This window comes from Arthrobacter sp. BL-252-APC-1A, from assembly GCF_009696625.1.
Taxonomy (GTDB): Bacteria; Actinomycetota; Actinomycetes; order Actinomycetales; family Micrococcaceae; genus Arthrobacter_B.
In genome coordinates, this window is sequence record NZ_VULS01000002.1 from 339,622 (window position 1) to 397,292 (window position 57,671).

A 57,671-nucleotide genomic window follows, 5' to 3' on the forward strand; every position below is an offset into this window, starting at 1 on the left:
CCTTCCAGCGCGTCACGGTTGTCAACGTCCGCGAGGTCCCGATGCCGGTCCTGGAGCGGCGCTTCACTCCGCTGCTTGGCTCCTATGACCTGCTCACGGGTCCGGAGCAGCAGGGGCACCGTTGGCTGAGGCAGAACGGCCAGTGGGTTTCTGTTCATTCTCCCCTGCACCCCGACGCCGGTATCACCCGGCGCCAGTGGTTTACCCAGGAGGTTTACCGGACGGTGCGTGAATGGCGTCCAGAGGTAAACCGGACCCTGTACAACCAGTCCGGGTGGTACCGGACACGGGTGGATGCCAGCCCTGGCCGCTGGCACGTTCCGGATCCGCAGACTCCCCGCTGGGCGGAGACCCCCAACTCCCTGAAGGCGGTCAAGATCGGGGGTGGTGCACTCACATTAGCGATGGCCGGCATCACTTTCGCGGACAACAGGGCCGAGAACCACAACCAGCTGCTGCGCGAAAACCCGGACATGAGCGCCGCCGACCGGGAATTCCGGGCCAACGAGATGGCGGCTGTGCAAACCGGTACTTCCGTCGTGATCGACGTCGGAGCAGGCGCCGCCGGTGCTGCCATCGGCACCATGGTCGGCGGTCCGGTGGGAACAATCGTAGGCTTCGGTATAGGCATGGGCATCTCCTGGCTGACGGATGCCGGAAGCGACGGCAACAGCTTCAAGGACAAGGCATCCGATATTGCGGTTGATGCTTATGACAAGACGAAAGATCTCATATCTGACGGCTTTGAAGCTGCCGGCGACGCCTGGGACAGATTGTGGGGGAAATGACCGCCCGATCTAGTGTTGAAGCACCACCGGATCATCTCCCGCCTCGCGGAAACCAGCCAGAGAAGGACGTTGCATTGTGAGTGATTTACTGGTTTTCGGAATCTTGGGAGGGCTGGGGCTTTTCCTGCTGCTTTGCGGCATTATGGTCCACCTGAAACGGTGGCTGCGGCTCCTGCTCATGAACGGACTGTTTCCGGGGCAGCCGGCCCTGGCGACGACGTGGCTTGGGTTGTCCTTTTGTCTGCTGGCCCTGGGCGGCCTGGTGGGGACGGAGAGGTTGCCGGATCCGGTACCGGGTCTCCTGGGGCTGATCTTGTTCCCTGCCATGATTGCGGGCGTGGTTGGAATGTTCTGGTATCCAATGTTCCTCCGGCCCCGCTGGATGCGCCGTGACGCAGCACTGCAGGCCAGGGGCGAAGACCTCTTCGCCAAACGTTTCCTTCAAGGGCAGGGCAAGCCGTCAGACGGACAGCAGCCGTGAGCGGGGGACTCATCTCGGAAGTGGCCGCAGGGCTTGTGGTACCCCGGCCCGAGGGCTGGGAACAGCTGGACGCCCCGGCGGACAGTGTTGTGCTGGCCCATCCGCCCGTCCCGGAAGGACACTTCCGCCCGAACCTTGTTCTGCGCCGCAGCGAATCAGATTCTGTTTCGCTGCCCCGGCTCTCAACGGCTGCGCTCGGGGGCACCCTGGTCCTTCCCGGAACACACATCATCTCCAATGAGCTGTGGCATCAGCAGCTGGACCCCCAAGGGGCTCTGGTCGAAGGCCGCCGGCAGCGCTTCGTGAGGGTGGCCGAGGGACAGGTTGTGTGCGTGGACCGCTGGCTTTTCAGCGACTGCGGCGGTTCGCTGGAAGCCACGGCAAGTTATGCGCTCGAACAGCACACCGGGATGCGCCCGCTGTTCGAGGACATGGTCTTCCAGATGCGCCGTGCAGCTCCTGTGGCAGCAGGAGCCCCAGCCAGTCCTGCCGGTGCCCAGCCCCGACTTGACCCGGCAGCTTCGCGGCTGCTCCAGACAGCTGCTGAGGATCTGGCGCCGCTGCGGGCCGAGCAGCGCCACCGGGTGAGAGGACAGATCATTGGCCCGGAGAGCCTCAGCCTGCTGCTGTCCATGGCAAACCGGGATGCGCTGGGACGGTTTGACGCGGCCGGCGCCGGGGAATCTGCCGCCCAGCTGCAGGCACTGGGGCTGCTGGACGGCCGGCGGCTGACTCCGTCAGGAAGGGCATTCGTGCAGCCGCTGCGTGGGCTCCAGGCGCAGTTCACGGTCAGTGTCGTCGGCCCTGATGGCTCCACCGGCATGGATGCCTGGCTGGGAGCCGGCTCGGCGCTGGTCGCCGCCGGTCCTTCCGCCTCCGAGATACGGTCCACGGTCATGCCTCTCGGCAGCTGCGAGCTGCTCTGCATTGACGCTGCAGCGCTGCCCGTCTTCCTTGCAAAATGGCTTCCCCTGGTACCAGCCTGGACCGCGGGCCAGTACCCGCTGCGGCTGTCAGGAGACCTGTTTGAGCACCGGCTCAACACGGGCTCCGACGTCGAGGCTCCAGAAGGACTGGGTGAAGCCGAAGCACGGATGTGGGCCCAGCCCTGGGTGGGCTGGAACGTTGAGCATGTGCACAGCGGCAGAAAGCTGGGCTGGGTCACGGCAGGAGACGCGGGCCCGTTCCTGGCGACCGCCGATCCACGGAACGGCGGCGTGGCCCTTGAACCTGAGCCTGCGTCGGCGGTTTGGGACACCCTGGTCGATTTCATCCTTGCGGCAGCCCAAGGAGCATTCGACCCGCGGTGAGCGGCGGACCCTCCACGGGTAGGCGAGCCAAGGCACACGACCGGGTATCTTGGGGGCCATGACTGAGATGGCTGTTGATTCCCTCGATGTTCTGCGCCGGCGCACCAGTGCCAAATGGCGCACCCATCCGGAGGATGTCCTCCCGCTTTTCGTGGCGGAGATGGACTATCCCCTCGCGACGCCCGTGGCCCGTGCGATGATCGGGCGGATCGAAGCGTCCGACGTCGGCTACGTTTCCGGACCCGGTCCGGTGGGTCCGGCGTTCGCCGGCTTCGCGCAGCGGCGCTGGAACTGGGAGGTGGACCCCGAGGATGTACGGACCACCACCGACGTCAGCGTGGCAATCGTGGAGACTCTTCGGAAGGTTCTCGACCCGGGGGACGAGGTCATCATCACTCCACCGGTTTATCCGCCGTTCTTCGACCTTCCGCTGGAGGCGGGCGGCAAGATACGTGAGGTGCCGCTGCTGCAGGACGACGCCGGGTGGTCCCTGGATCTGGGCGGACTCGAGGCGGCCTTCGCCGCGGGTGCCAGGGCGTTGCTACTGTGCAACCCGCACAACCCGCTGGGCCTGGTGCACCCTAAGGAAACGCTCGACGCCGTCGCTCGCCTTGCTGCCAGGTACGGTGCCACCGTGGTCAGCGATGAAATCCATGCGCCGCTGGTCTACTCCCCGGAGGCCTTTACTCCCTTTCTCTCGGTGTCCGATGAGGCACGCGCCCACGGTGTATGTGTCACTGCGGCCAGCAAGGGGTGGAACATCGCCGGGTCAAAGTGCGCACTGATGATTGCCTCAGCCCCCGAAACCCGGCTGCTGCTGGATGAAATGCCGGAGGAAGTTGGCTTCCGGACCTCGATCCTGGGCCTGCACGGCACGGCCGCCGCGTATGCGGAGGGCGAGGAGTGGCTCGACGGTGTGCTGGTAGTCCTGGCCTCCAATCGGGAACTTTTATGCGAGCTTCTGGCCGCGGAGCTGCCGGGAGTGGGATACCGGATGCCGGACGCGAGCTATCTCGCGTGGCTGGATCTGCGTGCACTGGGCTGGGGGACGGATCCCGCGGAGTATGCCCTGGAGAAGGCGCGTGTGGCGCTGGAACCCGGCCTAAAGTTCGGGACAGCCGGGGCAGGCTACGCCCGGTTGAACTTCGGCTGTGCGCCCGAGGTGCTCGAGGAAGCTATCCACAGATTGAGCGCAGCCAGAGGTTAACTGCCTGGAAACCCGTACGCTCACCCGAAACGGAGCACAGCGCCGGCGGGGGCAGGGAACCTCCCGGCGCAAACTATGGAGGGTTTCAGGAGGGGACATGCCGTTGAATGGCTACAGCGTCAATCCGGAAGGATGCGCAAGCGTCCTTTCCCAGGTAGAGGAAGACGAGGCCAGGCACGAGGCGGTGTCCGCCCTGCGGAATGGCATGTGCGCAGCAGAGGCAGCGTGTACGGGCGGTTTTGGAATGGTGGCGCAGGCGCTCGCCGAGGTATGGCAGGACACTATGAGCCTGCAGATAGAGGCCGCGGAGGCACGCATCCGCAACGCGGCTGAGGGCGTCCGGGAGGCAGTGTCCATTCTTGCGGGCGCGGAGCAGGAGATGGCTGAAACAGCGAAGGCCGGCCTCGCTGAGCTTCAGGCCGAAATCCTGTGGGAACCTCAACTGAACAGGGCCAGCTGATGCCGATCGAGACATCCAGTCTTTCTGGCTGGTGTTCGCCGGATGCGGTGGAGAGCGCGGCACCAGCAGTGAAACGGAGCGGGGATGCGTATCTCCAAAGTGTGGAACAGACCGGCGACACCTGGAAGCAGCTTGGACCGCACTACGCCGGAGACGGCGCCACCGAAATGATCACTGCGTATCGGAACGTGGCGCCTAACGCCGGGATGCTCGCGGACACAGCCAAAGTTGTCAGCAGGGCGCTGACGGAATTCGCCGATGGGATTCGTTTCCTGCAAATCCGGCGGACGGCGCTCCTGGAACGAGTGAAAGCCGCAAACCTGCGCGCTGCGCAGGAACAAGAGTCCGTCTGCCGCGCAGAGCCGGTATACACGCCACAGCCGGCAGCCACGGCGGACCTGCTCCTGCCTGCCGAGGTATCTGCACTGGCCGCCCAGTACCGTGCCCTGGAAGAGGAAACTGCTGCAAAACTGCGGTCTGCTTTTAGAGGTGACGGCTGGTTTCTGGACCCGCCACGAGTATCCCCGCGACCGTTCTCTACGGAATAGCAGGCACAGGGATAAATGCCACTCAGGTTCGGCAAACAGCTGCTCAGAAAATGCGGCCCGCGCCGTTGTACCGCAGATACCACACTGCAGCACAACGTATGCGCATGGCCAGGGGGCGCTGGATAACTGAACTGAAACCAACAGCCGTCTTTAGTTTTGACCTTCGCCCGAAAGTCTCCAGAGATCTCTACAACCATTCGGGCTGGTACCGCAACCGGGTAAATGCGAATCCATCGAACTGGGTCCTGCCGGACAGGTTCAAAGACCTTGGTGCGGCAGCGAAAGGGATCAAGATCGGTGGCGGCGGTATTCTCTCCGCTGTCTCGGCAGGCTTCACCATTGCCGGTGAGCGGGAGTCCGCCTATAACGAATTGCTGCAGTCGAACCCAGGCTGGAGCAGGGAGGAACTCGACGGACGTGCAAACCTCGAGGGCGGGGTAAAGGGCGGCACCAAGGCGGGCATCGACATCGGGGCAGCTGGTGCCGGTGCGCTCATTGGTACCGCAATTGGCGGGCCGGCCGGTACTTTGGTTGGCGCCGGAATCGGGATCGGAATCTCCGTGCTTACGTCAATGGAGTTCGATTTCCTGGGCGGCCGCAGCTTCAAGGACGCCGCTGCAGACAAGGCCATGAAGCTGATAGACGGTATCGCCGAGCGATGGGGAAAGCTTTTCGGCCGGTAACCGGCCCGCGCTGTTGAACATACGGAAGGTCCTGAGAACTATTAAGCGCGAACACATCGGAAACACACGACGTAAGGCAGATTATGGAATCTGGAACTAACGAGTGGGCATTCACCATGATCGCGTTTCTTTTAGGAATAGTTCCGTTCGTGGGAGGTGTCCTGCTTTACACAAAGAAGTTTGTGGGCCTGCTGGTCCTGGATCGTTTTATGCCAGGAAAGCCCTCCCTGGCGCAGACCTTCATCGGGGCCTGGCTCCTCATGATGGCACCGAGCGGATTCGTCCTTCAGACCCGCATCGATGCTCTCATTGTTCCCTACGGCATTGTGCTTTTCGGATGCCTCGCAATCGGCCTGCTGGGCTGCTACTGGATGCCGAAGTTCCTCCAACCTAGGTGGATGAAAGAGGGAGACAAACTGGAGGCGCGCGGGGAAGACCGGTTTTGTGAGGGACTTCTACGACTCGAACGGGAAAAGGAAGCAATGACGAATACTGCCGGTTTCAGCTACGACCGCCTGCCCGGCATCCAGTTCCCCCGCCCGGATGGCTGGGAGATTGCCGAGAGCTCCGGCAACACGATCGCCGTCGCGCATCCACCGGTACCCTCCGGGATTTTTCGGCCCAACATGGTACTGCGCTGGGCACCTGCGAACCGGATCTCACTGGCCCGTTACGCAACCGCGGCACTGGCATCGACTATGCAGACAGCGCAGCAGGTCCGCATCATTGCCCACGAGGTGTGGACACTCAACGCCGCCCCGGACGGCCCGGTAACCGGCCGCAGGCAGCGCTTCGTTCACCAGATAGAACAGCATCCGGTCTGCGTGGACCGCTGGCTGTGGATCGCGGGCAACCGGGTATACGAGGCGACGGCAAGCTACACCGTTGACCAGCTCGTTGGAATGAAGCTGCTGTTCGAGCAGATGATCATGGATCTTCGGATCGATCCCGGAGACGAAACAGGGAACGGGGCCGCGGAAGACCAGGAAACCAGCCTGATGGACACCATCGCACCAACAGAACCGCGCCTGGATAAAGGGGCAACCCGGCTGGCAGGAGAGGACCGGGAGGATCTGGACCGTCTCGCAGCATCCCAGCCCTACCAGGAACCGGCCCTCCTGCTGCCTATCCCTGCCCTGGAACTAATGGACAGCATGACGAAGCGGAACCGGCTGGGAATGTTCCAGCGCAAGGGCTCGGAATTCGCAGCGCTTCGGGACGCAGGTTTCCTTGCCGCAGACGGCTCGCTGACACCGGCAGGCACTGCGTTCGTGGCACCGTTGCGCAGTCCGGACGCAGCCTTCAGTGTCACAGCTGGCGACGCACACGGCGGGGCAGTTCTCCAGGTATGGACAGGCGGCGGCATCGGCAGGGTGACCGCGGAACCGTCGCGCTTCTCCACTCCATCCGTGCAGGTACCGGGCCCGGATGACCTGTCCGTTCAGGTGCTTCAAGCCAATGCCGTCCCCAAAGCCATAGCGGACTGGCTGGGCTTCTCGCCGGCATGGAGCATTGCGCATGAACCGGTGGTCCTGACGAAGGACCAGTACGAGGCCAGAATGAAGTCCGCCCAGGTCAGCGCCCCGGAAGGCCTGGGTGAGGCTGCCAGACGTATGTGGGAACAACCATGGACTGATTGGGAAATCGTCGATGAGCGGGACGGCGGCTGGTTCGGTTTCGTCAACGCGGGATCTGCCGGCCAGTACCGGCTGGGGCCGGCCGCAGGGACCGGCTCGGTGATGCTGGAGCCGGTCTCCACGGCGGTTGTCTGGGACACCCTGGTGCGGTTTATCCATGCAGCGGTTGAAGGAACCCCGCTCTGGATCCCGGAGCTGACGGGCTTCGACCAGCGGCCGGAAGACGGCACGGCACCGGAAGGAAAGGTCTGGGCGGACTACGCTTAGGCCCAGCTAGGCGAAGTACACGCCGATCCGGTTGCCCTCGATCTCCTCGATGCGGATGTCGATCTCGTAGATGTCCCTCAGGACTTCCGGCTGCATGATCGCTGACGGCGGCCCCTGGTGGAGCAGTTTGCCGTCCGCCATGGCAATGATGTCGTCGGAGTAGCAGGAGGCAAAGTTGATGTCGTGGATGACCAGGACAACGGTCTTGCCCAGCTCATCGGTAAGCCTGCGGAGCAGACGCATCATCTCCACGGAGTGCTTCATATCCAGGTTGTTGAGCGGCTCATCCAGCAGCAGGTAATCGGTGTCCTGTGCCAGCACCATGGCGATGAACGCACGCTGGCGCTGGCCGCCGGAAAGCTCGTCAACGAAGCGGTCGGCCAGCTCGGTGAGGTCAAGGAAGGCCATGGCCTGTTCGATCTTCTCGCGGCAGACCGACGTCGGGCGTCCGCCGTTGTGCGGGTAGCGGCCAAAACCGACCAGGTCGCGGACGGTCAGCCGGACGGTCAGGTGGTTGTCCTGCCGCAGGATGGCCATTTTGCGGGCCAGATCCTTGCCGGGGGCGCTGGAAACGTCCAGGCCGTCCACGGTGACCGAACCGGCGTCGGACTTCAGCAGGCGGCTGATGATCGAAAGCAGTGTGGACTTGCCGGCACCGTTGGGGCCGATGATGGAGGTGACGCCGCCTTCCTTGATGTGGCAGCTCACCTCATCAACAACCGTTTTGCCCGCGTACTGCTTGGTGACGCCGGTGACCTGGATCATTTGAGGGAGCCTTTCAGGAGCAGGATCAGGAAGACGATCCCGCCAACGAATTCAATGACAATGCTCAGCGCGGTATCGAAGGCAAAGATGCGTTCGAGGACCAGCTGGCCGCCGACCAGGGCGATGATGCCCAGCAGGACGGCAATGGGAACCACGGCTTTGTGGGAGAAGTGGGAGCACAGCTGGTAGGCCAGGGAGGCCACCAGCAGCCCGAAGAAAGTAACCGGACCAACGAGGGCAGTGGAGACCGCAACCAGGACCGAGCAGATCACCAGGACACCGGTCACCGAGCGCTTGTGGTTCACGCCCAGGTTGATCGAGGTTTCCCGGCCAAGGGACATGACATCCAGTGAGTGCCGCATCCGCCAGGCCGGAACACTGACGACCGCCACTGCAATCAGCGAATAACCCAGCAGCGCGCCGTCCACATTATTAAAGGAAGCGAAGAACAAGTCCTGCAGGATGATGAACTCGCTCGGCTCGATCAGCCGCTGCAGCAGCGATGACATACCCCGGAACATGGTGCCAAGCACAATGCCCACCAGCAGCATCAGGTGCAGGGACTTGCCCCCGCCGGTGAAGAGCCAGCGGTAAAGCAGGAAGGAGAAGGCCACCATCAGGGCGACTTCCATTCCGTAGCGCAGGGGCTCGGACATGGAAAGCACCAGCCCACCGCCGAAGGTGAAGACCAGGACTGTCTGGATCAGCACGTACAGGGCGTCGAAGCCCATGATCGACGGCGTGAGGATCCGGTTTGCGGTGACCGTCTGGAAGAGCACGGTGGAGACCCCGACGGCGTAAGCCACCAGGATCATGGAGCCCACCTTGATGGCACGGCGGGGCAGGACGTAGCCGATGTTTCCGCGCAGTTCAATCGTCATGAAGACGGCGACGAGGACCGCCGCCACGACGGAGAGTGCAATGATCCAGAACCGGGGGGAGATGTTGCGGACGGGACGGCGGCGCTGCACTGTCAAAGCGGAGGGCAGGACGCTGGTGGGGGAGCTAGGCACGGGCGGAGCGCTTTCTCAGGAGCAGGTAAAGGAAGAGGACACTGCCCACGGCGGAAACGATCACACCAACGGGAATTTCGTAGGGGTAGCGGATGGTCCGGCCGATGACGTCGCAGGCCAGGACAAATCCGGCTCCGAAGATAGCTACCCAGGGAATGGCCCGGCGGACGTTGTCACCTACCAGCAGGGATACGAGGTTCGGGACGATCAGCCCCAGGAACGGCACCGAACCCACACTGACAACCACGACGGCGCTGATCAGGGACACGATGATGAGACCCAGGGTCATCACGCGGTTGTAGTTCAGGCCCAGGTTGGTGGTGAACTCCTGGCCCATGCCGGCAACCGTGAACCGGTCGGCGGCCAGGAACCCGATCAGGGTGAGGGCACCGACAATCCACAGGAGTTCGTAGCGCCCGCGCAGGACTCCGGAGAAGTCGCCCGTCATCCACGAATTCAGCGTCTGCAGCAGGTCGAACCGGTAGGCGAAGAAGGTGGTGACGGCTGCGATGACGCCGCCGAGCATGATGCCCACAAGGGGAACGATCAGGGTGTTGCGCAGCGGGATGCGGCGCAGGATCAGCAGGAAGAGGGCGGTGCCGGCGACGGCAAAGAGCGTTGCGGTGGACATCTTCATGAAGAGCGAGGCTCCGGGGATGAGGACTGTCACCACAAGGATGCCCAGGGAAGCGGATTCGATGGTGCCGACGGTGGACGGTTCAACGAACTTGTTCCGTGCCATCAGCTGCATGATCAGCCCGGCCACGCTGAGCGCCATACCGGCGAGGATGATGCTCAGCGTCCGCGGCACGCGGCTGATCCAGAAGATGTTCCAGGCATGTTCGTCGCCGGCCAGCAGCGAGGACAGGGAGACGTCGCTGACCCCCACGAACATGCTCACGATGGCGAGCAGGAGGACGGCGGCGCCGCCCAGGACCAGCATGGCTGCAGGGCCGGGGGACCGTCGCCGTCGTCCGGATGCGGCAACGGCCCCGGCGGCGGCCGGGGCTGTGGGGGTGAGCTGAGTCGTCATGGGACTTCCGTCTCCCTCACCGGCCGGGCGGCGGAGTGTGCGCGCCCGGCCGGTGAGGATCTAGCAGGTAAGGGGACGGGGTGGTTAGGAGATGCCGTCCTGGACAGCGCTGACCATGGCGTCAACGTTGTTCAGGCCGTAACCCACGAGGTACCAGCTGGAGGAATCGAGCATGGTGATGTTGTCATTGGCTGCAGCCTTGGTGCCCTTGACCAGTTCGTTGTCCAGCACGGCAGAGGCAACTTCGCCCGCGTTGCCCACTGCGACGTCGCGGTCAATAACGAACAGGTGGTCCGGGTTGATCTCGGCAACGTACTCGAAGGAAACAGACTCGCCGTGCTGGGCCTCGGACTTGATGTCAGCGGCGGTGGCCACGCCAAGCACGTCGTGGATCAGGCCGAAGCGTGAACCTGCGCCGTAAGCGGTCATCTCGCCGCCGCTGGTCATGATGATCAGGCCGTTGCCGGCGTCGGCTGCGGTTGCCTTGGTGTCTTCGACCTTGGATTCCAGTGCGGCCAGCTTGTCTTCGACTTCAGCTTCCTTGCCGAAGATTTCACCAATGATCTCGGTGTTCTCGATGAAGGAGTTCCACGGATCCGCAGCATCGGTGCTGAGGTTGATCGTGGGGGCGATCTTGGAGAACTCCTCGTAGGAGTCGGCGGTGCGGCCGGACATGATGATCAGGTCCGGGGCACCGGCGCTGATTGCCTCGAAGTCCGGTTCCTTCATGCTGCCGATCTTGGCGTAGTCATCCGAGCCGTACTTGGAGAGGCTTTCCGGGAAGTTTGCGGACGGAACGCCGTCCACCTCGATGCCCAGGGCATCCAGGGTGTCCAGGGCGCCCAAATCGAAGGTGTAGACAACCTCCGGGTTCACGGGGACTTCGGTGGTGCCCTGCGTGTGCTCCACAGTGATCGTGCCCGCTTCGGTGGCAGCGGGTTCGGCGGCGGCATCTGTTTCCTGGCCGCACGCGCTGACGGCAAGCAGGGAAACGAGGGCGGTTCCGGCCAGCAGCCGGGACTTCATTGTCGTCTTCACGAAGGGTGCTCCAGTATTTCTCTTGGATTGTGGCCCGGCTGCCAGGGGGATCGGCATTAGGGTACAAAATTGTTTGCTAATTTTTGCGCGCCCTTGAAAGTTATCTTGTTAGGCAAGGCTAAGCAACTTTGGGACAGGTGAAGCGGCCGTCCGTGTAACGGAACGTAGAAATGCCTCGGCGCACCAACCAGGTACCCCTGCAGTGCCCGTTTGAATCTTTGTTGGCACTCACCTTGACCGAGTGCTAACCGTTGCATAAAGTCGGAGCTAGCACTCCCCTAGTGAGGGTGCTAATTCCTGAGGGAAGCGCCCACCGGCACCCGCGACGACGGCAAGCGCCTACCGACGGTCCACAAACCCGTTAGTAACTAAGCAAAGGAGAGCCCGAGTGTCGGTCTCTATTAAGCCCCTTGAGGATCGCATCGTTGTTCGCCCGCTCGAAGCTGAGCAGACCACGGCCTCCGGCCTGGTCATCCCGGACACCGCTAAGGAAAAGCCCCAGGAAGGTGAAGTCGTAGCAGTCGGCCCCGGCCGCGTTGACGACAACGGCAACCGTGTGCCGATCGATGTTGCCGAAGGCGACGTCGTCATCTACTCCAAGTACGGCGGAACCGAGGTCAAGCAGGGCGGCCAGGAATACCTGGTGCTCTCCGCACGCGACGTGCTGGCCATCGTCGTCAAGTAAGTCTTCGAAGACCCCGGCCAGATTCGGCCGGGGTCTTCTTTGTAGATGTAGTTCTGAAAGGACACACACATGGCAAAGCAGTTGGAGTTCAACGACTCCGCCCGTCGTTCACTGGAAGCCGGTGTCGACAAGCTCGCCAACACCGTCAAGGTCACCCTCGGCCCGCGCGGCCGCAACGTGGTGCTCGCCAAGACCTGGGGCGCCCCCACCATCACCAACGACGGTGTGACGATCGCCCGCGAGGTCGAGCTCGACGATCCGTACGAGAACCTGGGCGCACAGCTGGCCAAGGAAGTTGCCACCAAGACCAACGACGTCGCCGGTGACGGAACCACCACCGCAACGGTGCTGGCCCAGGCCCTGGTGAAGGAAGGCCTGCGCAACGTAGCCGCAGGTGCCGCTCCCGGTGCCCTCAAGCACGGCATTGAGACCGCAGTTGAAGCTGTGGCCGCCCGCCTGCTGGAGAACGCCAAGGAAGTCGAAGGCAACCAGGTTGCCCACGTTGCCGCTATTTCGGCACAGAACGAAGAGGTAGGCCAGCTCCTGGCCGAAGCCTTCGACAAGGTTGGCAAGGACGGCGTCATCACCATCGAGGAATCCTCCTCGACGTCTACCGAACTGGTCATCACCGAAGGTATGCAGTTCGACAAGGGCTACCTCTCGCCGTACTTCGTCACCGACGCCGAGCGCCAGGAAGCCGTCCTTGAAGACGCACTGATCCTGATCAACTCCGGCAAGATTTCCTCGGTTGCAGAGTTCCTGCCGCTGCTGGAAAAGGCACTGCAGGCCTCCAAGCCGCTGTTCATCATTGCCGAAGACGTGGACGGTGAAGCGCTTTCCACCCTCGTGGTCAACAAGATCCGCGGCACGCTGAACGTTGTTGCCGTGAAGGCACCGGGCTTCGGCGACCGCCGCAAGGCCATGATGCAGGACATCGCCACCCTCACCGGCGCCCAGGTTGTGTCCCCGGACCTCGGCCTGAAGCTCGACCAGGTTGGCCTGGAGGTGCTGGGTTCGGCCCGCCGCATCACCGTCACCAAGGACAACACCACGATCGTTGACGGCGCCGGCTCCGAAGCCGACGTCGCTGACCGCGTTGCCCAGATCCGCGCCGAGATCGAGCGCACGGATTCCGACTGGGACCGCGAGAAGCTCCAGGAACGCCTGGCCAAGCTGTCCGGCGGCATCGGTGTGATCAAGGTTGGCGCTGCCACCGAGGTTGAGCTGAAGGAAAAGAAGCACCGCATCGAGGACGCTGTGTCCTCGACCCGCGCTGCCCTCGAAGAAGGCATCGTTGCCGGCGGCGGCTCCGCACTGGTTCACGCCGCACGTGCACTGGATACGGATTCCGAGGTGGCAAAGCTCGACGGCGACGCCGCCACTGCCGTTGGCCTGGTCCGCCGTGCGCTGGCCCAGCCGCTGCGCTGGATCGCCGAGAACGCCGGCGCGGAGGGCATGGTTGTTGTGTCCAAGGTTGGCGAGCTGGAAGTCAACCACGGCTTCAACGCCGCCACCGGCGAATACGGCAACCTGATCGAAGCCGGCATCATCGACCCGGTCAAGGTCACCCGCTCTGCACTGCGGAACGCTGCCTCCATCGCTGCGCTGGTCCTGACCACCGAAGCGCTCGTCGTCGAAAAGCCTGCTGACGACGAAGATGATCACGGGCACAGCCACTAACACCGGCTAACCATTTGGGCCCCGTCCGGCACGGTTTTCTCCGTACCGGGCGGGGTCCTTTTGCGTCCCCGGCTCTTTTGCGAGCAGACCCGTTGGAAAGCCGGGATGCAGCTGCCCGGAGCGATCACCGGTAAACTCTTGCGGTATTTGCCCCGGAGAAAGGACACCTGCGAGTGTCAGCACCCAAGCAGCACGCTGCCGCTCTGCACCCCGTGAATCAGGGGGCGCCCCCAACTGCCGAACGCCGTTACCGGCCCGAAGTCCAGGGCCTTCGCGCCCTGGCCGTGGTGCTGGTGGTTGTTTACCATGTGTGGCTTGGCAGGGTGTCCGGGGGAGTGGATGTCTTCCTGCTCATCTCCGCGTTCCTGCTCACCGGGTCCTTTGTCCGCAAGGCCGAAGCTGGCCGCGCGCTTGCGCTGGGCCGCTACTGGCTGCACATGTTCAAGCGGCTGCTGCCTGCAGTTGCCGTTGTGCTCCTGGCCGTACTGGCCGCAGCCGCGGTCCTGCTGCCTGCCAGCGTGCGCCAGGACCTCATCGGACAAACCTGGGCGTCCCTGTTCTATGTCCAGAACTGGGCCCTGGCGAACAACGCCGTCGACTACCTCGCAGCGGACCACAGCGCCGCCAGCCCGCTGCAGCACTTCTGGTCCCTGTCGATCCAGGGACAGGTCTTTATTCTCTGGCCCCTGATCTTCGCCGCGGCTGTGCTGCTGGCACGGCTCACGGGGAAAAGCTGCCGGTTGATCCTGGCCGTCATCTTCACCACGGTGTTCGCCGCCTCGCTGACATTCTCTGTCTGGCAGACCGGTGCCAACCAGGCCTACGCCTATTTCGACACCCGGACCCGGCTCTGGGAGTTTGCCCTAGGCTCGCTCCTGGCCCTGGCGCTTCCGTATCTTCGCCTGGGCAGGCGGGCCCGGATCCTGCTTGGCTGGGCGGGTGTGATTGCCATGCTCAGCTGCGGAATCATCCTGCAGGTCCAGCAGCAGTTCCCCGGCTACCTGGCGCTGTGGCCCACACTCGCGGCAGCAGCGGTCATCGCCGCCGGAGACACGGGAACCCGGGCCGGTGCGGACCACTGGCTCAAAGCCAAACCGCTGGTGATGCTGGGCAACAATTCCTACGCCTTGTACCTGTGGCACTGGCCCGTCCTGGTGTTCTGGCTCATCGCTTCCAAACAGGAGAACGCCGGCATCGTCGACGGCGCCGTCGTTGTTGCCGTCTCCCTGCTGCTGGCCGTCCTGACCACCAAACTGGTGGAAGTGCCGCTGCGCGAATGGGCCTGGCCCCAGACAGCCCCCTGGCGTTCCGCCATGGTCCTGGCCGCATCCTTCGCCCTGGTTGCCGCCCCGCTGGCCGGCTGGCAGGCCCGGGTGGATGCCCAGGCGGAGGCCGTTCGCCTGCAGTCGATCGCAGACAACCCGGGTGCGCTTTCCCTGGACCCGGACTTTGAAATGGCTTCGGCTACCCAGGCGCTGGTGAAGCCCGCACCGTCGGACATGGACCAGGAATGGGCACAGCTGGACGAGCCCTGCGAAGAGGGAGTTGCCCCCGCGGCCGGAAACTTGCTGGAGAAACACTGCAAACAGATTGGCAGTGCAGACGGCGCAGCGAAAACCCTCGTGGTCCTGGGCGACTCCCACGCCATGCAGTGGACCGCTGCGCTGGGTCCGGTCGCCCTTGCCAATGACTGGCACGTTGTTACGGTCCTGAAGATGGGCTGCCGGTACGGGGCAGAAGACCCCGACCGGTCCGAGGGCTGCAACGAGTTCAACCAGGCTGCCGGTGACTACGTGATGGACCTGATGCCGGACGCTGTCTTTACGGTGGCGTCGGTGACCCGGGAATCGGTTCCGGACGAAACACTCGCCGGAGGCTACGACGACGGCGTCCGCGGCTTTGCCGAAGCCGGCATCCAGGTCCTGGCCATGCGGGACAACCCGCGCTTTGAGTTCGACATGTTCAAATGCCTGGAGTCCAATGACTTCAACGCGCAGGCGTGCCACGTGCCGCGCAGCCAGCTGCTGGCCGAAACGTCCCCGCTGGAGGGCCTCGAGGCGCGGATTCCCGGAGGCCGGGTGCTGGATATGAGTGACCAGTTCTGTTTCGAAGACGCCTGCCCGGGAATCATCGGCAACGTGATTGTCTACAAGGATCACGACCACCTGAACCGCACCTATCTGGAAACCACCTCGCACGTGCTGGCCGAACGTATCCTGGCCGTCACCGGGTGGGAGGGCGTGACCGTGCCGGGAACCACATAACGGATCTTCCGGCGGAATAGTGGGGCCCGCAGATTTCGTTCTACGATTGAGTGAATAACACTTGGAAGAAATCCTGGATAGATCCGGCCGTGATCGACCCGGTCGCCACCACACATCTTCAGTCCTGAAAGAGGCGCGCACTTGAGCCAGCAGTCCCCAGAACACGATCCGTTCGGCTTCGTCGGACTTACCTACGACGACGTCCTCCTGCTGCCCGGCCCCACGGACGTCATCCCGTCCGAAGCCGATACCAGTTCCCGGCTGACCAAGCGCATCACCGTTCAGACTCCGCTGCTTTCCGCCGCGATGGACACGGTCACCGAATCCCGCATGGCAATCGCCATGGCACGCCACGGCGGCCTGGGCGTGATTCACCGCAACCTTTCCATTGCGGACCAGGCGGAGCACGTGGACCGCGTCAAGCGCAGCGAATCCGGCATGATCACCAACCCGGTGACGATCGACCCCGACGCCACCCTGCAGGAACTCGACGACCTCTGCGCCCACTTCCGCGTCTCCGGCCTGCCGGTCGTTGACCCGGATAACAAGCTTCTGGGCATCGTCACCAACCGCGACACCCGCTTCATCCCGCGCTCTGAGTACCCCACCCGCAAGGTCGGGGAAGTCATGACCCGCATGCCGCTGATCACCGGGCGCGTTGGAATCACCCCCGATGAAACCGTTGAGCTCCTGGGCAAGAACCGCATCGAGAAGCTCCCGCTGGTGGACGATGCCGGACGCCTCCAGGGCCTGATCACGGTCAAGGATTTCGACAAGGCCGAGCAGTACCCGTTTGCCACCAAGGATGACGAGGGCCGGCTGCGCGTCGGTGCCGCCGTCGGCTTCTTCGGCGACGGCTACGAGCGCGCCATGGCACTGGTTGACGCCGGCGTCGACGTCCTGGTGGTGGATACCGCCAACGGCCACAGCGCAGGCGTGCTGGAAATGATTGCCCGCCTGAAGAAGGACCCCGCCGCAGCCCATGTGGACGTCATTGGCGGCCAGGCAGCCACCCGCGAAGGAGCCCAGGCGCTGATCGACGCCGGTGCTGACGCCATCAAGGTGGGCGTAGGCCCCGGCTCGATCTGCACCACCCGCGTCGTTGCCGGCGTTGGCGTTCCGCAGATCACCGCCATCTACGAAGCAGCCAAGGCTGCAATTCCTGCCGGTGTTCCGGTCATTGCCGACGGCGGCCTGCAGTACTCGGGCGACATCGGCAAGGCGATCGTTGCCGGTGCCGACACCGTGATGCTCGGCGGACTGCTGGCAGGCTCCGCGGAAAGCCCCGGCGACCTGGTGTTCGTGAACGGCAAGCAGTTCAAGACCTACCGCGGCATGGGCTCCCTGGGCGCCATGCAGACCCGCGGAAAGAACACCTCCTACTCCAAGGACCGGTACTTCCAGGCCGATGTGCCCAGCGACGAAAAGCTGATCCCCGAAGGCATTGAAGGCCAGGTGCCCTACCGTGGCCCGCTGTCCGCCGTCGCGCACCAGCTGGTTGGCGGCCTGCGCCAGACCATGTTCTACACCGGAGCACACACCATCGCCGAGCTGAAGGCAAAGGGGCGCTTTGTCCGGATCACCCCCGCCGGGCTGAAGGAATCCCATCCGCACGACATCATGATGACCGCCGAGGCGCCGAACTACGGCCGCCGGTAGGCGCTCGTAAGCAGGCAGGCACCGTTCCCGGCCGGGAACGGTGCCCGCTTCTTTTAAGGACTGGGATAACCTAGAGCAGTGACTAACGAGATAGAGATTGGCCGTGGCAAGCGTGGGCGCAGAGCCTACTCCCTGGATGACGTAGCGATTGTGCCTTCCCGGCGCACCCGTGATCCGCAGGATGTCTCGATCAACTGGCAGATAGACGCCTACCAGTTCGAGATGCCGGTTATCGGCGCTCCCATGGACTCGGTGATGTCTCCTGCAACTGCCATCGCGCTGGGCCGCCTGGGCGGACTGGGAGTGCTGAACCTCGAGGGCCTGTGGACCCGCTACGAGGACCCGCAGCCGATCCTGGACGAAATTGCCGTCCTCAGCGAAGAGAACTTCAACCCCTCGGCCACCCGCCGGCTGCAGGAAATCTATGCTGCGCCCATCCGGGCCGAGCTGATCACCTCCCGCCTGGCGGAGGTACGCGAAGCCGGCGTCACAGTCGCCGGGTCCCTGACACCGCAGCGCACCCAGGAGTTCTACAAGACTGTCCTGGCCGCCGGCGTCGACATTTTCGTGATCCGCGGCACCACAGTCTCCGCAGAACACGTCTCCAAGAACGTTGAACCGCTGAACCTCAAGCAGTTCATCTACGAACTCGACGTACCCGTCATTGTCGGCGGAGCCGCCGGCTACACCCCGGCCCTGCACCTGATGCGTACCGGTGCTGCCGGCGTCCTGGTCGGTTTCGGCGGGGGAGCAACGACGACGACGCGGCGCGCCCTGGGCATTCACGCCCCCATGGCAACTGCCATCTCTGACATCGCCGAAGCCCGGCGCGACTACATGGACGAGTCCGGCGGACGGTACGTCCACGTGATCGCCGACGGCGGCATGGGCACCAGCGGCGACATCATCAAGGCCATCGCCATGGGAGCCGACGCCGTCATGCTCGGCTCCGCGCTGGCACGTGCCGAGGAAGCCCCGGGCCGCGGCTGGCACTGGGGACAGGAAGCCCACCACAGCGAGCTGCCCCGCGGAGACAGGGTCCACCTGGACACGGTCGCCCCGCTGAAGGAAGTTCTATGGGGTCCCTCACACCACACGAACGGAACCTCCAATTTGATGGGGGCTCTGCGGCGGGCAATGGCAACCACCGGATACTCTGACCTGAAGGCGTTCCAGCGGATCGACGTGCTGGTATCGCCATACCTTTACAACAACTGAGCTTTTCCAACCCCACCACCCCCGGGGGCACGCTTCAGAGAGGAATCTTGACCATGGCAACAGATGCACTCAGTCCGGAATACCGCGAAGCAGCCCTTGAGAGACTGCGGGCCACAGCTGAACCGGGGGGACAGCTTGATGTCCTCATTGTCGGCGGCGGCGTAGTTGGAGCCGGTGCGGCACTGGACGCCGTCACCCGAGGCCTCAAGGTGGGCATGGTTGAAGCACGGGACTGGGCCTCCGGCACGTCCTCGCGCTCCTCCAAGCTGATTCACGGCGGCCTGCGTTACCTCGAGATGCTCGATTTCGCGCTGGTCCAGGAAGCATTGAAGGAACGCGGCCTGCTGCTGCAGCGCATCGCACCGCACCTGGTCAAGCCGGTGCCGTTCCTGTACCCGCTGACCAAGCGCTTCGTGGAACGTCCCTACGTGGGTGCGGGCATCTTCCTGTACGACACCCTGGGCATGACCTCCGGAAACTCCCGCGGAGTTCCGATGCAGAAGCACCTCAGCCGCCGGGGCACCCTGCGGGCTGCGCCCAGCCTCAAGGATGACGCCATGATTGGTTCCATCCGCTACTACGACGGCCAGGTGGACGACGCCCGCTATGTGGCGAACATGGTCCGCACGGCCGTGCACTACGGCGCGGCCGCCGTGAACCGCCTTTCCGTGGTGGACTTCCTCCGCGAAGGGGAACGCGTAGTCGGCGCCCGGGTACGTGACCAGGAGACGGGCGAGGAATTCGACATCGCGGCCAGCCAGGTGGTCAACGCCACAGGTGTCTGGACCGACGAGACCCAGGCAATGGTTACCGACCGCGGACAGCTGAAGGTCCGGGCATCCAAGGGCATCCACCTGGTGGTTCCCCGGGACCGCATCCAGTCCACGGTCGGCATGATCCTGCGCACCGAAAAGTCCGTGCTCTTTGTGATCCCCTGGGGACGGCACTGGATTATCGGCACTACGGACACCGACTGGAACCTGGACAAGGCCCATCCGGCGGCCACCTCGGCGGACATCGACTACCTCCTTGAGCATGTGAACCGCGTCCTGAAGCGCCCGCTCACCCGGGAGGACGTTGAAGGCGTCTACGCCGGGCTTCGTCCGCTGCTGGCCGGCGAGAATGACTCAACTGCAAAACTCTCCCGCGAACACGTCGTCGCGCATCCTGTGCCGGGACTGGTGGTGGTGGCCGGCGGCAAGTGGACCACCTACCGCGTCATGGCAAAGGACGCAGTGGACGAGGCCGCACGCGCCCTGGATGAAAAGGTGCCCGAATCCTGCACCCAGACCATCCCGCTGCTCGGCGCCGTCGGCTACAAGGCGGCCTGGAACCGGCGCCACCGTACCGCTGAGGAGTACGGAATCCACGTTGTCCGGGTGGAGCACCTGCTCAACCGCTACGGAGCCCTGGCCGGTGAGGTCCTGGACCTTATAGCTGCCGACCAGACCCTCGGCGAACCGCTCCCTGGAGCTGATGACTACCTCGGCGCTGAAGTCGTGTACGCAACCACCCATGAAGGCGCCCGGCACATCGAAGATGTGCTGGCACGCCGTACCCGGATCTCGATTGAGTCCTGGGACCGCGGTGTCTCGGCGGCGCCTGTGGTGGCGGGCCTGATGGCACCGATCCTGGGCTGGGACGAGGCACGGGTGGAGGAAGAAGTCCGCCACTACCGCGCCAGGGTCGAAGCCGAGCGGCTCAGCCAGGAGCAGCCGGACGATATTTCCGCCGACGCTGCCCGGCTGGCAGTCCAGGACATTGCACCGCGCTGAACCAGGAGCCCAACGGCATGAGTGATCTCAGTCTGAATGCGTCCGGCGCCGTCCTGACCGATCCTGAAATGGTCATCCTGGAGATGGAGGCCAAGGACCGGGACGACGCCGCGGCGCAGCTGGCCGAACGGATGTACCGGCAGGGGCGGCTCAAGGACCTGGACGGGTTCCTGAAGGATGTCACCGCCAGGGAACACCAGATGGCAACCGGGCTGCCCGGCGGTATTGGCCTGCCCCACGCCCGCAGCGTGTATACGGTCAAGACATCCATTGCCGTTGGGATCTGCAAGTACGGGCATAGCGTGGACTTCGGCGCTTCCGATGGCCCGGCTACGGTGGTGCTTCTGATCGCCACCCCGGCCGCGGCCTACTCGGAACACCTGGAGGTGCTGGCCACGCTGGCCCGGTCCCTGTTCCGGCCGTCGTTCCGGGAATCCCTGCGCCGTGCGCAGGACCCGGAAGTCATCGCTGAACTGATCAACTCCTCGCTCGTGTTCTTTGACCACTGAGGCCCCCTGGCGGCGGCATTGGGTTTTCTACACGACTACGAAGTACCGTTAAGCCGTGCTTAAGACTGCCCTGCAACCGCGCTGGATCGCCGGACTCCTGTTTGCCCTGGCCATATCCACCGTGTTCGTGCTGCTCTCCGAATGGCAGTTCTCGGCAGCGGAAAGCGAGGGGCCGCCGCCCGCAGCGGACACTGAGGTTGTCCGTCCGCTGACGGAGGTCTTCACACCCGGTGTGCCGCTCTACGGAACCCAGGCGGACCAGATGGTTACGTTTACCGGGTCCTTCCAGCCCGAGGACCAGGTCCTGATCGGGAACCGGCTGCTGGACGGCGAAGAAGGTTACTGGGTGGTGACCTCCTTCGACGTCGACGGTGCACCGCAGGATGCATCGATCCCCGTCGTGCGGGGCTGGACTGAAGACCCAGGCAATGCCGGAACGGCCCCCGAGGGCGATGTCACCATCACCGGCCGGCTGCTGCCACCTGAGGCCCCGATCGCGGGTCCCGTCCCCGACGGCACGATCGCAGCCCTCTCCAGCGCGGAGCTCGGCAACATCTGGGACGAGCCGCTGTATTCGGCGTTCGTCAGCGCCCACGAGACACTGGTGGACGGAGTTCCGGCCGAATCGGGTCTGGAGACCGTGACGGTCGCCCCGCAGCCGCAGGAAACCACGATCAACTGGCTGAACATCTTCTACGCCGTTGAATGGGTCGTGTTCGCAGGCTTTGCCGTGTTCCTCTGGTGGCGGCTGCTTGCCGACTCCTACCAGCGCAGCCTTGAAGAAGACGAATACGAAGATGACGACGAATTCGAAGATGACGACGAATATGCCGACGGGCAGGGCGAAGGCACCGGCCCAACTACCAGTGAGGTAAAGAAGTGAGCGACCCCGCAGTCACCAAGAAGCCGCGGCCCAGGAAGAAGAAGCGGCGCTTCGGAGGCACACACGCGCAGATCCGGACAGCGCTGGCTTTCTACAAGGTCTCCTCGTGGGTGACCGGTATCTTCCTGCTGCTCCTCGTAGCCGAGATGATCATGAAGTACGTGCTGGACATTCCGCCGGTAATCGTCGGCGGGCTGAACCTTTACACGGCAGTGCTCATCGCCCATGGCTGGCTATACGTGGTCTACCTCTTCGCCGACTTCCGCCTGTGGCAGCTGATGCGGTGGCCGTTCTCCAAGTTCATCGTGATTGCCCTCGGCGGCGTGGTGCCGTTCCTCTCCTTCATCGTGGAAGCCCGCACCCACAAGCAGGTGCTGGCTGAGCTGGAAGCCCACCCCGAGGCAGCCAAGAGATACTAGCCACCTTCTCCGGCGCGATGTGCGGGAGAAGTCCTGCGGCGACTATCCTTGGAACCGTGACTAATCCCGCGACTCCTCCCATTGAAGAGCGCCCCGTCCTCGTAGTGGATTACGGTGCCCAGTACGCGCAGCTTATTGCCCGGCGCGTACGTGAAGCCGATGTCTACTCTGAGGTCGTGCCGCACACCTACAGCACCGAAGACCTTCTGGCCAAGAACCCGGCAGCGATCATCCTGTCCGGCGGCCCCTCCAGTGTTTACGCTGAAGGCGCCCCCAAGGTGGACCCCGAACTGTTCGAATCCGGTGTTCCGGTCTTCGGCATTTGCTACGGATTCCAGGCGATGGCTGCCGCCCTTGGCGGCAAGGTCGCGGAAACCGGCCTGCGCGAATACGGGTCCACGGATGCGTCAGCACTTGGTGCCCCGCGCTCCATCCTCGAAGGAACGCCCGAGCACCAGAACACCTGGATGAGCCACGGCGACAGTGTCCAGGAAGCACCCGAGGGCTTCGAAGTCCTGGCCAGCACCGCCGGAGCTCCGGTGGCAGCTTTCGCCAACGAGGAAAAGAAGCTCTACGGCGTGCAGTGGCACCCTGAGGTCAAGCACTCGGCCCACGGCCAGCAGGTCCTGGAGAACTTCCTGTTCAAGGGTGCAAGGCTGGACCGCAGCTGGACCACCGGCAATATTGTCGAAGAGCAGGTGGAACGGATCCGTGAACAGATCGGTTCAGCCCGTGTGATCTGCGGCCTTTCCGGCGGTGTGGACTCCGCCGTAGCCGCTGCCCTCGTGCAGCGTGCCGTGGGGGATCAGCTCACCTGCGTTTTCGTTGACCATGGACTGCTGCGCGAAGGCGAAGCAGAACAGGTTGAACGTGACTTCGTTGCTGCCACCGGCGTCAACCTTTACGTCGCCAATGAGCAGGAGCGTTTCCTGAACGCGCTGGCCGGGGTCACTGATCCCGAGACGAAGCGCAAGATCATCGGCCGTGAATTCATCCGCGCGTTCGAAGAAGCCGAGCGCGCCATCATGGCCGAGGCCAAGGCATCCGGGGAACCGATCCGCTTCCTGGTGCAGGGAACCCTGTACCCCGACGTCGTCGAATCCGGCGGCGGCGAGGGCGCAGCCAACATCAAGAGCCACCACAACGTGGGCGGGCTGCCCGAAGACATGCAGTTCGAGCTCGTGGAGCCGCTGCGGCTGCTGTTCAAGGACGAGGTCCGTGCCGTTGGCCGTGAGCTCGGCCTGCCGGCGGAAATCGTCGGACGCCAGCCGTTCCCCGGCCCCGGACTCGGAATCCGCATCATCGGCGAAGTCACCGGGGAACGCCTGGACCTGCTGCGCCGCGCTGATGCCATTGCGCGTGCAGAACTGACTGCCGCGGGCCTGGATGATGACGTATGGCAGATGCCGGTTGTGCTGCTGGCTGATGTCCGCAGCGTCGGTGTGCAGGGCGACGGCCGGACCTACGGCCACCCCATTGTCCTGCGCCCGGTCTCCAGCGAAGACGCGATGACGGCGGACTGGTCCCGCCTGCCGTACGACCTCCTGGCCCGGATCTCCAACCGGATTACCAACGAGGTGGACGGCGTGAACCGGGTGGTGCTGGACGTTACCAGCAAGCCGCCGGGAACCATCGAGTGGGAGTAGCATCATAGAGCGCGGGGGACGGCTGAACAGCCGTCCCCCGCGTTGCTATCCGGAGCTATGAGGTCAATTGACGATAGCTTGGAAGGTATGCCAGTTTGGTCGAGATCGTCGCGCGGAAGTGCAGGAAAGAGGGCATCAGTGTCTGAGCAGAATCCCGGGGACAGCGCCTCGGACTTCCTGCTGCCGTGGCTGGCCGGACTCGGCCAGCACGCCGGTTCGGACACGCTGCTGCATTTCACGGTCAGCCCGGAAAGCAGCATCGACCTGACCCATGCGCATCCTTCCGGACTCGCACAGCTGCTGGCCGGCAGGCGGACCCGGCTTTCCACCCTCCTGCGCGATGCCGACCATTACCGCGTGGCCATGCGCGCGGCCCGGGCGCTGCGCGCCAAGATCTATGAGCTGGGCTCTGACCGGGGGCTCGACGTCGGTTACCTGGCCGCCGGAACCGCGTCCTGGCGCTATGCCTCCGATGAGGCACTGCGCCCGGAGTCCCTCACCGCTCCTGTGCTCCTGACCGCAGTCAGCCTCACGGTCCATGCATCCCAGGATGACTACGAGCTCCAGCTCACCGGCAAAGCTGAACTGAACCCCGCGTTCATCCGCCACCTCCAGTCGCAGCAGGGGCTCGACGTCGACTCTGACGCGCTGGCCCGTCTCGCCTACGGAACTGCCCGCTTCGATCCCCACCCGGTCCTGGACCGCCTGCGCGCCCTCACAGAGGGTGTGCGCGGCATGAACATCGAGCACCGTCTGCTGGTTTCGACCTTTGCCGACCTTCCGGACCTGGCCGAAGACACCGCACTGGACCCCTCCCATCCGATCCTCCGTGCGCTGATGGATGCCGCCGTTGACGGCAGTTCAACTCCCGCCGAGCCCGCCGACCCCGGACTGCCTCCGCTCGATGACCGTGCGCCGGCCGATGAGCTCCTGGTCCTGGACGCGGACAAGGAACAGCAGGAAGTCCTGGACCTGGCCGGAGCCGGCGTATCCCTGGTAGTTTCCGCACCCCCCGGAACGGGGCAAACCCAGACCGCCGTCAACGCAGCCGCCTCTCTTGTGCACGCCGGCAAATCCGTGCTGGTGGTGGCTGAGCGCCGCGGAACGCTGAACGAATTCGTTTCCGCCCTGGACAGCCTGAACCTGGGATCGATGGTGCTGCAGCTCGGCGCAGGGCTGAGCGAGGAAGCGCTGCGGGACCGGCTGGTCCGGGCAATTGTCCGCAGCGAGAAGGCAACCGAACCGAACCTGGGCAACCTGCATAAGGTGCTGCAGGAGAGCCGGCATCAGCTGCGGGACCATGTGAAGTCCCTGCACAACGTCCGGCAGCGCTGGGGGTGCTCGCCCTACCAGGCCATGCAGTCCCTCGCGGAGCTGACTTCCATGACGCCGGCCCCTGCAACCACGGTCCGCCTGAAGCGCAGCGTCCTGGACAGCATCACCGACCGCACCGAGCTCACCGGCCGGCTCCGCCGCGCCGCAGAGCTGGGCAGCTTCTCCCGGGCGGCGGTCTCCAGCCCGTGGTTCGGGGCCAAGCTCCTAAACCGCAAGGAGACCGAAGCAGCCCACAAGCTGACTGAGGAGCTGGCCGAGGCGCTGCCGCAGCTGCGCGCCCGCGTGCAGGAAGTCGCCGAACACTCCCAAATCCGGCTGGGGGAGACTTTTGCCCAGTGGGGTGAGCAGCTGGAACTGCTCGTTGCTGTCCGAGAAAGCCTGGACAAGTTCACCCCGGACATCTTCGACCGCCCAGTCACCGATCTGATCTCCGCCACAGCCTCTTCCTCCTGGCGCCGCGAACACGGCGTGGACATGAGCTCCATGACCAGGTCCCGCCTGCGCCGGGTCGCCAAGGAGTACATCCGCCCGGGCGTGCATATCTCCGACCTGCACACCTCTCTGGTACAGGTCCAGCAGCAGCGCCTGGTCTGGGCCCGGTACGCTACCACCCAGCGCCACCCCTCGGTCCCCACCGGACTTGCCGACCTGAACCGCACCTACCTTGAGGTCAAGGAGCAGCTGGACACCCTGACCCGCATCCTCGCAGGGACACCCGACAAACCGGACCTGGCTGCCCAGTCGCTGGACGACCTGGAGAAGAAACTGCGGGCCCTCGCCGGGGACAAGGAGACACTGGAAACGCTTCCCGAGCGCACGCTGCTGGTGGACGAAATGCGGGGGCAGGGCCTCGGTGAGCTGCTGGACGACCTCGAAGCACGCGAAGTCACGCCCCGCCAGGTTGGCTATGAACTTGAGCTGGCCTGGTGGCAGTCTGCCCTGGAAGCCATGATCAGCGGCGACGACTACCTGGCCATGTCCGACGGAGACAGCCTGCGCAGGCTCGAGGCCGAGTACCGGCTGGCGGACAACGCGCACATTGCCTCCGGTGCCTCCAGGCTGCGCTGGGGACTGGCCCGCCGTTGGAGCGAGGGGATCAAGTCCCAGGCCAAGGACGCAGCCCGGCTCAAGGAAACCATCAAGACCGGACCGCTGACCGTGGACTCGCTGTCCAGCCAGTCCGACGAACTCGTTACCTCCCTGCTGCCTGTATGGGCCGCCAGCCCGCTGCTGCTGCCCATGATGCTGCCGGGGACACGGCGCTTCGATGCGCTGATCATCCTGGACGCCGAGTCAATGAGCCTGCAGGCTGCGGTTCCGGCAATCGCCCGGGCCGGACAGGTCATCGCCTTCGGTGACGGAAACCTGGATGGCCCGAAGCCATTCAGCATCAACGTCCAGCGACAGGAGTCCGGGGCCGCTGATGAACTGCCCAGTGCCTTCGATGCACTGTGCCGTATCCTCCCGTCCCGTACCCTCTCCACCGTTTACCGCGGCACCGACAAGCACCTGCTGAAGCAGCTGAGTGATGAGTTCTACGCCGGACGGCTGTCATGGGTTCCCCGCGGCGATGAGGTTGCCACTGGCGAACGGCCCCTCACCGTGGAGTACCTCGCTGATGGCACGGGCATGCCCAGCGCGGACCAGGAAGGCGTGGAAAGCGTCTCCGCCGAAGTGAACCGGGTTGTCGACCTGGTCTTCGAACACGTCCGGCGGCGGCCGAGCCAGTCCCTGGCCGTCATTACCGCCAGCCCACGCCACGCGGTACGCGTGGCTGAAGCAATCCGGGTGCAGATGGCCAACTTCCCCTGGGCATCGGACTTTTTCGCTCCGGGCGCCGAATCGTTCCGTGTTGTCCCGGCAGACCGTGCCGCCGGGCTGGTCCGCGATGCAGTGATTTTCTCCCTCGGCTTCGGCCGTACCCCGCACGGACGGGCGCTGCACAACTTCGGTCTGCTCTCCGAACCCGGAGGACGGGGCCGGTTCGTGAATGCGATGACCCGTGCCCGCCACCGCCTGCATGTGTTGACATGCTTCCAGCCCTCTGACCTTGATGAGTCAAGGCTTGGCCATGGTGCCAAGGACTTCTACCAGCTGCTGGTGCGGGAGCTTGACGGCAGCCCGGTTGCCGCGGCATCCAGGGAACGCTCCGCAGGGAACTCGATCATGTCCGACGATCCGCTGGTGGCGGACCTCGTGGGCCGCCTCCGCTCACGCGGGGCGGAAGTTTGGGACCACTACGACGACGCCATCGACATTGTTGCTACGGTCCGGCGGTCTGCGGATTCTGATCCGGCGGTTCCCATGGCCATCGAGTCCGACGGGACATCCAGGTACCGCAGCATGAGCGTCCGCGAAAGAAGCCGGCTGCGCCCCCAGTTGCTGGAACGGCTCGGCTGGCGGTACATGCCGCTCTGGACCATTGAAGTGTTCACCGATCCGGCAGCGTGCGCGGATCTTGTTGGACGTTATTTGGGACTGTCCGCCCCCGCCCCGGAACCGGAACCTATCCGTGAAGCGCACACGGCAGCTGCACCGGTGAAAGTAGTACCGCATGGCAGCACCAGAATCCGGCCCAGGTCGGAAGAACAACCCAACCCGGCTATCCGGGCCGCGGCAGCAGCTGCGGCTGCGGCCGGCGGAATCGACAAAGCGAATGAGCCAAGAACCGAGAAATGATCCCGCAGCGGAAACATCCGGCGCGAATGCTGAGTCCTCGCTGACCAGTCCCGCTGCGGACAAAGGTTTACCCGGGGCACAAGCACCGGCGCGCAGGCGTGTCCCGCGCCGAAGCACGTCTGCGCCTACAACCCTGAAGCAGGCAGCAGCGCTGCTGCACACCGCACCGGCTTCCGCATCGGAGCCGGCCGGGTCCCGGTCTGAGGGTGCTGAGTCAGGCCCGCCCGAAAGCGGCGGGCGGGGGCGCAGGCCCGGCACTGCCGGTCCGGGCCTTATTCCCAAGAAGGCGGCCGAAGACGACCCGCGTGCCTGGGGCGACCGGCCCGATGATGTGGCCGCCTGGCTGAAGGAACAGCGCCCTCCGCACTGGGGCTGAGGCCCGGGAAGCGTCTGCGCAAACGCCCCTGATGAGCTGCCCGGTAACTCAGGCCTACCCGCCGTTCGGAACAAGATAGAGCTGGCTCTGCGCTGAGGCTACCGCGAGGCGGGCAGCGTCGGCGGCCGGCGCTGCTACCACAACCAGAGGGCCCTCATCGGGGCCGGACCACGGCCCGGGGCCGCTGTCTGCCGCCGTAATCCAGAGCACCGGAACAGCTGAAGCCAGAACATCCAAAGGGCCCGCGCCGTCGAATCCTGTCTCCGAAGCCGCCACCACGTCTACAAGAACTCCGGGGGAGAGGAGCGCCGCGGCTGCTGGATCTGCCGGGCGCAGCGGAACAGCGGACGAGCCTTCGGCCGCTCCTGCGAGCATGCCGTCTCCTATCAGGAACGAGTCATTAATGACTGTGCCTTTGCGCAGCGGCACCGCCAGCTGCTGTCCTGCGGCCTGGCCTGGATCCGCGAACGCCCCGGCGGGGACCGCTCCGGGCGGAAGCTGCACCAGCCGCAGATCCCGGGAGGCAAGCACATGCCCTGAAGGCAGGTCTCCGGCGGCAGCCGCAACGGCAACCGTTCTGGGTTCCTGGGGAAGCAGGGACTGGACCGCCAGTCCGCATGCGGCAGCAGCCAGTACGCCGGCGAGCAGGCGGCGCCGCCGAACCAGGAACCGGTGGAATTTTCCCCGCCCAGGTTGCGGTCCGGACCGCCCGGTCTCCGGCTGCCGGGCTGCCCGGACACCGGAGCGGGCCGGTTTCCGGCGACGTGCACGGGAGGATGAACCGCGTCTGGATCTAATCAACATGCGCCCACGCTAGGCGCGCAGGCCGGAGAGACTCCGGCACAGCAGGGAAAAACGGGCATAAAAAAGGCGCCCCGGTTTCCTGTGGAGGAGGGGCGCCTTCGGATCAGGTCCGGGAACCGGATCCGATCATACGTCTGGCTAGCTTGCAGATGCCGCCGGAGCAGGCGAAGCGGCAGGTGTGGGAGCCGGTGCGGATTTGGCTGCAGACTCCTTTGCACCGGTGTCCTTGGAAGGTGCCGCCGGGACCGTCGAGGCGGCATCCCGCGAGTCGGTGCGGTAGAAACCGGAGCCCTTGAAGACCACGCCTACACTGTTGAACTTCTTGCGCAGGTTTCCGCCGCACTCCGGGCACACGGTCAGGCTGTCATCGGTGAAGGACTGCTGGATGTCGAACGCGTGGCCGCAATCCTTGCAGGCATATGCATACGTGGGCACTCTTACTCCTCCTGAAGGGCGAAAGGAAGGCCTCAGCAGTGCCGGCCCCCGCCTTGGGCGGCTGACTGGCACTCTGTGGCCTAGAGTGCTAAGTATACACCTCCCGGCCGTCTGAACGGGTATAGCCGGACGGGGTGAGGATGCCGTCCACGGGGACGTCCAGGGCATCGGCAGGCAGTCCGCCGGCCGGAACGAACTCGTGATCGTGAACCAGTGCCACTACGGGTGCCGTGCCGCCCCGGGCACGGAACGCGGTAAGGAACCTGTCGTAGTAGCCCCCGCCCTTGCCCATGCGAACGCCGTCGGACGCGGCTGCGAGGGCCGGTATCAGCAGCAGGTCGAGTCCCAGCACCCGGGTGAGGTCCAGGCGCGGACCAGCGGGTTCCGGTATTCCGGGGAACAGGCCCGGAACCAGCTCGGTGTCCGGTGTCCAGACGCACCATGAAAGCTGATGATCGGGTTCGCAGACGGGCACAACCACTGTGTGGCCGGCCAGCGTGATGGCCTGAAGGAGGTCCGTAGTGTCGGGCTCCTTTCCTGCTGAAAGGTAGCAGCTCACCAGTGAACCGGGTTTCAGCGGCTGCAGCAGGGGAGCAGCGGCGGCTCGGAGTCCCTGTGCCGTTGACACGGTTTCAGGCAGGTCCCGCCGGAGCTTCTTGAACCGGGAACGGACCTGTTCTTTCATTTCGGCGCTCATGGGCCCATTCTGCCTGTTTGGGCGGGGCATTTGGCGCGCCACGTGATCGTTTAGGTACTCTTACCGTCATGACCTCACGCCCAAAGATCACCAAAGCCGTAATTCCCGCCGCCGGTTTGGGGACGCGTTTCCTTCCTGCCACCAAGGCAATGCCGAAGGAAATGCTTCCGGTCGTGGACAAGCCGGCCATCCAGTACGTTGTCGAAGAAGCAGTCAACGCGGGCATGCCGGACATCCTGATGATCACCGGCCGTAACAAGCGCTCCCTCGAAGACCACTTCGACCGGGTTCCCTTCATCGAGCAGACGCTCAAGGACAAGGGCGACGACGAGAAGCTCGCGCTGGTCCGTGAGTCCTCCGAACTGGGGGAGATCCACTACCTGCGCCAGGGCGATCCCAAGGGCCTGGGCCATGCTGTCCTGCGCGCCAAACTGCACATCGGTGACGATCCCTTCGCCGTGCTGCTCGGTGATGACCTCATTGATGCGCGAGACCCGCTGCTTGAGACCATGGTGGAGGTCCAGGCAAAGACCGGCGGTTCCGTCGTTGCGCTGATCGAGGTTGAGCCTGACCAGATCAGTTCATACGGCTGCGCCGATATCTCCGTGATTGAGGGCGAGGACTACGTCCGCGTCAACAAGCTCGTGGAGAAGCCCGACGCCGCAGACGCGCCGTCGAACCTGGCCGTCATCGGCCGGTACGTGCTGCACCCCTCCGTCTTCGATGTCCTTGAAGAAACCGGCCCCGGCCGCGGCGGGGAAATCCAGCTGACCGACGCCCTGCAGACCCTTGCATCCGCTGAGGGCGAGGGCTCCGGCGTTTACGGCGTCGTCTTCCGCGGCCGCCGCTATGACACCGGTGACAAGCTCAGCTACCTCAAGGCCGTCGTCACCCTCGCATCCGAGCGCGAAGACCTTGGCCCGGATCTGCGTGCGTGGCTGAAGGATTTCAACAGCTCTATCGAAGACTAGCCCCGTGCTGGGGTCGGTCATCTGGCCGGTGACGCTGGAGAACGGCGACCTCATCCTCAGGCCAATCCGCTACCGGGACCGCACCGAATGGAACTCGGTGCGGTCCCGGAATGCGCAGTGGATCGGCCCGTGGGAAGCGACCAACCCGTTGCCGGGCACCGACCTGCCGACGTTCGCCGGCATGGTCCGCAGCCTCAACCAGCAGGCGCGGCAGGACACAGCCCTCCCATTTGTGATCACCGAACGCCAGGGCAGCCTGCGCACCCCGCCGCCGATCGTGGGACAGCTGACGGTGTCCTCGATCATCTGGGGATCAGCCCGGATGGCGACGCTGGGCTATTGGGTGGACCAGGCGCACGCGGGCCGGGGGATTGCACCCACGGCCGTGGCGATGGCCACCGACCACTGCTTCCGGGTGCTGGGTCTGCACCGAATGGAGATCAATATCCGTCCGGAGAACCGGCCAAGCCTCCGCGTAGTGCAAAAGCTGGGTTTCCGGGAAGAGGGACTGCGGAAGCGCTACCTGCACATCGCCGGTTCCTGGGCAGACCATCTCAGCTTCGCAATCACCGCCGAAGAAGTACCCGAAGGGCTGCTGGCACGGCTGGCATCAACGCGCTGACTTCGGGTTTTGGGTCAACAGGTTTTTCCGAAGTGACTCGACACACCCCCGGTAATGCCGGAGGAGATGACTGTTTTCTTCTACGGTCATAGATGTGGACTTCCCTCTTAACAGCTCCCTGGTCCTGGCAGCCGCCGTCGGGCTCTGGCTGCTGTGGGTCGCCCCTCAGTACCTGCATGGAAAACAGGTGCCGGCCCCCTCCCAGGGGCGTGCCGGCACCGCAGTCCGCGCAGCCAGCAGTGCCGTCACCGAACCGGACCCAAGCTCTCAGGGGAAGACCATGCACAACACCAGCACTGGCGTTCAGCACACGCCGCTCCCGCAGGGAGGCTCCGGGCACGGATCCGGATCGCCGGCGGGCCAGGCTACCCCGGCAAACGCTTCCCGGCCGCTGCAGGTGCGCTATGGCCGGCTGACGCTGGCCGTCCTCGGACTGCTCTTTATCCTGACTTTCCTCGCCGGAGGAACCGTTGCACTGTTCGGACCCCTTTCCGGCTGGATTCCCGCCGGTGCCGCGCTGGGCACCGTTGCAGTTTTCGCCTCGCTGCGAAGCCTCGCTGTCCGTGACCTGCGTGCACGCCGTGCGCGGCAGGCAGCAGCAGCGGCCGGCAGGAAGGACTCGGTGCCTCCTGCTGCTCCTGCGCCCCACAATCCACGCGCAGACAAGGTGTTCGACGCCGTTGGCGAAGACGCTGCCCGAAAGGCTGCATCCCCTGCAGCAGCAGAGCCGACCCGCCCTGAGGCACCGCAGCCCAAGCCTGTGCCCCGCCTGACCGCGCAGGAACTGCGCGCAGCGGCCCTGGCCGAAGCTGCAAAGAGTGCGGAAGCATCGTCCTGGCAGCCGGTCGCAGTGCCGAAGCCGACGTATGTCGATGCGCCCGTGGCGCAGCGCCCGGCGCCTGCGCCGCTGGCCGCGCCTGCCTCACCCAGGCCTGTCCTGAAGACTCCCATCCGTCCCGTGGCCACTCCCGCGGCCGGAAGCACGGCCATTGAACCGCGGCCCGCCACCGGGATCCTCAACCTGGACGACGTTCTCCAGCGACGGCGCGCCTAACCGAAGGCGTGGTTCCTCCTCCCCGCAGCCGGTCCGGAGCCGGCCGCAGCGGGGCCCAGCGCGGCAGGCTCCGGTCCGCTGAGGACCGGGGACTGCTTGAGAGCCGGGCCATGGCAGTCCCGCTCGCGGAACTGCTGACCGCCGGTGGACTGGTTCTGCATTCGTTCAACCATGAGCGCACCTTCGACCGTCCCGGCGCCGGAGTCACCGTTCTCTTCCGGATCCAGGCGGTGGACCAGGACGGCGCGGAGATAACCGTCTACGCCGGTGCCACGACCTCGCCCGCGGCAGCCCGGGGCCCTGCCCTGCGCACCTCCCTTTCAGGAACGCAGCTGTTCCTCTGGCTGCACCCCCGTGATCCGCTTCTTCCGGACCTGGCCTGGGCCCTGTCTCCCGAGGATCTGGCCCGCGATGTGTTCGCACCCGGCACCAGCCCCGCAGGCGTCGGCGTGCGGGTCACCGGTTACCGGCCGCTGCGCCGCGCCGTGGTGCACGCTTCCTCAGGTCTCGACGGTGTGTACCTAAAAGTGGTCCTGCCCGGCCAAGCTGAGGAACTGCGCCACAGGCACCGGCTCCTCGCGGCAGCCGCAGTACCCGCGGCCGCGCTTCGTCCGGGACCTGCCCACCGCAGTGCCGTCGTGCTTGAACAGCTAACGGGTACCCCCCTTCTGCGAGGACTGGCAGCCGGCTCGCACGGACTTTCCGCAGGGGACCTGACCGGTTTGCTGGATGAACTGCCCGCAGCTGCCCTGGACCTCCGGCGCCGGCCTGCCTGGGCGGAGCGTTCGCGTGCCTACGGCCAGGCGGCCGCAGCCCTCCTGCCTGGCCAGCGCATGCGGGTTCAGGCCCTTGCAGCAGGGGTGGAGTCGCTGGTTGCTGAACTGGACCCGGGACCCGTTGTTCCTGTCCATGGGGACTTCTATGAAGGAAACCTCCTGGCCGCGGCGGGACGGATCACCGGGGTGCTGGATGTTGACGGGCTGGGTCCCGGGCACCGGGTGGACGACCTCGCGTGTTTCATCGGACATCTGGCGGTATTGGCCAGGCTCTCGCCTGACTCAGCCCTGCCCGGCGAACTCGCAGCGTTCCAGGCCGGGTTCGAATCCGCGGCAGCAGCTGCCGGCAGTTCCCCGGCGGCACTGAACGCACGGGCTGCCGGAGTTGCCCTCAGCCTGGTCCCCGGCGCCCGCGCCGGGAGGCTGGACCGGGAGTCCAATGCCCTGGCCCGGCTGGAAGCGGCTGAGCACCTGCTGGAGCAGGCACAGGGCCGCGCCGCCTGATTGCGGTGCGGCGGCGGGCAAAAACCGTCGCAATATCCGGTCCGCCGTCCCGCCTGCGTAGGCTAAAGGAATGCAATCAAGCACCAGCGCACCACATCCGGACCCGTTCACTGCCATCGGTCTGGACATAGGCGGCAGCAAGACCCACGGCATACGCCTCGAGGGGCAGACCGTCGCAGCGGAGGCGGTCACGGGCAGCGCGAACGTGCAGAACGTCACCACGGAGCAGGCACGCCACAATCTTGCGGAGATCTTCGCAGCCCTGGGCACCGACGGCGTCTCGCGGGTTGTTGCCGGCTCCGGGGGAGTGGACACTGCCCAGGACGCTGCAGCGCTGCAATCGCTGATCCTTGAACACGTGCCCACAGCTGAAGTAACCGTTGTGCATGACACCCGGCTGATCCTTGCGGCCGGCGAAGCGCCCTCCGGCATCGGCCTGATCGCCGGTACCGGTTCGGTGGCCTGGGGGATGGACCAGACAGGGGCCCAGGCCCGTTCCGGCGGATGGGGCTACCTGCTGGGTGATGAGGGAAGCGCCTACTGGATCGGCCGTGAAGCAGTCCGCCACGCGCTGCGGCTGCATGACACGGGCCAGCAGCCGGACCGGCTTTCAGCGGAGCTGCTGCTCGCCGTCGGCATTGAGTCCCCCGACGCGCTGATCGCACGTTTCCACGGCGGAACCGGCCGCCGGTACTGGGCCTCGATGGCGAGGGTAGTGTTCGACGCCGCGCAGGAAGGGCACGCACCCAGCCGCAGCATCATTGCTACGGCGGCCCGCGACCTGGCTTCCCTGGTTGCCGACGTCGCGGCGCAGCTGGGCATCAGCGGCCCAGTGGTAGTCGGCGGCGGAATCGGGGTGCACCAGCCGCTGCTCCAGGAGCTGCTGACCGCCGGGCTGTCCGCCCGCGGCCTGGGAGACATCCGTTTCCTCACCCAGGACCCGGTCTTCGGCGTCCGCTACCTCCTGCAGGACTCCGCCGCATGAGCCGGGACTTTGACGTGCGTGTTGGCGCCTATGCCGTGGTGGTCAGGGACGGGAAAATCCTGCTCGCCCACTGGAACCAGCACGGCAACTCGGCCTGGACCCTGCCGGGCGGTGGACTCGAGTTTGGTGAGGATGCCCCCACCGCCGCCGTGCGGGAGGTGCAGGAGGAAACAGGTTTCCGCGTCGAACTGCAGGACCTGCTGGGAGTGGACAGCCACTTCGTGCCCCCTGAACGCCGGATGCGCGGAGAGGGACGGATGCTCCATGCACTGCGGGTGATCTACCGCGCCCGGGTCACGGGCGGCTCACTGGTCAACGAAGCGTCCGGAAGCACGGATGAAGCCGCTTGGTTCCCGCTGGATGACGTGGAGGGCCTTGAACGCGTGGGGCTGGTCGACGTGGCCCTCAAACTCCTCGCCGCTGCGCCCGGCAGCGGTCCTGCACCTATTCGCTAGCCGCGTAACCGGGCTTTCCGCTGGACTCGGGGGCACGGAAACACATAGCTTAAACCCACGGCTTGTAAGCATGCTGCCGTTTAATAGAGCGTATGCGAGCCTGTCGCACCCAACCACGGAGGCAGCCATGTCCATGCCGGAATCCTCAGCATCCCCTTCGGACACAGCCGAGCCCATGATCCGTTTCCGGGACGTCACCAAGTCCTATCCCGGCTCGGACTCCCCGGCCGTGGACAATCTGTCGATGGACATCGCCAAGGGAGCCATTACCGTTTTCGTGGGCCCCTCGGGCTGCGGAAAAACCACCTCCCTTCGGATGATCAACCGGATGGTTGAACCCACCTCCGGAACAATCCACGTGGACGGCATGGATGCTTCGAAGGTCGCTCCCTCGGCGCTGCGCCGTTCAATGGGCTACGTTATGCAGTCCTCCGGGCTCCTTCCACACCGCACGGTGCTGGACAACATCGCCACCGTCCCGCGTCTTAACGGGGTTCCGCGCCGTCAGGCGAGGGCCCGCGCTGCGGAACTGCTCGACGTCGTGGGCCTGGACCCGGGGATGGCCAAGCGTTACCCGGGACAGCTCTCCGGAGGGCAGCAGCAGCGGGTAGGTGTCGCCCGTGCACTCGCCGCTGACCCGCCCGTGCTGCTGATGGACGAGCCGTTCAGCGCCGTCGACCCCGTGGTGCGCAGCGAACTGCAGCAGGAACTGCTGCGCCTGCAGCGGGAACTTGCCAAGACGATCGTGTTTGTCACCCACGACATCGACGAGGCGACGGTACTCGGCGACAAGGTGGCCGTCTTCGCCGTTGGCGGCAGGCTTGCCCAGTTCGACACCCCCGAGGGCATCCTGCGTGCCCCCGTGGATGACTTCGTAGCGGGCTTCGTGGGCAGGGACCGCGGCTTCCGGCACCTGGGCTTCCAGCCCGGCAAGGAAGTACCCGTGTATCCGGTGCAGACACTGGACCCCGATCAGCTTGCGGACCGCAGCGTGCCGGTCCGGGATGGCTGGGCGCTGGCCGTCGACCATGGCAGCCGCCCGCTGGGCTGGGTGCCGGCGTCAAGCCGGGACTCCGTGACCTCCTCCGAACACGTGGTTCCGGGCGGGTCCCTCCACCGGCTCGGTGAGAGTCTGCGCAGTGCCCTGGACGCCGCACTTTCTTCGCCTTCCGGGCTGGGCGTCGTGGTGGACGCCGATGGCCGGGCTGCGGGAATCGTCCGTGCCGGTGAGATCTTCGAACTGATTGAAGCCGCCCGGCTGCGGCGCGGCAGGGCACTGCACGGTTCGGAGGTCTGAGCATGGACTGGTTCCTCTCCAACACGGAGATGATCTCCCGGCTGACCGCCCTGCACCTCTTCCAGGCTGTGGTTCCGCTGATCCTTGGCCTGCTGATCGCGCTGCCGCTGGCGCAGTTCGCCCGGCTGCACCGCCTCGCCGGAGGTGCCATCCTGGGAACATCGGCCATCCTCTACACGATTCCGTCGCTGGCACTGTTCGTCCTGCTGCCGGTAATTCTCGGGACAAAGGTCCTGGACATCACCAACGTGGTGGTTGCCCTGACGATCTACGCCGTGGCTCTCCTGGTCCGCTCCACCGTTGATGCCTTGAATTCAGTGGACGACGACGTCCGGCAGGCCGCCACGGCCATGGGCTACAAGCCGCTGCGCCGTTTCCTCGCCGTCGACCTTCCGCTTTCCCTGCCCGTGCTGTTCGCAGGACTGCGGGTGATCTCGGTGTCCAACATGTCCCTGGTGAGCGTGGGCGCGCTGCTGGGCATCGACAGCCTGGGCCGGCTGTTCATGGACGGTCTGTACCGGAACTTCCTCACCGAAATCGTGATCGGCATCGGCCTGATCCTCCTTCTGGCGCTTGTGCTGGACCTGGTGCTGGTCCTGGCGCAGAGGCTGCTTACTCCGTGGACACGTGCCGTGCGGAGCACCAAGCCAAAGCTGCCGCTGAACACGGTTGAAGCGCGGACGGCGGCACGCTGATGAATTACTCAAGCGACAACGTCCTGGTCCAGATGTTCGAATGGCTCATTGCGCCATCATCGTGGGAAGGCAGCCGGGGAATCTTCGCACGCATCCTGGAGCACCTTGGCTACACCGCGCTCGCAGTGGGCATCGCAGCCCTGATCGCTGTACCGCTGGGCCTGTACATCGGGCACACCGGCCGCGGCCGCGTCGTCGTCGTCTCCGGGGTCGGAATCCTGCGTGCCCTGCCCACGCTGGGTCTCGTATTCCTCTTTGTACTCCTCGCCGGGGTCGGCCTGATGCCGCCCATCTGGGCACTTGTGCTGCTGGCAATTCCGCCCCTGCTCGCGGGTGTCTACGCCGGAATATCGTCAGTGGACCGCACCGTCGTGGACGCGGCCAGGGCCATGGGGATGAGCGAAACACAGATCCTGTTCAAGGTTGAGCTGCCCAACGGCCTGAAGGTTGTCTTCGGGGGCGTGCGGGCTGCGGTGCTCCAGGTCCTGGCCACTGTTTCAGTGGTGGCCTTCATCTCGCTGGGCGGATTGGGTGTTTACCTGACCGAAGGGACACAGCTGCGCGACAATGGGCGGCTCTTCGGCGGCGCGCTGCTGATCGCGCTGCTGGCCCTTGCCGTTGATTTGGTGCTGGCGGCCGTCCAGCGCCTCGTACTTTCGCCGGGACTGCGCAGCAGCAGGTCCCGGAAACCGGCCACACACCGCAGCCGGCAGGTATCTCCTGCAGGCGTCCAAGGAGGAAGAACAGCATGAAAACAATTACGCGCCAGGGCAAAAGGAAGGCCCTTACCGGTGCCGCTGGCCTCGCCGCGGTCGCAATGCTCGCGGCCTGCGGGGCGAACTCGGATCCGCAGAGCGTGGAGTCATCGACGGCTCCCACCGGCGTGGAAGACTCCTCCACGGTGGTTGTGGGTTCCGCAGATTTCCCTGAATCCCAGATCATTGCGGAGATCTATGCCGGAGCGCTGAATGCCAAGGGCATCCAGGCAACCACCCAGCCCGGCATCGGCTCCCGCGAAATCTACTACCGGGCGCTGGAAGACGGCTCCGTGCAGATCATTCCGGACTACAGCGGCAACCTGCTGCTCTTCGCCGACACAGAGGCCACCGCCCAGTCGGCCGAGGAAATCATGGACGCCCTTCCGGCGGCCCTGGAAGAGGAGTCTCCGGACATGAACATTGCCGTCCTGGAGCCCGCCGAAGCTGAGAGCAAGGACGCGCTGGTTGTTACCCAGGCGACCGCGGAAAAGTATGGACTCACCTCGCTCGAGGATCTGGCGGAGGTGTGCGGCGAAATCACCATTGCTGCTCCCACCACGTTCCAGGAGCGGGCCTACGGGCTGCCCGGCCTGAAGGATAAGTACGGCTGTGAGCCGGCCGGTTTTGAAGCCATCAACGACGGCGGCGGCGAAGCCACGCTCCAGGCCCTGCTGACGGACAAGGTGCAGGCGGCGGACATCTACACGACCACCCCCTCCATTGAGGAGAACTCACTGGTGGTCCTGGAAGACCCGAAGAACAACTTCATTGCCCAGCAGGTGGTTCCCCTGGTGAACATGGATGCGGTCAACCAGGAAGCACAGGACGTGCTCAACAGTGTGTCTGCGATCCTGACAACCGAGGACCTCATCGCCCTCAACCAGGCAGTCTCCGGGGACCAGAAGCAGGATCCGCGGGATGCAGCCCGGGCATGGCTCGAGGAAAAGGGACTGGCCTAGTCCGCAACAGCCGCACTTCCCCTTAACGAGATAGCAGAAACTGCCCTTTTCGCTCGCGAAACGGGCAGTTTCTGCTATCTCGCGTCTTCAGTGGGGAGGGGATGAACCGGTTATGGCATTCTGTGTAGATGGCAGAATTCACCCAGTCTCAGAAGCTCCACAACGTCCTCTATGACATCCGCGGGCCGCTCCTTGAGCATGCCCAGCGCATGGAGGCGGCGGGGCAGCGGATCCTCAAGCTGAACATCGGCAACCCGGCGCCGTTCGGGTTTGAGGCACCTGAGGCGATTCTGGTGGACATGATCCGCCACCTGCCTACAGCCCAGGGTTACAGCGACTCCCGCGGCATCTTCTCCGCCCGGACCGCTGTTGTGCAGTACTACCAGAGCCGCGGCATCCACAACATTGATGTTGACGACGTCTACCTCGGCAACGGCGTCAGCGAACTAATCACCATGTCCCTGCAGGCGCTGCTGGACACCGGCGACGAGATCCTGGTGCCCACCCCTGACTACCCGCTCTGGACGGCATCGGTCTCGTTGGCGGGCGGCACAGCCGTCCACTACCTCTGCGACGAGGACAACCACTGGTGGCCCGATGTCGAGGACATGGAAGAGCGGATCACGCCCCGGACCAAGGGCATTGTGCTGATCAACCCCAACAACCCCACGGGCGCCGTGTACCCGGAGTATGTGCTCCGCCAGATCGTGGACCTGGCCCGGAAGCACGACCTGATCATCTTCGCCGACGAGATCTACGAAAAGATCCTGTACGACGGCGCCGTGCACATCAACGCTGCGACCCTCACCGGCGACGACGTTCTGTGCCTGACTTTCAGCGGCCTGTCCAAGGCCTACCGGATCGCCGGTTTCCGCAGCGGCTGGATGACGATCTCCGGTCCCAAGCGTGCCGCCGCGGACTACATCGAGGGCATCAACCTGCTCGCCAATATGCGCCTCTGCGCCAATGTTCCGGCCCAGCACGCCATCCAGACTGCGCTCGGCGGCTACCAGAGCATCAACGACCTGATCCTTCCCGGCGGCCGGTTGAAGGCGCAGCGCGACCTTGCCCACAAGATGCTCAATGACATCCCGGGTGTGAGCGTGGAGAACGCTGAAGGAGCCCTGTACCTCTTCCCCAAGCTGGACCCGGAGGCCTATCCGATCCAGTCCGATGAAATGTTCGCACTGGACCTGCTGAAGCAGCAGAAGATCCTGATCTCCCATGGCACGGCGTTCAACTGGATCCGGCCCGACCACTTCCGCATGGTGACGCTTCCGGCGCTGGAGGACATTGAAGACGCCATCTCGCGCCTCGCCGAGTTCCTCAGCACTTACAAGCCGTAGCGGGAGGCCGGGCAGCTACTCGGAGGTTTCACGGGCTGCGCGGGCAGCTTCCAGACGCTGCCGCGCGCCTTCCAGCCAGGACTCGCAGCGCGTCGCCAGCGCCTCGCCGCGCTCCCAAAGGGAGAGGGATTCCTCAAGGCTGGCGCCGCCCGCCTCCAGGCGGCTCACGACGGCCACCAGTTCATCCCTGGCTTGCTCGTAGCTCATCGCTTCAATGTCTGCAGGCAGTGCTGCTGCTTCGTTCATGGTGTTCTCCTTGGTTCTGGAAAGATCTGAAAAGTAGGGGAAGCGCTAGCGGTGCCCGGTGGCTACGGCGTCGAGCTGGCCCGCCGCGACCCGGATGCGCAGCTGCGCATCCGGGTCCACGGCGGCCGCATCGCGGACCACGGAACCGTCCGCCAGCTGCACGACGGCGTAGCCCCGGTCCAGGGTTTTCTGCGGTGAGAGGGAGCGGACCTGGGCACGCAGGTAGCTGATCCGGTCTGTGTCCCGCCGTACCTCTGAACGCATGGCCGAGAAAGCACGGTCCCTCAGCCTGCCGATGTCTTCGCTGCGGCTGGCAAACATTGTTTCGGGAGCCGAGAGGACCGGGCGGGTCCGGATGTGCGCCAGCCGGTCGGCTTCACGGCTGAGCATGAGTTCCATGATGCGCCGAAGCTGTGAGCGGGCCGTGCCGATCCGGGAGAGCTCCTCGCCGACGTCCGGCACAATCCGCTTAGCGGCATCCGTCGGTGTGGAGGCGCGGAGGTCGGCGACTTCGTCGAGGAGCGGCCGGTCGGCCTCATGGCCGATGGCGCTGACAACCGGTGTCTGTGCGGCTGATACCGCCCGGACAAGATCTTCGTGGCTGAAGGGCAGGAGGTCCTCCATGGACCCGCCGCCGCGTGCAATGACGATTACGTCAACTTCCGGCAGGGCATCCAGCTCGGACAGTGCCCGGGTCACTTCGGCGACCGCGTTCACGCCCTGCACTGCCACCTCGCGGACTTCGAACTGCACCGCGGGCCAGCGCAGCGACGCGTTCCGCATAACGTCCTTCATGGCATCGGAGTTGCGTCCGGTGATGAGTCCAATTCGGTTCGGCAGCAGCGGCAGCCGTTTCTTCCGGGAAGCCGCAAAGAGCCCTTCGGCAGCCAGCGCCTGCCGCAGCCGCTCAATCCGCGCCAGCAGGTCCCCGAGGCCGACGGGACGGATGTCCCGGGTCTGCATGGACAGCCGGCCGGTTTTGACCCAGAAGTCCGGCTTGATCAGGGCCACCACGCGGGCACCGCGCTCCAGCGGCAGTTCGAGCCGGTTCATGACCGTGCTCCAGACCGTCAGGGAAAGCGAAACTTCGGCGTCGACGTCGCGCAGCGTGATGAAGGATGCGTTGGAGCGGCGGTTTAGCTCAATGACCTGGCCTTCAACCCAGGCGGCCGGTGCGCGGTCAATGTACGCCTTCAGATTCTTGGACAGGAGGGCCAGGGGCCAGGGATTCTCAGGGGACGTCAGGGCTGCCGTGGGCGCAAGCGTATTCCCCGCATCTGCGTGGCCGGGTTCCTGCGCTTCTGCGTCATTCTGCATTCTCTGAAACTCCTGTTACTCCAGCGGCAGGCCGGTTCCTTGGCGGTGACGGTCCTAAGGCTATTGTCTATCAGGTGGCCCGGACACATTGCGTCCCGGTCCCCGGAGCCGTGGAAAACGGTTCCACTCATGAGTGATGAATTACCGCCGGTTGATCCGGCGCCACAGCTGGAATGGGGAACTATGCGCACATTCGGATCGGCGGTTCTGGTACTGGCAGCGCTGCTGCTCGCCGGAGCCGCGGTATGCGGCGCCTGGTTGTCGCAAAACGCCGTCTCGGCACAGGGGTTCTCCCAGCTGGCCGAGCCGCTGGGAGAGGACGAAGCGTTCCAGTCCGAGCTTTCCTCCGCGGTCGCGTCGCAGGCCAGCGCATCCCTCAGCGAAGGACTGCCCGCAGGACTGGCCGCGCTGGTTGAGCCGGTTATTGAGAACGTCGTGTCAGGGTTCCAGCAGGCACCGGGCTATCCGGAGGCGTGGACACAGACGCTTGAACGCTCCCACGCGGCAACCTTCGATTCCGGAACGCCTTCCCTGGACCTCGGTCCGCTCCTGAACCTTGTGAGTTCGGAGGTGGCCGGCGAGATCGGTACCGAACCGGCCGACGCCGGACAGCGGCTGCTCACGGTCTCCAGTGCGGAGTACAGCGGGGAACTCGAAACGCTGGAGCGCTTTGCGGATTCATGGCCGCTGTTCGCCGCTGCCGGTGTCCTGGCTGCCCTGCTGGGGCTGCTTGTGGCCCGACGCCGCTCCACCACCGTTGCGCTGATCGGTGCAGGTACGGCTGGGATGGCCGGTGCCCTGTGGCTGGCCTCCGGTGCCGCAGCGTCGATCGTAGAGAGACAGACCCCGGCCAACCCGGTGGCATCGGCGTTCACGGCAGGCTTTATCCCGCTCGCCGAATCCAGCTTCCACTCCTGGCTGGTTGTGATGCTGATTGCCGCAGTAGCGCTCATTGTCCTGGGCCTGGTGTTCCGCCTCGCGGCCGGAAACCGGCGGACTGTGCGCTGACAGCGGACGTACCCGCCCCGGCTCATGGTCCGTCCGGCCTACCGGCTAGCATGGAGTCATGACCAGCACAGCCGTTTCCGTGCCGATGCCCACCGTGCCACGCCGCCGCCGCAGCCCTGAAGAGGTCGCTGCCGCTGCTCCGGTGTCCGGAGAGCGCCGGGTCCTGCTCGCCGCTCCGCGCGGCTACTGCGCCGGCGTCGACCGTGCGGTGATCGCCGTCGAAAAGGCGCTGGAGCACTACGGCCCGCCTGTTTACGTGCGCAAGCAGATCGTGCACAACCTGCACGTCGTCAGCACGCTGGAAGAGCGCGGCGCCATCTTCGTCGATGAGACGGACGAAGTTCCGGAAGGCTCCCTGCTGATCTTCTCCGCCCACGGAGTCTCTCCCGCCGTCGTCCAGTCTGCTGAAGACCGCGGCCTGCGCACCATCGACGCCACCTGCCCGCTGGTCACCAAGGTCCACCGCGAAGCCGTGCGCTTCGCCCGCGACGACTTCGACATCCTGCTCATCGGACACGAGGGGCATGAGGAAGTCGAAGGCACCTACGGCGAGGCGCCGGAGCACATGCAGATCGTCAACGGACCTGAAGACGTGGACAAGGTCCAGGTCCGGGATCCGGACAAGGTCATCTGGCTTTCCCAGACCACCCTGTCCGTGGACGAGACCATGACCACCGTGAAGCTGCTGCGGGAGAAGTTCCCGAACCTGCAGGATCCGCCCAGCGATGACATTTGCTACGCCACCTCCAACCGCCAGGCGGCGATCAAGAAGATCGCACCCGACGCGGACCTGGTCATTGTGGTTGGTTCGGCGAACTCCTCGAACTCCGTGCGGCTGGTAGAGGTTGCCCTTGAGTACGGCGCCAAGGCGTCCTACCGGGTGGACTTCGCCAATGAGGTGGACGAGTCCTGGTTCGAAGGTGTCTCGACCGTGGGCGTGACCTCAGGTGCCTCGGTGCCGGAGAACCTGGTCCAGGACGTTCTCAACCTGCTGGCCCAGTACGGCTATGGCGAGGTCGAAGAGGTCGTCACGGCGGAGGAAGACATCATCTTCTCCCTGCCCAAGGAAATCCGCGCCACGCTCAAGGCCATGGGGGATTCCTCCCGCGGTCTGGGCGGCCGCCGCTCCGAGTCCTGAGGCAGCCGCCGGTTCGGCTCTGACGGCCAGCCCCGGTAACATTTACTAACGTGGCTCTTACTATTGGCATCGTCGGCCTGCCCAACGTCGGCAAATCAACCCTGTTCAATGCGCTGACCCGCAACAACGTGCTGGCGGCGAACTATCCGTTCGCCACGATCGAGCCGAATGTCGGCGTCGTATCCCTTCCGGATCCGCGCCTGGCAAAGCTCGCCGAGATCTTCGGTTCGGCCCGCATCCTGCCCGCAACCGTGTCCTTCGTGGACATCGCCGGCATTGTGAAGGGCGCGTCGGAAGGCGAAGGCCTGGGCAACCAGTTCCTCGCCAACATCCGCGAAGCCGAGGCCATTGCCCAGGTTATCCGCGTCTTCGATGATCCCGATGTGGTCCACGTGGACGGCAAGGTTGATCCGCGCTCTGACATGGAGACCATCAACACCGAACTGATCCTCGCGGACCTCCAGACCCTGGAGAAGGCCATTCCGCGCGTGGAGAAGGAAGTGAAGATCAAGAAGCGCGACGCCGCCCAGCTGGCTGCCATGCAGGCCGCCCAGGCTGTGCTGGAGCGCGGGGACACGATCTTCTCCTCCATCGCCAGCGACAAGCTGGACATGGAGCACCTGCGTGAACTGAGCCTGCTCACCGCCAAGCCCTTTATCTACGTCTTCAACGTTGACGACGCCGTCCTGGGCAACCCGGACCGCCAGGCCGAGCTGCGCGAACTCGTGGCTCCGGCCGATGCCATCTTCCTCGACGCCAAGCTCGAAGCCGACCTCGTGGAACTGGACGAGGAAGAAGCCCGCGAGATGCTGGAGATGAGCGGCCAGGAAGAGTCCGGCCTGGACAAGCTGGCCCGCGTTGGCTTCCACACCCTGGGCCTGCAGACGTATCTGACGGCCGGTCCCAAGGAAACCCGTGCGTGGACCATCCGCAAGGGCGACACCGCGCCCCAGGCTGCCGGCGTCATCCACACCGACTTCCAGCGCGGCTTCATCAAGGCCGAAGTTGTTTCCTTTGATGACCTGGTTGAGGCCGGCTCCATGGCCGAGGCCAAGGCCCACGGGAAGGTCCGGATTGAAGGCAAGGACTACGTTATGGCCGACGGCGATGTGGTGGAGTTTAGGTTTAACGTCTAGGTTTCAGGCGATTGCTTGAGAAAGGCCCGGGATGCTGCTTGCATCCCGGGCCTTCCTGCGTGTGGAGTGCCGGCCTTAGCCGGGGTCGAATGTCCTGTTAGTGCCCGACGGTGAACCGCCGACGCGGATGCGCGTTGTTCTCGATCTCATCGACAAAGGCAAGCGCGAAGTCGGTGCCGGAGATTTCCGAGGAACCGTCCTCTTTGGTCACCAGGACGTCGCCGCCGGTACGGTAGGCGCCCGTGGTCTCGCCCGGAGCAAAGACACCGAAGAGAGCTGCCGGGCTGACGTAGAACCAGTCGAGGTCCTCTGGTGCCTGCCGCAGCGCCTCGAGTACCTCGGCATGCGAGAGGGCCTCGGGCTTCCAGTCATCGAGGAAGTCCGGGGTATCGACCAGGCGCGGACCGCCCTCCGCAACCAGGGACGAGCCTGCGCCGCCAACGAAGGCAAGCCGCACGCCGTTGGTGCGCGCGGCATCGATCAGCCCCGGCACATACGCAGTGAGCGGAGCGCCGTCAACGTCGGCTCCGTGCACAGCCACAACGAGGACATCGGCGTCGGCGGCCGCAGCCGCGAGTACCTCCGGTGTAGCCAGCGAACCGGTGCGGTATTCAACACCCTCCAGCGGCTGTTCCGGCGCATTGCGGGAGTAGGAGATGACCTCGTGCCCGCGTGAGGCCGCCTCGCGGGCGATGTTTCCGCCGGCATAGCCGGTTCCGCCGAAGATAACTACTCGTGACATGTGCGTTCTCTCCTTGCAGTAGGGAGCCGGCAATTCCCCGGCGAAGATGGAACCTGATGCCGCGTCCAGCTATCCCCACGACCCCGGATATGGATCCGCCCGCGTCGTTATGGCACGGAACGCCGTCGGCGGTGGGCTGGCCGCTCCACCCACATATGAAGGCGTATTGCGCCGCGAATGGACCGGTTGATTCCGCAAACGGATTGCACACGGGACCGGGCGGCCGGAGAATCGCTCCATGGGCTCCCTGACATTCAGCTACAACGTCACCTTGGACGGCTGCGTAGATCATCAGGAGGGGATCGCCGACGACGAGACCCACACGCATTACACCCGGCTTCTGGACGAGTCCGGCGCCATGCTCTGGGGCCGCACCACGTACGAGCTGATGGAGAGTTACTGGCCGCTGGTCGCCCACGGAGAAGTGGAGGCGCCTGCGGCGATCCGCGATTGGGCCGTCACGCTGGAGGACAAACCCAAGTACGTAGTGTCCGCGACGCGCAGCGAATTCCCGTGGAACAACAGCCACCGCCTCGAAGGCGACCTGCGCACCGCGGTGCAGGAGCTCAAGGACCAGACGCCCGACGGCGTGCTCCTCGGCAGCGGCAAGCTTGCGTCAGCGCTGGACCGGCTGGACCTCATTGATGAGTACAGATTCCTGGTGCACCCCATGATTACCGGGCACGGTCCCACCCTCTATGAAGGTCTTCTGGACGGCGCTCGCCGCCTGGAACTGATTTCAGCCGAGCCAATGAGCAACGGTGCGCTCTCCGTGCACTACCGCCGGGCTGGCTGAGCGGCACCACAGGAACGACTGGAAGGGATTAGTCCATGAGTGATCAACCCAACGGGCCGGATCGGTTCACCGCCGATGACTTCGCGCAGCGGCTGCGGCGGGCAGCCGGGGCCGCGGGGAACGCCGGACTTGATGGCATCCTGGTCACTCCCGGACCGGACCTGCTCTACCTCACCGGATATGCGCCCGTCGCCATTACTGAACGCATCACCCTGCTCGTGGTTCCCGCCGACGGCGAGCCCGCCCTGCTGGTGCCCAAACTCGAACGGCCGGACGCGGAGGCAGCACCGGGCACCTCGAAACTTCGGATTGCGGACTGGACCGACGGAAGCGATCCCTACCAGGAAGCAGCGGCGCTCCTGGGCGGGGCCGGCCGCTATGCCATCTCCGACTCAGCCTGGGCAATGCATCTACTCGGACTGCAGGACCATTTGCCCGGGTCTTCCTACGTGTCCATGACCACCGCCCTGCCGATGCTCCGGGCCATCAAGGATGCAGACGAAGTCGAACGCCTGACGGCGGCCGGCGCGGCGGCAGATATGGCATATGAGGAGATCGTGACCCTGACGTTCGCGGGGCGCAGCGAGAACGACGTCGGAGCGGAGCTGGCCCGCCTGCTCCGCCGGTTCGGCCATTCACAGGTGGACTTTACGGTTGTGGGGTCGGGTCCGAACGGCGCCAACCCGCACCACGAAATCGGCCCTCGGATCATCGAGGAAGGTGACATGGTGGTGCTCGATTTCGGCGGCCTCAAAGACGGCTATGGGTCGGACACCACGAGGACCGTGCACGTCGGGGAGCCAACTGCCAAGGAGCAGGAGGTGCACGACGTCGTGCGCCGGGCGCAGCAGGCCGCCTTCGAGGCCGTGCGTCCCGGCGTGGAGTGCCAGGAGATCGATCGCGTTGCGCGGGCAGTCATCACGGAAGCCGGGTACGGCCAGTACTTCATTCACCGCGTTGGGCACGGAATCGGCCTGACGACCCACGAGCCGCCGTACATGGTTAAGGGCGAAACCCAGATCCTGGAGCCCGGGATGTGCTTCTCGATCGAACCGGGAATCTACCTGCCGGGACAGTTCGGCGTCCGCATCGAGGACATCGTGACCGTAATTCCCGACGGCGGGCGGCGGCTCAACCAGACCTCGCGGGAGATGCGGATCGTCCACTAGCCGGTCGAACGGCCGGTCCCGGACGGGGAGCCGGACCTATTTGACGCGTGCCGCCGCGCCCGGCAAGGATCAGGGGATGGGGAAACACTTGGCGGCGGCACTATGAGCATCTACTCGTTCCACCTGGCCAATCTGCCGCCCCTCACCGCCGCCGGAGCAATGGTGCGCCAGCTCAAAGCCCCCGGCCTGGTTCACGCCGAAGTGTTCGCAGGAATGGAGCTGGGAGCACCGATAGTGTCACCGCGCAGGATGCAGCTGAAGCGCACGGCCGTGTTCGCGCACTGGGAAGACGAACGGTCCCTGACGGACTTCCTCACCGGGCATCCGTTTGGCAGGAAACTGGACCAGGGCTGGCACGTCCGGCTGCAGTTCCTGCGCCGCTGGGGGAAAGTCAGCGAGTTCGCCGAGCTGCCGGAATCCGCAGAATCAGCCAACCCGCACGAGCCGGTAGTGGCCGTGACCCTGGCCCGCCTGCGCCTGCCGGAACTGCCCCGCTTCATCCGGTGGGGCCGTCCCGTGGAAACCCAGATCCGGGACCACCCAGAGGCGACGCTGGCCATGGCCGGCATCCGCCTGCCCCGGACAGTTTCAACCTTCTCCATCTGGACCAGCACCCGGGCGATGACCGGCATGGTTTCCGGGAGGGACGCCGGGGACAGTGCACGTCGCCACACCGAAGCGATGACCGAGCGGGAACGCCGGGACTTCCACCATGAATTCACGACGCTGCGCTTTCGGCCGCTCTCCGAACACGGCTCCTGGCAAGGCCGGAGCGATTACATCCCCTGGCCTGCCCCATCCAGCCGCTGACACCGCGCCCTCGCCGGACCTACTACATAAAACAGCAGCAGGCCGGACCCGCAGTGGGTCCGGTCTGCTGCTGGGTAACGACTGCGCGGCTACGCCGGTGTGCGGACGTCAGCCTCACTGCGGGAACGCAGGTAGGTGGCAATCGCCAGCCGGTTGATAGCCGACCGGCTCACGATGCCAATGGGACGGGAATCGCCCTTAACCACCGGCACCTTCTTGAGCCGCGCGTCCGACAGCGCAGCCACAGCGTCACTGACCGATGCTCCGGCGTCGAGCGTGACGACGTCGTGTGTTGCGAGCCGCAGAACGTTCAGGTTCGCGAGATCGGACATTGCCTGTTCCAGGTCGTCCGCAGCGCCGATCGCATAGGAGTAGATCGACGTCGAGGACGGATGGGTCGCGGAGAGGTAGCGCAGCACATCGCCGTCGGACAGGAAACCTGCCAGCGTGCCGTCCGCGTTGAGGACCGGTGCACCCGAGATGCCGCGCTCGGCGAAGGTCTGCAGGGCATCAAGCACGCTCGCGTCGGAGGACAGGGCGTAGACGTCGGACTTCATGATCGACTGGACGGTGTCCGCCGGAGCCTGTTCGTTCTCCTTGGCGCGGCGGGACTGTACGGAGCGGTAGGCCAGGAACGCGAGGAGAATACCGAGGAGCGACGTGGCAACCACCAGGGCGACGGAGCCGTGGAAGCCGGCCAGCAGGGAATCACCTTCACTGCTTCCGGACTCGATGTTCGACGCAATGACGGCGCCGTAGATTCCGGTAGCGAGCGAGGTGCCCACGCAGCCGGCGATCTGGAAGCTGGTTGAAACCACCGTGACGCCGTGCGGGCTGGTCTCGCGGCCCAGGTTGGCCAGCGCGAACGTCTGGGACGGCCCGACGACGAATGCCGTTGCCAGCACTGCCGGGACGTAGAGCAGCCCGAAGATCCAGACCGAGCCCTGTCCTGCAGCGACCCCGACGAGCGTCACGAAGATTGCCATGACAAGGAATCCGAGGGGAATCGACCAGCGGCCGCCGTGGCGGTCGAACAGGCGGCCGGCGATCGGCCCCATCCCCACGGTCAGCAGGATGCCCGGTGCAAGGGTCAGCGAAGCACCCAGCGGCGGCATCTCGAGAGCACCCTGCAGGAACAGGGGAATGACCACGTTCATGGCGAAAACAAAGACCAGGCCGAGCATCGTCATGAGCACACCAAACACAAAAGGTGCGCTGGAGAACGGCCGCAGGTCGAGCAGCGGATTCTCGATTCGGCGCTGGCGGAGAATGAACAGCCACATGGCGAGAAGGCCAACGACGCCGGCAACACCTGCGTAGAGGGCAGATCCCTCGAAGGCGCTGGACACGCCGTAGAGGATGCCGACGAGGCCGACAGCAACGAGGATGAAGGACAGGATGTCCAGAACCGGCCGGCCCAGCTCGGTGACGTTCCGCAGGACAATCGCACCGGCGAGCAGCACCGCGAGAGTGAGGCCTCCGAAGACCCACATCAGGGTGGTCCAGGGGGCTACGGTCAGAATGGCGCCGGAGAGAACGATCGCCAGCGACGGGCCGAGGGTGGTCATGGCAGCCATGATGCCCATGTTGAGGCCAAGCTTCTCGCGCGGGGACACCGCCAGGGTGATGTTCATGCCGATGGGGGTTAGCAGGCCGGTCCCGATGGCCTGCAGCAGACGTGCGATCAGCAGGACTTCGAAACTGGGAGCCAAGGCTCCCACGACAGAACCCAGGACCATGATCGCGACGACGGCGACGAACAGCGGCCGGGTGGGGAACCGATGGTACAGGACGTTGGCAACGGGAACGAAGACAGCGGCGACGAGCAGGTAGCCGGTGGTTAGCCACTGTACGGTGCTGACGTTGACGCCGAAGTCCTGCATGATCGGCGTGAAGGCTACGTTGAGGAACGTCTCGTTGAAGGTGGCGAGGAACGCAGCGGCCGCAGCGACCGCGATCATCCCGCCTGCACGATCCTTGACATTCGGACGGGAAATTGAAGAGGGCGCCATAGAGTCTCCTGACAGTCGGCGGTGTGGAGGCGATCGACCGTGCCGTGTCAGAAGGTACTTTTTGAAGTGCCCCGCGTGTCGTGTCATCGATGCCGTGGTGGCCAGAGGCCGCATCAATTCTAGCAGAGCCGTGTTTTGAAACCGGTATACGGCCAGCTCAGGTCGCGCGGCTCCAGAGCAGGTAGGCCTCGGCCAGCTGTGCGGGTACGTTAGGGGCTGCTCCGCGGATAGGGGAGACCTGCGGCCGGGTGATCGTCGCCACCGCAACGATCACGTCCAGTGCCGTGAGGTCCTCCCGAACAGCCTGGTGCCGCTTGAGTTCCGCAAGCACAGTATTAAGGGCGTCCACCGCCGGCTGCTGGACCTGCGCAAGTGGTGTGGCTTCCAGATTCCGGGCAGCTCCGGCCTGCAGGGCAAGCCCGTCGGTGAGAGCCCCAAGTTCCATTGACGTCAGTCTGGACAGCAGGGCCTGCCATGCCTCGGACGGATCAATATCCAGACGGCTCCGGGCCTGATCCACGGCATGAATGATCTGATCCACCATGTCCTGGACCACGGCCCGCACAAGGTCTTCGCGGGAGGGGAAATTGCGGTAGAGGGTAGCGATGCCGACACCGCTCGCCGCCGCCACGGCTTCGAGCGCGACGTCCCCGCCCCGTTCGGCAAATACGTGCTTGGCGTGCGTAATGATGTTCTGCCTGCGGCGTGCGGCGTCAGCCCTCATGACTACTCCTTCAACTTGACCTTCAGTCTAAACCGGAGGAATATCGTCCGGTATAAGTGGAGGAAAATCCTCCACAAAGAAGGATGATTCATGACCACCCAGACCCGGGAGCCGAGCTCCCACCGGAAACACGCAGCCATTTGGGCCGGCCTGACGGTCGGGCTCTCAGTCATCCTCCTGGCGCTGCTGATGCTCTTTATCTCGCCCTCCCTGCTTTCCGGCCCGCGGGACCTCGGACTTGGCGTGGTTGGAGCAGAGCACCAGGCGGAGTCGATCGCCGAAACGCTCGAGGAACAGTCCCCGGGGGCTTTCGTCGTCCAGCCCTATGACAGTGCCGCCGATCTGCAGCAGGGAATCCGGGACCGGGACATCGTGGGAGGATTCGATTTCTCGGCGCCGGACATGACAGTATACGTAGCGAGCGCAGGCTCAACCGCAGTATCCGGAACCGTCAGCAACGTGGGTGCCACCATGGCCGGCAGCATGGGACAGACCGCCGAGATCGTTGATGTTGTGCCGCTTCCTTCCGCTGATCCGACGGGCGTTGGTATTGGCGGACTGGCTTTCCCGCTGGTGTTCGGCGGCATTGTGCCTGCCGTGGCGTTCCGTTCCATGCTCTCGGGCAAGCGCTGGTGGATCTTCGCCGGTCTCACCGGCTTCTCAGTCGCCGGCGGGTTCGTCGTTGCGGCCGTCCTTAAATACCTGTTCGGCAGCATTGAGGGCCCACTGGTCCCGGTTGCGGCGAGCGTGGCGCTCGGCATCGCAGCCCTGGCGCTGCCGCTGGCAGGCCTTAACGAGTGCTTCGGCACCAAGGGTTTCACCATTGCCGCGATGTCCATGATGTTTGTTGGCAACCCGTTCGCCGGCATCGCAACGAGCGCACAATGGCTCCCGGCCGGAGTTGCCATGATTGGCCAGCTGCTGCCTCCGGGTGCGGCGGGCACCCTGGTGCGTGCGGTGGCCTACTTCGACGGCGTAGGGGGAGCGGGTGCCGCGGTGACCCTTGGAGTCTGGGTGCTCGTGGGGATTGTGCTGTGGTTTGCGGGCCCGAAGCTCAGGAGCGCAAAGGCCGGTAAAGCCGGTAAAGAGCCCACACTCCAGCAGGTCTGAGGTCACGGCCCGGCGCAGGCACTGGGGTCGGAGCTCGGCTGGGAAGTGCGCTATGGGCGGCGGCTATGCCGCAGCTCATGCCAGGCAGCCGCACCCAGTCCCAGCGCCCAAAGGCTCCAGAGTTTCTCAGGGCGGGAGGGCGAAATCGCGTTGAGCACTGTCCCCACCGCGCCGACGCCGGTGCATGCAATATATAGGGCACGTTTCAGGCCCGGGGGAGTGCGGCGGGCAGCAAGGGCAACGGCGCCCGCCGCGTACACCAGGGACGCGGCGGCGCTGACCGTACGCAACCGCTCCGGAAGCCGTGCGTCGTACTTGCCTCCATAGGAAACCCTGCCCCAGGGCGCTCCGGCAGCCAGGCCAGCCTGAAAGGCAGACAGCACTCCCAGCAGCGCCGGGCAAATCCATTTCGTCTCCACGCCGCTATGGAATCAGTGCAGCGGCGCGGTGGCAAGCATCCGGGTTAGCTGCTGATGCCCACGGCCTTGCCGATCGAATCCTCATCTTCGAGCAGTCCGAGCATGCAAGCCGCCAGATCGGCGCGCGGAACCGAGCCGCGCAGGGTTCCGCTGTCCCCGGTTTCAAGTGCCTGCCAGGAGCCGGCAGGCTCCTTGTCCGTAAGGCCGGTGGGGCGGACGATTGTCCACTTCAGACCGGAGTCCTTCACCGCCGCTTCCTGCTCGTTGTGATCGGCCAGGGGTTTGGCCAGGGCCACTTTCATGGCCAGCCGCAGCGGAGCCGGCATTAGTGACCCGGAATCCCCGGCACCCAGGGAGGACTGCACCATCAGCCGCTGCACGCCTTCCTTCTTCATGGCGTCGATGACAGTGCGGGTGACATCTGCCCGGTGCCTGGGGTTTCCCTTGGCGCCGCCGACCGTGACGACAACGGCGTCGGCTCTCTGAACTGCCCGGGCCGCGGCGGCGGGATCCGTGGCATCCCCGGTAAGAACCCGAACACCTTCGGGTCCCTGCCCGCTGCGGGAGAGGACGGTGACTTCATGGCCTGCGGACCGTGCCTGGGACGCGAGCTGCGCCCCGGTTCCCTTGGATCCGCCGATGATGGTGAGCAGCACTGTGAGTCCTCTAATGGTTGGTGCGGGCCGGTGTTCCCTGCCCCTGTGAATCTTACCGCCGCCGCCGAAACGGCCCCCGAGGTGTGTGCGGAGACACAATAAACCCTGCAAGGCGCCACGCGCCAGAGTATGAAGCGTATTGATATTTTTCAGGTTGCAAACGTGTAACAACCGTGTCGCGCCGGGAACAAGGTTACGGACCAGTAGCACTCTGCGGTCTACTCTCTAAGTCATATGCGACGAGGCACGCAGGATCTGCGCTGTCCGTGATTCCGGTAATCCCGCCGGAGATAAACACGCACTGAGAAATAGGAGGCGGAATGCGTTTTGCACGTATTTCCAAAGCAGTGGGAGTTGCGGCAGTAGCTGCGCTTGCACTGAGTGCCTGTGCTGCGAATCAGGGGACCACCGACGGCGGTTCAACTGACAGCGAGAGCACCGGCGGTTCTGTCCGTGTTGTGGAGGTTAACGCCTTCAGCTCGTTCAACAGCAACACGGCGAACGGCAACGTAGATATCAACGGCAAGATTGCGTACGCCACGCATTCCGGCTTCAACTACATCACCGATGAACTCAAGGTCGAGCCGCTGGAAGACTTCGGCACGTACGAGAAGCTCTCGGATGATCCGCTGCAGGTCAAGTACACCGTCAACGAAGGTGTTAACTGGTCCGACGGCGAGCCCGTCGACGCAGACGACCTCATGCTGCTGTGGGCCGTGAACTCCGGTCACTTCAACGACGCCACCCAGAACGAAGAAGGCGAAACCGTTTCCGGTACCACCTACTTCGACTACGCCGGCGACACCTCCGGCCTGGGCCTGACGGACGTTCCCGAAATCGGTGACGACGGCCGTTCCATCACCCTCACCTACTCGAAGCCCTTCGCTGACTGGGAAGTTGCCTTCGGTGCGATGACCGACGGCGGCGTCAGCACTCCGGCACACGTCGTTGCCGAGAAGGCCGGTCTGGCCGACGGCGACGCGCTGATCGAACTGCTCCAGAACACCCCTGCCGGCGACCCGGCGAACCCGGCTCCGGTCAACGAAGAGCTGAAGGCTGTTGCCGACTTCTGGAACACCGGTTTCGATACGAAGTCGCTGCCCTCGGATGCTTCCCTGTACCTCTCCAACGGTCCGTTCATTGTCTCGGAAATCGACCCCGAGAACTCCATGACGCTGACCCGCAACGAGGACTACAACTGGGGCCCCGAGCCCAAGATCGACGAGATCGTCGTCCGTTACATCGGCGAAGCTCCCGCTCAGGTCCAGGCTCTGAAGAACGGTGAAGTGGACATCATTGCTCCGCAGCCTTCGGCTGACACCGTGGAGCAGATCGAAGCCATTGACGGCGTTTCCATGAACTCCGGCAACCAGCTGTCCTACGATCACGTTGACCTGAACTACACCGGCGTCTTCGCTGACCAGAACGTCCGCACGGCGTTCATGAAGGTCATCCCGCGCCAGGCGATCGTCGACTCGATCATCAAGAAGCTCAACCCGGATGCAGCCCCGCTGGATTCCGAGATCTTCCTGGCTGACCAGGCCGCCTACGCAGAGTCCGCCGCCAACAACGGCTCCTCCGAATTCGCCGAGGTTGACGTCGAAGGCGCCAAGGAACTGCTCGCAGGTGCCACTCCTGAAGTACGCATCATGTACAACAAGGACAACCCCAACCGTGCCGACGCCTACACGCTGATCGCACAGTCTGCCTCCGAAGCCGGCTTCAAGGTCGTTGACGGCGGCCTGGGCGCCTCTGACTGGGGCTCCGCCCTGGGCACCGGCACCTACGATGCCTCCATCTTCGGCTGGATCAACTCGGGCGTTGGCGTGACCGGCGTTCCGCAGATCTTCAAGACCGGTGCCGCATCGAACTACAACGGCTTCTCCAGCCCTGAAGCCGATGCACTCATGGACGAACTCATCATCGAAACCGACGTTGAGAAGCAGGAGGAACTGCAGATCCAGATCGACAAGCTGATCTGGGACTCTTCCTACGGCCTGCCGCTGTTCCAGTCTCCCGGCGTGGATGCACACAGCGACCGCATCGGCGGCATTGATTCCTTCATGCCGAACCAGACCGGTGTCTGGTGGAACTTCTGGGAATGGGAAGTTCTCGAGTAACAGTTTTTCCTAGCAGCTAAGCAACACCCGCAAGGCGCCGGGGCCTCTACGGTCCCGGCGCCTTGTACTTTCCCCTAGTAACCCAAATAGCCGGTGAGTGATTGGGATTAACCAAATTCCCAGCACTTATGACCTGCACTACACTTCTGCGAGTGCCGGGAGAACCCCCGGACCGTTCTAATGAGGCTGACACTCTATGGTTACCTACATCGTCCGGCGGCTCCTGACCGCCGTTCTAATCCTCTTCGGGGCTTCGTTCCTGGTCTATCTCCTGACAGCGGCGTCGGGGGACCCACTTCAAGACCTGCGCGAGAACCCCGCACCCAACCGGGACGAGCTGATCCGGGCACGCACTGAGCTCCTTGATCTGGATGTCCCCGCGCCCCTGCGCTACTTCTACTGGCTTGGCGGAGCAGTAAAGTGCCTCGCCCCCTTTGCCGCGACCTGCGACCTGGGCCAGAGCATCCAGGGCGAGCCCGTCACGGAGGCCCTGGCACGCGCCATGGGCGCCACAATCCTGCTGGTCACCACGGCGACACTGCTGGCCATCGTTGTGGGCATCTCCCTGGGCATCATTACGGCCCTGCGCCAGTACAGCTCGCTGGACTACGGCGTCACGTTCATGGCCTTCCTCTTCTTCTCACTGCCGATCTTCTGGCTGGCCGTCCTGCTCAAGGAATACGGAGCCATCGGCTTCAACAACTTCCTGGCCGACCCTCAGATACCGCTCCCGGTAGTCTTGAGCGTCGGTGCCGCCAGCGGCCTGATCTGGGTGGTCTTCGCCGGGGGTAACCTCAAACGCCGTGCAATCGCCTTTGTTGGCGGTTTCGTGGCCGCAGCAGGCCTGCTCTGGGTACTCGGCGCCACCGGCTGGTTCACCACACCGAGCCTGGGACCGGTTGTCATCGCCATTACGGGTGTGGCTATCGCCTACGGCGTGACTCTGCTTAGTGCCGGCCTGAAAAACCGCAAGGCCCTCTACTCGGCCCTGATCACTGTGGCACTCGGCGTCGTTGCCTACTACGCGCTGCAGCCGCTGCTGAACTCGGCCACGTGGCTGATGATGCTGCTGCTCGCCGTGGCGACCGTCGCCGTCGGCTGCCTGGTCGGCTACCTGATGGGCGGTTATGACCGCGGCCAAAGCATGCGCGGTGCCGCGCTGACCGGCCTGCTGGTTGGCGGACTGATTGTCCTGGACCGCTTTATGTACGCCTGGCCGTCCTACATGGACAACTCCCGGATCCGGGACCGGCCGATCGCTACAGTGGGTGCCTCCACTCCCGGCCTGAACGGTGACTTCTGGATCAGCGGCGTGGATACCTTCACCCACCTGCTGCTGCCCACCGTCGCGCTGCTGCTGGCCTCCCTGGCCTCCTACAGCCGCTACTCCCGGGCTTCCATGCTGGAAATCATGAACATGGACTACATCCGCACCGCACGCGCCAAGGGTCTTTCCGAGCGCACCGTGGTGATGCGCCACGCGTTCCGCAACGCCCTGATCCCGCTGGCCACAATCGTTGCCTTTGACATCGGAGCACTCATCGGCGGCGCC

At 64.7% G+C, this 57,671-nt stretch carries 53 protein-coding genes (2 of these 53 only partly in view); 39 read left to right on the forward strand and 14 right to left on the reverse strand.

The features are described 5' to 3' along the window. The 8 genes from FYJ28_RS04385 to FYJ28_RS04420 form a co-directional block, all read left to right on the forward strand. Positions 1 to 788, forward strand: the 3' portion of a protein-coding gene (locus FYJ28_RS04385) for a hypothetical protein (RefSeq protein ID WP_154578397.1). The gene continues 547 nt to the left of window position 1, outside the view; only the last 788 of its 1,335 coding nucleotides appear in the window; its start codon lies off the left edge, out of view; the stop codon is at positions 786 to 788. A 76-nt stretch (positions 789 to 864) separates the two neighbouring features. After that, complete coding sequence (locus FYJ28_RS04390; RefSeq protein ID WP_055239404.1) at positions 865 to 1,269, forward strand: hypothetical protein; 405 nt, start codon at positions 865 to 867, stop codon at positions 1,267 to 1,269. Beyond that, positions 1,266 to 2,579: a hypothetical protein gene (locus FYJ28_RS04395; RefSeq protein WP_154578398.1), complete on the forward strand. Its 1,314-nt coding sequence runs from the start codon at positions 1,266 to 1,268 to the stop codon at positions 2,577 to 2,579. The genes FYJ28_RS04390 and FYJ28_RS04395 overlap by 4 nt, the downstream gene beginning before the upstream one ends. A gap of 58 nt (positions 2,580 to 2,637) precedes the next feature. After that, positions 2,638 to 3,786 carry a MalY/PatB family protein gene (locus FYJ28_RS04400; protein WP_154578399.1) on the forward strand — a complete coding sequence of 383 codons (1,149 nt, stop codon included), beginning with the start codon at positions 2,638 to 2,640 and terminating at the stop codon, positions 3,784 to 3,786. Between the two features lie 97 nt (positions 3,787 to 3,883). After that, positions 3,884 to 4,246: a DUF6507 family protein gene (locus FYJ28_RS04405; protein ID WP_154578400.1), complete on the forward strand. Its 363-nt coding sequence runs from the start codon at positions 3,884 to 3,886 to the stop codon at positions 4,244 to 4,246. Positions 4,247 to 4,347: 101 nt separating this feature from the next. After that, complete coding sequence (locus FYJ28_RS04410) at positions 4,348 to 4,794, forward strand: hypothetical protein (RefSeq protein WP_154578401.1); 447 nt, start codon at positions 4,348 to 4,350, stop codon at positions 4,792 to 4,794. Positions 4,795 to 4,898: 104 nt separating this feature from the next. Next, positions 4,899 to 5,477 carry a hypothetical protein gene (locus tag FYJ28_RS04415; protein WP_154578402.1) on the forward strand — a complete coding sequence of 193 codons (579 nt, stop codon included), beginning with the start codon at positions 4,899 to 4,901 and terminating at the stop codon, positions 5,475 to 5,477. An 83-nt stretch (positions 5,478 to 5,560) separates the two neighbouring features. Next, positions 5,561 to 7,381 (forward strand): hypothetical protein, encoded by a 1,821-nt coding sequence (locus FYJ28_RS04420; protein WP_154578403.1) that lies wholly within the window; start codon positions 5,561 to 5,563, stop codon positions 7,379 to 7,381. Positions 7,382 to 7,387: 6 nt separating this feature from the next. Here the strand turns inward: FYJ28_RS04420 and FYJ28_RS04425 are convergent, their stop codons facing one another. From FYJ28_RS04425 to FYJ28_RS04440, 4 genes are all read right to left on the reverse strand, one after another. Then, positions 7,388 to 8,146 carry an iron ABC transporter ATP-binding protein gene (locus FYJ28_RS04425; protein WP_154578404.1) on the reverse strand — a complete coding sequence of 253 codons (759 nt, stop codon included), beginning with the start codon at positions 8,144 to 8,146 and terminating at the stop codon, positions 7,388 to 7,390. Continuing rightward, a complete protein-coding gene (locus FYJ28_RS04430; protein ID WP_442778569.1) occupies positions 8,143 to 9,159 on the reverse strand; it encodes an iron chelate uptake ABC transporter family permease subunit in 1,017 nt (338 codons plus the stop codon). The genes FYJ28_RS04425 and FYJ28_RS04430 overlap by 4 nt, the downstream gene beginning before the upstream one ends. After that, a complete protein-coding gene (locus FYJ28_RS04435) occupies positions 9,152 to 10,192 on the reverse strand; it encodes an ABC transporter permease (RefSeq protein WP_154578405.1) in 1,041 nt (346 codons plus the stop codon). The genes FYJ28_RS04430 and FYJ28_RS04435 overlap by 8 nt, the downstream gene beginning before the upstream one ends. Positions 10,193 to 10,276: 84 nt before the next feature. Beyond that, complete coding sequence (locus tag FYJ28_RS04440; protein WP_326831505.1) at positions 10,277 to 11,230, reverse strand: siderophore ABC transporter substrate-binding protein; 954 nt, start codon at positions 11,228 to 11,230, stop codon at positions 10,277 to 10,279. A 388-nt stretch (positions 11,231 to 11,618) separates the two neighbouring features. Here FYJ28_RS04440 and groES point away from each other — a divergent pair, with 388 nt between their 5' ends. The 11 genes from groES (at position 11,619) to FYJ28_RS04495 (ending at position 27,982) form a co-directional block, all read left to right on the forward strand. Continuing rightward, positions 11,619 to 11,915 carry a co-chaperone GroES gene (groES, locus tag FYJ28_RS04445; protein ID WP_055239413.1) on the forward strand — a complete coding sequence of 99 codons (297 nt, stop codon included), beginning with the start codon at positions 11,619 to 11,621 and terminating at the stop codon, positions 11,913 to 11,915. A gap of 69 nt (positions 11,916 to 11,984) precedes the next feature. Further along, positions 11,985 to 13,595 carry a chaperonin GroEL gene (gene groL / locus FYJ28_RS04450; protein WP_055239414.1) on the forward strand — a complete coding sequence of 537 codons (1,611 nt, stop codon included), beginning with the start codon at positions 11,985 to 11,987 and terminating at the stop codon, positions 13,593 to 13,595. 173 nt (positions 13,596 to 13,768) lie between these two features. Continuing rightward, complete coding sequence (locus FYJ28_RS04455; RefSeq protein ID WP_326831506.1) at positions 13,769 to 15,859, forward strand: acyltransferase family protein; 2,091 nt, start codon at positions 13,769 to 13,771, stop codon at positions 15,857 to 15,859. Between the two features lie 141 nt (positions 15,860 to 16,000). Next, a complete protein-coding gene (gene guaB / locus FYJ28_RS04460; RefSeq protein ID WP_055239415.1) occupies positions 16,001 to 17,518 on the forward strand; it encodes an IMP dehydrogenase in 1,518 nt (505 codons plus the stop codon). A 78-nt stretch (positions 17,519 to 17,596) separates the two neighbouring features. Next, positions 17,597 to 18,736: a GuaB3 family IMP dehydrogenase-related protein gene (locus FYJ28_RS04465; protein WP_055239416.1), complete on the forward strand. Its 1,140-nt coding sequence runs from the start codon at positions 17,597 to 17,599 to the stop codon at positions 18,734 to 18,736. A gap of 53 nt (positions 18,737 to 18,789) precedes the next feature. Further along, entirely contained in the window at positions 18,790 to 20,511 is a 1,722-nt protein-coding gene (locus FYJ28_RS04470) for a glycerol-3-phosphate dehydrogenase/oxidase (protein WP_055239417.1), read from the forward strand. 17 nt (positions 20,512 to 20,528) lie between these two features. Then, positions 20,529 to 21,020 carry a PTS sugar transporter subunit IIA gene (locus FYJ28_RS04475; RefSeq protein WP_055239418.1) on the forward strand — a complete coding sequence of 164 codons (492 nt, stop codon included), beginning with the start codon at positions 20,529 to 20,531 and terminating at the stop codon, positions 21,018 to 21,020. Positions 21,021 to 21,075: 55 nt separating this feature from the next. Further along, positions 21,076 to 21,903 carry an SURF1 family protein gene (locus FYJ28_RS04480; RefSeq protein WP_326831507.1) on the forward strand — a complete coding sequence of 276 codons (828 nt, stop codon included), beginning with the start codon at positions 21,076 to 21,078 and terminating at the stop codon, positions 21,901 to 21,903. Further along, positions 21,900 to 22,322: a DUF3817 domain-containing protein gene (locus tag FYJ28_RS04485; protein ID WP_055239420.1), complete on the forward strand. Its 423-nt coding sequence runs from the start codon at positions 21,900 to 21,902 to the stop codon at positions 22,320 to 22,322. The genes FYJ28_RS04480 and FYJ28_RS04485 overlap by 4 nt, the downstream gene beginning before the upstream one ends. Positions 22,323 to 22,378: 56 nt before the next feature. Beyond that, on the forward strand, positions 22,379 to 23,968 hold the full coding sequence (gene guaA, locus FYJ28_RS04490) for a glutamine-hydrolyzing GMP synthase (protein ID WP_442778570.1): 1,590 nt from the start codon (positions 22,379 to 22,381) through the stop codon (positions 23,966 to 23,968). Between the two features lie 138 nt (positions 23,969 to 24,106). Continuing rightward, positions 24,107 to 27,982 (forward strand): AAA family ATPase, encoded by a 3,876-nt coding sequence (locus FYJ28_RS04495; RefSeq protein WP_055239422.1) that lies wholly within the window; start codon positions 24,107 to 24,109, stop codon positions 27,980 to 27,982. 430 nt (positions 27,983 to 28,412) lie between these two features. On the opposite strand, the gene FYJ28_RS04500 is transcribed toward FYJ28_RS04495, so the two are convergent. The 3 genes from FYJ28_RS04500 to FYJ28_RS04510 all read right to left on the reverse strand — a co-directional run bounded on the left by FYJ28_RS04500 (position 28,413) and on the right by FYJ28_RS04510 (position 30,294). Beyond that, complete coding sequence (locus FYJ28_RS04500) at positions 28,413 to 29,162, reverse strand: SAF domain-containing protein (protein ID WP_154578407.1); 750 nt, start codon at positions 29,160 to 29,162, stop codon at positions 28,413 to 28,415. Positions 29,163 to 29,300: 138 nt separating this feature from the next. After that, positions 29,301 to 29,597 carry an FmdB family zinc ribbon protein gene (locus tag FYJ28_RS04505; RefSeq protein WP_055239423.1) on the reverse strand — a complete coding sequence of 99 codons (297 nt, stop codon included), beginning with the start codon at positions 29,595 to 29,597 and terminating at the stop codon, positions 29,301 to 29,303. Positions 29,598 to 29,685: 88 nt separating this feature from the next. Next, a complete protein-coding gene (locus FYJ28_RS04510; protein ID WP_195840594.1) occupies positions 29,686 to 30,294 on the reverse strand; it encodes a 5-formyltetrahydrofolate cyclo-ligase in 609 nt (202 codons plus the stop codon). Positions 30,295 to 30,362: 68 nt separating this feature from the next. On the opposite strand from FYJ28_RS04510, the gene galU reads away from it, so the two are divergent. From galU to FYJ28_RS04565, 11 genes are all read left to right on the forward strand, one after another. Then, positions 30,363 to 31,265 (forward strand): UTP--glucose-1-phosphate uridylyltransferase GalU, encoded by a 903-nt coding sequence (gene galU, locus FYJ28_RS04515; RefSeq protein WP_055239425.1) that lies wholly within the window; start codon positions 30,363 to 30,365, stop codon positions 31,263 to 31,265. Between the two features lie 4 nt (positions 31,266 to 31,269). Continuing rightward, positions 31,270 to 31,887, forward strand: coding sequence for a GNAT family N-acetyltransferase (locus tag FYJ28_RS04520; protein WP_326831508.1), 618 nt, complete (start codon positions 31,270 to 31,272; stop codon positions 31,885 to 31,887). A gap of 94 nt (positions 31,888 to 31,981) precedes the next feature. Then, positions 31,982 to 32,941 carry a hypothetical protein gene (locus FYJ28_RS04525; protein WP_229780218.1) on the forward strand — a complete coding sequence of 320 codons (960 nt, stop codon included), beginning with the start codon at positions 31,982 to 31,984 and terminating at the stop codon, positions 32,939 to 32,941. An 8-nt stretch (positions 32,942 to 32,949) separates the two neighbouring features. Continuing rightward, entirely contained in the window at positions 32,950 to 34,221 is a 1,272-nt protein-coding gene (locus tag FYJ28_RS04530) for a phosphotransferase (RefSeq protein ID WP_154578410.1), read from the forward strand. A 70-nt stretch (positions 34,222 to 34,291) separates the two neighbouring features. Further along, positions 34,292 to 35,206 carry an N-acetylglucosamine kinase gene (locus FYJ28_RS04535; RefSeq protein ID WP_055239429.1) on the forward strand — a complete coding sequence of 305 codons (915 nt, stop codon included), beginning with the start codon at positions 34,292 to 34,294 and terminating at the stop codon, positions 35,204 to 35,206. Further along, a complete protein-coding gene (locus FYJ28_RS04540) occupies positions 35,203 to 35,661 on the forward strand; it encodes an NUDIX hydrolase (RefSeq protein ID WP_055239430.1) in 459 nt (152 codons plus the stop codon). Before FYJ28_RS04535 ends, FYJ28_RS04540 begins: the two co-directional genes overlap by 4 nt. A 127-nt stretch (positions 35,662 to 35,788) precedes the next feature. Beyond that, complete coding sequence (locus FYJ28_RS04545; protein ID WP_414826573.1) at positions 35,789 to 36,958, forward strand: ABC transporter ATP-binding protein; 1,170 nt, start codon at positions 35,789 to 35,791, stop codon at positions 36,956 to 36,958. Positions 36,959 to 36,960: 2 nt separating this feature from the next. Next, on the forward strand, positions 36,961 to 37,653 hold the full coding sequence (locus FYJ28_RS04550) for an ABC transporter permease (protein ID WP_055239431.1): 693 nt from the start codon (positions 36,961 to 36,963) through the stop codon (positions 37,651 to 37,653). Beyond that, positions 37,653 to 38,405 (forward strand): ABC transporter permease, encoded by a 753-nt coding sequence (locus tag FYJ28_RS04555; protein WP_229780220.1) that lies wholly within the window; start codon positions 37,653 to 37,655, stop codon positions 38,403 to 38,405. The genes FYJ28_RS04550 and FYJ28_RS04555 overlap by 1 nt, the downstream gene beginning before the upstream one ends. Next, on the forward strand, positions 38,402 to 39,370 hold the full coding sequence (locus FYJ28_RS04560) for an ABC transporter substrate-binding protein (protein ID WP_055239432.1): 969 nt from the start codon (positions 38,402 to 38,404) through the stop codon (positions 39,368 to 39,370). Before FYJ28_RS04555 ends, FYJ28_RS04560 begins: the two co-directional genes overlap by 4 nt. 128 nt (positions 39,371 to 39,498) lie before the next feature. After that, complete coding sequence (locus FYJ28_RS04565) at positions 39,499 to 40,716, forward strand: pyridoxal phosphate-dependent aminotransferase (RefSeq protein WP_154578411.1); 1,218 nt, start codon at positions 39,499 to 39,501, stop codon at positions 40,714 to 40,716. 15 nt (positions 40,717 to 40,731) lie between these two features. On the opposite strand, the gene FYJ28_RS04570 is transcribed toward FYJ28_RS04565, so the two are convergent. Both FYJ28_RS04570 and xseA read right to left on the reverse strand, forming a co-directional pair. Then, positions 40,732 to 40,962: an exodeoxyribonuclease VII small subunit gene (locus FYJ28_RS04570; RefSeq protein WP_055239434.1), complete on the reverse strand. Its 231-nt coding sequence runs from the start codon at positions 40,960 to 40,962 to the stop codon at positions 40,732 to 40,734. Positions 40,963 to 41,007: 45 nt separating this feature from the next. Beyond that, on the reverse strand, positions 41,008 to 42,279 hold the full coding sequence (gene xseA, locus FYJ28_RS04575; RefSeq protein WP_154578412.1) for an exodeoxyribonuclease VII large subunit: 1,272 nt from the start codon (positions 42,277 to 42,279) through the stop codon (positions 41,008 to 41,010). Between the two features lie 183 nt (positions 42,280 to 42,462). On the opposite strand from xseA, the gene FYJ28_RS04580 reads away from it, so the two are divergent. From FYJ28_RS04580 to ychF, 3 genes are read left to right on the forward strand one after another with little or no spacing between them, the layout of a single operon-like run. Beyond that, the gene (locus FYJ28_RS04580; protein WP_154578413.1) at positions 42,463 to 43,287 is read left to right on the forward strand and encodes a hypothetical protein; all 825 of its coding nucleotides are present in this window, start codon (positions 42,463 to 42,465) and stop codon (positions 43,285 to 43,287) included. A 58-nt stretch (positions 43,288 to 43,345) separates the two neighbouring features. Continuing rightward, a complete protein-coding gene (locus FYJ28_RS04585) occupies positions 43,346 to 44,425 on the forward strand; it encodes a 4-hydroxy-3-methylbut-2-enyl diphosphate reductase (RefSeq protein ID WP_154578414.1) in 1,080 nt (359 codons plus the stop codon). 50 nt (positions 44,426 to 44,475) lie between these two features. After that, a complete protein-coding gene (ychF, locus tag FYJ28_RS04590; protein ID WP_152226605.1) occupies positions 44,476 to 45,561 on the forward strand; it encodes a redox-regulated ATPase YchF in 1,086 nt (361 codons plus the stop codon). A 97-nt stretch (positions 45,562 to 45,658) separates the two neighbouring features. On the opposite strand, the gene FYJ28_RS04595 is transcribed toward ychF, so the two are convergent. Continuing rightward, complete coding sequence (locus tag FYJ28_RS04595; protein WP_154578415.1) at positions 45,659 to 46,303, reverse strand: NAD(P)-dependent oxidoreductase; 645 nt, start codon at positions 46,301 to 46,303, stop codon at positions 45,659 to 45,661. A gap of 238 nt (positions 46,304 to 46,541) precedes the next feature. Here FYJ28_RS04595 and FYJ28_RS04600 point away from each other — a divergent pair, with 238 nt between their 5' ends. The 3 genes from FYJ28_RS04600 (at position 46,542) to FYJ28_RS04610 (ending at position 49,078) form a co-directional block, all read left to right on the forward strand. Further along, positions 46,542 to 47,099 (forward strand): dihydrofolate reductase family protein, encoded by a 558-nt coding sequence (locus tag FYJ28_RS04600; protein ID WP_154578416.1) that lies wholly within the window; start codon positions 46,542 to 46,544, stop codon positions 47,097 to 47,099. Positions 47,100 to 47,134: 35 nt separating this feature from the next. Next, the gene (locus FYJ28_RS04605; protein WP_154578417.1) at positions 47,135 to 48,268 is read left to right on the forward strand and encodes a M24 family metallopeptidase; all 1,134 of its coding nucleotides are present in this window, start codon (positions 47,135 to 47,137) and stop codon (positions 48,266 to 48,268) included. 102 nt (positions 48,269 to 48,370) lie between these two features. Continuing rightward, positions 48,371 to 49,078, forward strand: a complete 708-nt coding sequence (locus FYJ28_RS04610) for a hypothetical protein (RefSeq protein WP_154578418.1) — start codon at positions 48,371 to 48,373, stop codon at positions 49,076 to 49,078. Between the two features lie 89 nt (positions 49,079 to 49,167). On the opposite strand, the gene FYJ28_RS04615 is transcribed toward FYJ28_RS04610, so the two are convergent. Next, positions 49,168 to 51,090 carry an MFS transporter gene (locus tag FYJ28_RS04615; protein ID WP_229780222.1) on the reverse strand — a complete coding sequence of 641 codons (1,923 nt, stop codon included), beginning with the start codon at positions 51,088 to 51,090 and terminating at the stop codon, positions 49,168 to 49,170. A gap of 157 nt (positions 51,091 to 51,247) precedes the next feature. Beyond that, entirely contained in the window at positions 51,248 to 51,814 is a 567-nt protein-coding gene (locus tag FYJ28_RS04620) for a TetR/AcrR family transcriptional regulator (RefSeq protein ID WP_055239451.1), read from the reverse strand. A gap of 90 nt (positions 51,815 to 51,904) precedes the next feature. On the opposite strand from FYJ28_RS04620, the gene FYJ28_RS04625 reads away from it, so the two are divergent. Then, a complete protein-coding gene (locus FYJ28_RS04625) occupies positions 51,905 to 52,924 on the forward strand; it encodes an ABC transporter permease (RefSeq protein ID WP_154578419.1) in 1,020 nt (339 codons plus the stop codon). A 50-nt stretch (positions 52,925 to 52,974) separates the two neighbouring features. On the opposite strand, the gene FYJ28_RS04630 is transcribed toward FYJ28_RS04625, so the two are convergent. Continuing rightward, entirely contained in the window at positions 52,975 to 53,343 is a 369-nt protein-coding gene (locus FYJ28_RS04630) for a hypothetical protein (protein ID WP_154578420.1), read from the reverse strand. A 44-nt stretch (positions 53,344 to 53,387) separates the two neighbouring features. Then, complete coding sequence (locus tag FYJ28_RS04635; RefSeq protein ID WP_195840595.1) at positions 53,388 to 53,999, reverse strand: NAD(P)-dependent oxidoreductase; 612 nt, start codon at positions 53,997 to 53,999, stop codon at positions 53,388 to 53,390. A 320-nt stretch (positions 54,000 to 54,319) separates the two neighbouring features. Between FYJ28_RS04635 and FYJ28_RS04640 the strand changes: the two genes are divergently transcribed. Both FYJ28_RS04640 and FYJ28_RS04645 read left to right on the forward strand, forming a co-directional pair. Then, positions 54,320 to 56,119, forward strand: coding sequence for an ABC transporter family substrate-binding protein (locus tag FYJ28_RS04640; RefSeq protein ID WP_154578422.1), 1,800 nt, complete (start codon positions 54,320 to 54,322; stop codon positions 56,117 to 56,119). Positions 56,120 to 56,315: 196 nt separating this feature from the next. Then, positions 56,316 to 57,671, forward strand: the 5' portion of a protein-coding gene (locus tag FYJ28_RS04645) for an ABC transporter permease (protein ID WP_055239455.1). 186 nt of this gene lie beyond the right edge of the window; only the first 1,356 of its 1,542 coding nucleotides appear in the window; it begins with the start codon at positions 56,316 to 56,318; its stop codon lies off the right edge, out of view.

Coding starts and splice junctions, on each gene's coding strand:
- groL (WP_055239414.1), top strand. CDS start 11,985: ATGGCAAAGCAGTTGGAGTTCAACGACTCCGCCCGTCGTTCACTGGAA.
- FYJ28_RS04580 (WP_154578413.1), top strand. CDS start 42,463: ATGCGCACATTCGGATCGGCGGTTCTGGTACTGGCAGCGCTGCTGCTC.
- FYJ28_RS04405 (WP_154578400.1), top strand. CDS start 3,884: ATGCCGTTGAATGGCTACAGCGTCAATCCGGAAGGATGCGCAAGCGTC.
- FYJ28_RS04610 (WP_154578418.1), top strand. CDS start 48,371: ATGAGCATCTACTCGTTCCACCTGGCCAATCTGCCGCCCCTCACCGCC.
- FYJ28_RS04605 (WP_154578417.1), top strand. CDS start 47,135: ATGAGTGATCAACCCAACGGGCCGGATCGGTTCACCGCCGATGACTTC.
- FYJ28_RS04425 (WP_154578404.1), bottom strand. CDS start 8,146: ATGATCCAGGTCACCGGCGTCACCAAGCAGTACGCGGGCAAAACGGTT.
- xseA (WP_154578412.1), bottom strand. CDS start 42,279: ATGCAGAATGACGCAGAAGCGCAGGAACCCGGCCACGCAGATGCGGGG.
- FYJ28_RS04435 (WP_154578405.1), bottom strand. CDS start 10,192: ATGACGACTCAGCTCACCCCCACAGCCCCGGCCGCCGCCGGGGCCGTT.
- FYJ28_RS04400 (WP_154578399.1), top strand. CDS start 2,638: ATGACTGAGATGGCTGTTGATTCCCTCGATGTTCTGCGCCGGCGCACC.
- FYJ28_RS04545 (WP_414826573.1), top strand. CDS start 35,789: ATGTCCATGCCGGAATCCTCAGCATCCCCTTCGGACACAGCCGAGCCC.
- galU (WP_055239425.1), top strand. CDS start 30,363: ATGACCTCACGCCCAAAGATCACCAAAGCCGTAATTCCCGCCGCCGGT.
- FYJ28_RS04625 (WP_154578419.1), top strand. CDS start 51,905: ATGACCACCCAGACCCGGGAGCCGAGCTCCCACCGGAAACACGCAGCC.
- FYJ28_RS04565 (WP_154578411.1), top strand. CDS start 39,499: ATGGCAGAATTCACCCAGTCTCAGAAGCTCCACAACGTCCTCTATGAC.
- FYJ28_RS04555 (WP_229780220.1), top strand. CDS start 37,653: ATGAATTACTCAAGCGACAACGTCCTGGTCCAGATGTTCGAATGGCTC.
- FYJ28_RS04475 (WP_055239418.1), top strand. CDS start 20,529: ATGAGTGATCTCAGTCTGAATGCGTCCGGCGCCGTCCTGACCGATCCT.
- FYJ28_RS04535 (WP_055239429.1), top strand. CDS start 34,292: ATGCAATCAAGCACCAGCGCACCACATCCGGACCCGTTCACTGCCATC.
- FYJ28_RS04600 (WP_154578416.1), top strand. CDS start 46,542: ATGGGCTCCCTGACATTCAGCTACAACGTCACCTTGGACGGCTGCGTA.
- FYJ28_RS04570 (WP_055239434.1), bottom strand. CDS start 40,962: ATGAACGAAGCAGCAGCACTGCCTGCAGACATTGAAGCGATGAGCTAC.
- FYJ28_RS04415 (WP_154578402.1), top strand. CDS start 4,899: ATGGCCAGGGGGCGCTGGATAACTGAACTGAAACCAACAGCCGTCTTT.
- FYJ28_RS04585 (WP_154578414.1), top strand. CDS start 43,346: ATGACCAGCACAGCCGTTTCCGTGCCGATGCCCACCGTGCCACGCCGC.
- FYJ28_RS04510 (WP_195840594.1), bottom strand. CDS start 30,294: ATGAGCGCCGAAATGAAAGAACAGGTCCGTTCCCGGTTCAAGAAGCTC.
- FYJ28_RS04560 (WP_055239432.1), top strand. CDS start 38,402: ATGAAAACAATTACGCGCCAGGGCAAAAGGAAGGCCCTTACCGGTGCC.
- FYJ28_RS04595 (WP_154578415.1), bottom strand. CDS start 46,303: ATGTCACGAGTAGTTATCTTCGGCGGAACCGGCTATGCCGGCGGAAAC.
- FYJ28_RS04420 (WP_154578403.1), top strand. CDS start 5,561: ATGGAATCTGGAACTAACGAGTGGGCATTCACCATGATCGCGTTTCTT.
- FYJ28_RS04620 (WP_055239451.1), bottom strand. CDS start 51,814: ATGAGGGCTGACGCCGCACGCCGCAGGCAGAACATCATTACGCACGCC.
- FYJ28_RS04540 (WP_055239430.1), top strand. CDS start 35,203: ATGAGCCGGGACTTTGACGTGCGTGTTGGCGCCTATGCCGTGGTGGTC.
- FYJ28_RS04550 (WP_055239431.1), top strand. CDS start 36,961: ATGGACTGGTTCCTCTCCAACACGGAGATGATCTCCCGGCTGACCGCC.
- FYJ28_RS04500 (WP_154578407.1), bottom strand. CDS start 29,162: ATGTTGATTAGATCCAGACGCGGTTCATCCTCCCGTGCACGTCGCCGG.
- FYJ28_RS04640 (WP_154578422.1), top strand. CDS start 54,320: ATGCGTTTTGCACGTATTTCCAAAGCAGTGGGAGTTGCGGCAGTAGCT.
- FYJ28_RS04470 (WP_055239417.1), top strand. CDS start 18,790: ATGGCAACAGATGCACTCAGTCCGGAATACCGCGAAGCAGCCCTTGAG.
- FYJ28_RS04615 (WP_229780222.1), bottom strand. CDS start 51,090: ATGGCGCCCTCTTCAATTTCCCGTCCGAATGTCAAGGATCGTGCAGGC.